Source organism: Streptomyces camelliae (assembly GCF_027625935.1).
In the GTDB taxonomy this organism is placed as follows: Bacteria; Actinomycetota; Actinomycetes; order Streptomycetales; family Streptomycetaceae; genus Streptomyces; species Streptomyces camelliae.
This window is the reverse complement of sequence record NZ_CP115300.1, coordinates 9210290-9264933: the sequence shown is the minus strand read 5'-3', so window position 1 is coordinate 9264933 and position 54644 is coordinate 9210290. Positions and strand designations below refer to the sequence as shown.

At 68.4% G+C, this 54644-nt stretch carries 52 protein-coding genes and 12 pseudogenes; 35 read left to right on the top strand and 29 right to left on the bottom strand.

Annotated features, from left to right (window positions below):
- The first annotated feature begins 247 nt into the window (after positions 1-247).
- The 3 genes from O1G22_RS42795 to O1G22_RS42785 all read left to right on the top strand — a co-directional run bounded on the left by O1G22_RS42795 (position 248) and on the right by O1G22_RS42785 (position 3253).
- The gene (locus tag O1G22_RS42795) at positions 248-658 is read left to right on the top strand and encodes a hypothetical protein (protein ID WP_270086236.1); all 411 of its coding nucleotides are present in this window, start codon (positions 248-250) and stop codon (positions 656-658) included.
- A gap of 908 nt (positions 659-1566) precedes the next feature.
- A complete protein-coding gene (locus O1G22_RS42790; RefSeq protein WP_270086235.1) occupies positions 1567-2643 on the top strand; it encodes a hypothetical protein in 1077 nt (358 codons plus the stop codon).
- Positions 2644-2755: 112 nt separating this feature from the next.
- On the top strand, positions 2756-3253 hold the full coding sequence (locus O1G22_RS42785) for a hypothetical protein (RefSeq protein ID WP_270086234.1): 498 nt from the start codon (positions 2756-2758) through the stop codon (positions 3251-3253).
- Between the two features lie 279 nt (positions 3254-3532).
- Here O1G22_RS42785 and O1G22_RS42780 read toward each other — a convergent pair whose 3' ends face one another.
- Positions 3533-4153 (bottom strand): TetR/AcrR family transcriptional regulator, encoded by a 621-nt coding sequence (locus tag O1G22_RS42780; RefSeq protein ID WP_270086233.1) that lies wholly within the window; start codon positions 4151-4153, stop codon positions 3533-3535.
- Between the two features lie 310 nt (positions 4154-4463).
- Here O1G22_RS42780 and O1G22_RS42775 point away from each other — a divergent pair, with 310 nt between their 5' ends.
- Entirely contained in the window at positions 4464-4760 is a 297-nt protein-coding gene (locus tag O1G22_RS42775) for a hypothetical protein (protein ID WP_270086720.1), read from the top strand.
- A 131-nt stretch (positions 4761-4891) separates the two neighbouring features.
- On the opposite strand, the gene O1G22_RS42765 is transcribed toward O1G22_RS42775, so the two are convergent.
- Positions 4892-5584: a hypothetical protein gene (locus O1G22_RS42765; protein ID WP_270086232.1), complete on the bottom strand. Its 693-nt coding sequence runs from the start codon at positions 5582-5584 to the stop codon at positions 4892-4894.
- Positions 5585-5783: 199 nt separating this feature from the next.
- Positions 5784-6203 (bottom strand): annotated as a pseudogene (locus tag O1G22_RS42760) (DUF6417 family protein); the annotation flags it as partial.
- 99 nt (positions 6204-6302) lie between these two features.
- Between O1G22_RS42760 and O1G22_RS42755 the strand changes: the two are divergent.
- Complete coding sequence (locus tag O1G22_RS42755; RefSeq protein WP_270086231.1) at positions 6303-6530, top strand: hypothetical protein; 228 nt, start codon at positions 6303-6305, stop codon at positions 6528-6530.
- Here the strand turns inward: O1G22_RS42755 and O1G22_RS42750 are convergent.
- From O1G22_RS42750 to O1G22_RS42730, 5 genes and pseudogenes are all read right to left on the bottom strand, one after another.
- Positions 6517-6888 (bottom strand): annotated as a pseudogene (locus tag O1G22_RS42750) (transposase); the annotation flags it as partial. The gene O1G22_RS42755 and the pseudogene O1G22_RS42750 sit on opposite strands and share 14 nt — an antisense overlap.
- A 557-nt stretch (positions 6889-7445) precedes the next feature.
- A complete protein-coding gene (locus O1G22_RS42745; RefSeq protein ID WP_270086230.1) occupies positions 7446-7673 on the bottom strand; it encodes a hypothetical protein in 228 nt (75 codons plus the stop codon).
- Between the two features lie 37 nt (positions 7674-7710).
- Positions 7711-8481, bottom strand: a complete 771-nt coding sequence (locus O1G22_RS42740; protein ID WP_270086229.1) for an SDR family NAD(P)-dependent oxidoreductase — start codon at positions 8479-8481, stop codon at positions 7711-7713.
- Positions 8478-9683, bottom strand: a complete 1206-nt coding sequence (locus tag O1G22_RS42735) for an acyl-CoA dehydrogenase family protein (protein WP_270086228.1) — start codon at positions 9681-9683, stop codon at positions 8478-8480. The genes O1G22_RS42740 and O1G22_RS42735 overlap by 4 nt, the downstream gene beginning before the upstream one ends.
- Positions 9680-11395 (bottom strand): AMP-binding protein, encoded by a 1716-nt coding sequence (locus O1G22_RS42730; RefSeq protein WP_270086227.1) that lies wholly within the window; start codon positions 11393-11395, stop codon positions 9680-9682. Before O1G22_RS42730 ends, O1G22_RS42735 begins: the two co-directional genes overlap by 4 nt.
- Before the next feature lie 60 nt (positions 11396-11455).
- On the opposite strand from O1G22_RS42730, the gene O1G22_RS42725 reads away from it, so the two are divergent.
- The gene (locus O1G22_RS42725) at positions 11456-12367 is read left to right on the top strand and encodes a helix-turn-helix transcriptional regulator (protein ID WP_270086226.1); all 912 of its coding nucleotides are present in this window, start codon (positions 11456-11458) and stop codon (positions 12365-12367) included.
- Positions 12368-12428: 61 nt separating this feature from the next.
- Here O1G22_RS42725 and O1G22_RS42720 read toward each other — a convergent pair whose 3' ends face one another.
- Positions 12429-13058 (bottom strand): TetR/AcrR family transcriptional regulator, encoded by a 630-nt coding sequence (locus tag O1G22_RS42720; RefSeq protein ID WP_270086225.1) that lies wholly within the window; start codon positions 13056-13058, stop codon positions 12429-12431.
- 192 nt (positions 13059-13250) lie between these two features.
- Here O1G22_RS42720 and O1G22_RS42715 point away from each other — a divergent pair, with 192 nt between their 5' ends.
- On the top strand, positions 13251-14213 hold the full coding sequence (locus O1G22_RS42715) for a zinc-binding dehydrogenase (protein WP_270086687.1): 963 nt from the start codon (positions 13251-13253) through the stop codon (positions 14211-14213).
- A 70-nt stretch (positions 14214-14283) separates the two neighbouring features.
- Entirely contained in the window at positions 14284-15198 is a 915-nt protein-coding gene (locus O1G22_RS42710; protein WP_270086224.1) for an IS982 family transposase, read from the top strand.
- Positions 15199-16064: 866 nt separating this feature from the next.
- Here O1G22_RS42710 and O1G22_RS42705 read toward each other — a convergent pair.
- Positions 16065-17321, bottom strand: a complete 1257-nt coding sequence (locus O1G22_RS42705; protein WP_270086223.1) for an alpha/beta hydrolase — start codon at positions 17319-17321, stop codon at positions 16065-16067.
- A 42-nt stretch (positions 17322-17363) separates the two neighbouring features.
- Between O1G22_RS42705 and O1G22_RS42700 the strand changes: the two genes are divergently transcribed.
- On the top strand, positions 17364-17921 hold the full coding sequence (locus O1G22_RS42700) for a helix-turn-helix domain-containing protein (protein ID WP_270086222.1): 558 nt from the start codon (positions 17364-17366) through the stop codon (positions 17919-17921).
- A gap of 221 nt (positions 17922-18142) precedes the next feature.
- Complete coding sequence (locus O1G22_RS42695; RefSeq protein ID WP_428986467.1) at positions 18143-18481, top strand: NAD(P)H-dependent oxidoreductase; 339 nt, start codon at positions 18143-18145, stop codon at positions 18479-18481.
- 157 nt (positions 18482-18638) lie between these two features.
- On the opposite strand, the gene O1G22_RS42690 is transcribed toward O1G22_RS42695, so the two are convergent.
- Together O1G22_RS42690 and O1G22_RS45080 are read right to left on the bottom strand one after the other, a co-directional pair.
- Positions 18639-19799: an aromatic acid exporter family protein gene (locus O1G22_RS42690; protein ID WP_270086221.1), complete on the bottom strand. Its 1161-nt coding sequence runs from the start codon at positions 19797-19799 to the stop codon at positions 18639-18641.
- A complete protein-coding gene (locus O1G22_RS45080) occupies positions 19760-20113 on the bottom strand; it encodes an SUKH-3 domain-containing protein (RefSeq protein ID WP_428986466.1) in 354 nt (117 codons plus the stop codon). The genes O1G22_RS42690 and O1G22_RS45080 overlap by 40 nt, the downstream gene beginning before the upstream one ends.
- Positions 20114-20382: 269 nt before the next feature.
- Here O1G22_RS45080 and O1G22_RS42685 point away from each other — a divergent pair, with 269 nt between their 5' ends.
- Entirely contained in the window at positions 20383-21618 is a 1236-nt protein-coding gene (locus tag O1G22_RS42685) for an ISL3 family transposase (RefSeq protein WP_333492470.1), read from the top strand.
- A gap of 475 nt (positions 21619-22093) precedes the next feature.
- Here the strand turns inward: O1G22_RS42685 and O1G22_RS42680 are convergent, their stop codons facing one another.
- The gene (locus O1G22_RS42680) at positions 22094-23332 is read right to left on the bottom strand and encodes an IS256 family transposase (RefSeq protein WP_270079380.1); all 1239 of its coding nucleotides are present in this window, start codon (positions 23330-23332) and stop codon (positions 22094-22096) included.
- A 335-nt stretch (positions 23333-23667) separates the two neighbouring features.
- Between O1G22_RS42680 and O1G22_RS42675 the strand changes: the two genes are divergently transcribed.
- The 3 genes from O1G22_RS42675 to O1G22_RS42660 all read left to right on the top strand — a co-directional run bounded on the left by O1G22_RS42675 (position 23668) and on the right by O1G22_RS42660 (position 25252).
- Positions 23668-23964, top strand: coding sequence for a hypothetical protein (locus O1G22_RS42675; protein WP_270086219.1), 297 nt, complete (start codon positions 23668-23670; stop codon positions 23962-23964).
- A 2-nt stretch (positions 23965-23966) separates the two neighbouring features.
- Positions 23967-24422, top strand: a complete 456-nt coding sequence (locus O1G22_RS42670; protein WP_270086218.1) for a mycothiol transferase — start codon at positions 23967-23969, stop codon at positions 24420-24422.
- A 695-nt stretch (positions 24423-25117) separates the two neighbouring features.
- Complete coding sequence (locus O1G22_RS42660) at positions 25118-25252, top strand: hypothetical protein (protein WP_270086217.1); 135 nt, start codon at positions 25118-25120, stop codon at positions 25250-25252.
- A 91-nt stretch (positions 25253-25343) separates the two neighbouring features.
- On the opposite strand, the gene O1G22_RS42655 is transcribed toward O1G22_RS42660, so the two are convergent.
- Both O1G22_RS42655 and O1G22_RS42650 read right to left on the bottom strand, forming a co-directional pair.
- Entirely contained in the window at positions 25344-25970 is a 627-nt protein-coding gene (locus O1G22_RS42655; protein ID WP_270086216.1) for a hypothetical protein, read from the bottom strand.
- A gap of 144 nt (positions 25971-26114) precedes the next feature.
- Positions 26115-26975: a rod shape-determining protein gene (locus O1G22_RS42650; RefSeq protein WP_270086686.1), complete on the bottom strand. Its 861-nt coding sequence runs from the start codon at positions 26973-26975 to the stop codon at positions 26115-26117.
- A gap of 202 nt (positions 26976-27177) precedes the next feature.
- On the opposite strand from O1G22_RS42650, the pseudogene O1G22_RS42645 reads away from it, so the two are divergent.
- Positions 27178-27300, top strand: a pseudogene (locus O1G22_RS42645) (IS5-like element IS4811 family transposase); the annotation flags it as partial.
- Positions 27301-27306: 6 nt separating this feature from the next.
- On the opposite strand, the gene O1G22_RS42640 reads toward O1G22_RS42645, so the two are convergent.
- The 3 genes from O1G22_RS42640 to O1G22_RS42630 are packed head-to-tail and all read right to left on the bottom strand — an operon-like array spanning position 27307 to position 30100.
- Positions 27307-27993: a GntR family transcriptional regulator gene (locus O1G22_RS42640; protein WP_270086215.1), complete on the bottom strand. Its 687-nt coding sequence runs from the start codon at positions 27991-27993 to the stop codon at positions 27307-27309.
- Positions 27994-28037: 44 nt separating this feature from the next.
- Positions 28038-28751: a cysteate racemase gene (gene cuyB / locus O1G22_RS42635; protein WP_270086214.1), complete on the bottom strand. Its 714-nt coding sequence runs from the start codon at positions 28749-28751 to the stop codon at positions 28038-28040.
- A complete protein-coding gene (locus tag O1G22_RS42630) occupies positions 28748-30100 on the bottom strand; it encodes a dicarboxylate/amino acid:cation symporter (RefSeq protein ID WP_270086213.1) in 1353 nt (450 codons plus the stop codon). Before O1G22_RS42630 ends, cuyB begins: the two co-directional genes overlap by 4 nt.
- 122 nt (positions 30101-30222) lie before the next feature.
- On the opposite strand from O1G22_RS42630, the gene aspA reads away from it, so the two are divergent.
- Positions 30223-31647: an aspartate ammonia-lyase gene (aspA, locus tag O1G22_RS42625; RefSeq protein ID WP_270086212.1), complete on the top strand. Its 1425-nt coding sequence runs from the start codon at positions 30223-30225 to the stop codon at positions 31645-31647.
- A 214-nt stretch (positions 31648-31861) separates the two neighbouring features.
- Here the strand turns inward: aspA and O1G22_RS42620 are convergent, their stop codons facing one another.
- Positions 31862-32287 carry a Ku family protein gene (locus tag O1G22_RS42620; RefSeq protein WP_270086211.1) on the bottom strand — a complete coding sequence of 142 codons (426 nt, stop codon included), beginning with the start codon at positions 32285-32287 and terminating at the stop codon, positions 31862-31864.
- 156 nt (positions 32288-32443) lie between these two features.
- On the opposite strand from O1G22_RS42620, the gene O1G22_RS42615 reads away from it, so the two are divergent.
- Positions 32444-32617 carry a NucA/NucB deoxyribonuclease domain-containing protein gene (locus O1G22_RS42615; protein WP_270086210.1) on the top strand — a complete coding sequence of 58 codons (174 nt, stop codon included), beginning with the start codon at positions 32444-32446 and terminating at the stop codon, positions 32615-32617.
- Between the two features lie 151 nt (positions 32618-32768).
- Here the strand turns inward: O1G22_RS42615 and O1G22_RS42610 are convergent, their stop codons facing one another.
- Entirely contained in the window at positions 32769-33263 is a 495-nt protein-coding gene (locus O1G22_RS42610) for a hypothetical protein (RefSeq protein WP_270086209.1), read from the bottom strand.
- A gap of 448 nt (positions 33264-33711) precedes the next feature.
- Here O1G22_RS42610 and O1G22_RS42605 point away from each other — a divergent pair.
- A pseudogene (locus tag O1G22_RS42605) lies at positions 33712-33795 on the top strand (DUF3761 domain-containing protein); the annotation flags it as partial.
- 208 nt (positions 33796-34003) lie between these two features.
- Here O1G22_RS42605 and O1G22_RS42600 read toward each other — a convergent pair.
- Positions 34004-34267 carry a hypothetical protein gene (locus tag O1G22_RS42600; RefSeq protein ID WP_270086208.1) on the bottom strand — a complete coding sequence of 88 codons (264 nt, stop codon included), beginning with the start codon at positions 34265-34267 and terminating at the stop codon, positions 34004-34006.
- 246 nt (positions 34268-34513) lie between these two features.
- Between O1G22_RS42600 and O1G22_RS42595 the strand changes: the two genes are divergently transcribed.
- From O1G22_RS42595 to O1G22_RS42585, 3 genes and pseudogenes are all read left to right on the top strand, one after another.
- On the top strand, positions 34514-34930 hold the full coding sequence (locus O1G22_RS42595) for a DUF3592 domain-containing protein (protein ID WP_270086207.1): 417 nt from the start codon (positions 34514-34516) through the stop codon (positions 34928-34930).
- A gap of 293 nt (positions 34931-35223) precedes the next feature.
- Positions 35224-36059 (top strand): annotated as a pseudogene (locus O1G22_RS42590) (phosphotransferase family protein); the annotation flags it as partial.
- Positions 36060-36154: 95 nt separating this feature from the next.
- Positions 36155-36595: pseudogene (locus O1G22_RS42585) on the top strand (transposase); the annotation flags it as partial.
- A gap of 126 nt (positions 36596-36721) precedes the next feature.
- On the opposite strand, the gene O1G22_RS42580 reads toward O1G22_RS42585, so the two are convergent.
- Positions 36722-37902, bottom strand: a protein-coding gene (locus O1G22_RS42580) for an IS3 family transposase (protein ID WP_270083773.1) whose coding sequence is annotated in 2 segments (ribosomal slippage) — positions 36722-37615 and positions 37618-37902 — 1179 coding nt in all. Because the reading frame shifts where the segments join, the coding sequence is not laid out codon by codon here.
- Here O1G22_RS42580 and O1G22_RS45075 point away from each other — a divergent pair.
- Positions 37795-38583, top strand: a complete 789-nt coding sequence (locus tag O1G22_RS45075) for an SMI1/KNR4 family protein (RefSeq protein ID WP_428986465.1) — start codon at positions 37795-37797, stop codon at positions 38581-38583. The two genes, O1G22_RS42580 and O1G22_RS45075, sit on opposite strands and share 108 nt — an antisense overlap.
- 54 nt (positions 38584-38637) lie before the next feature.
- On the opposite strand, the gene O1G22_RS42570 is transcribed toward O1G22_RS45075, so the two are convergent.
- Positions 38638-39081, bottom strand: a complete 444-nt coding sequence (locus O1G22_RS42570) for a large conductance mechanosensitive channel protein MscL (RefSeq protein ID WP_270086206.1) — start codon at positions 39079-39081, stop codon at positions 38638-38640.
- A 300-nt stretch (positions 39082-39381) separates the two neighbouring features.
- On the opposite strand from O1G22_RS42570, the pseudogene O1G22_RS42565 reads away from it, so the two are divergent.
- The 3 pseudogenes from O1G22_RS42565 to O1G22_RS42555 form a co-directional block, all read left to right on the top strand.
- Positions 39382-39705: pseudogene (locus O1G22_RS42565) on the top strand (transposase); the annotation flags it as partial.
- Between the two features lie 58 nt (positions 39706-39763).
- Positions 39764-39931 (top strand): annotated as a pseudogene (locus tag O1G22_RS42560) (DDE-type integrase/transposase/recombinase); the annotation flags it as partial.
- 443 nt (positions 39932-40374) lie between these two features.
- Positions 40375-40494: pseudogene (locus O1G22_RS42555) on the top strand (HAD-IB family hydrolase); the annotation flags it as partial.
- Positions 40495-40530: 36 nt separating this feature from the next.
- On the opposite strand, the gene O1G22_RS42550 reads toward O1G22_RS42555, so the two are convergent.
- Both O1G22_RS42550 and O1G22_RS42545 read right to left on the bottom strand, forming a co-directional pair.
- Positions 40531-41094, bottom strand: a complete 564-nt coding sequence (locus tag O1G22_RS42550) for a hypothetical protein (RefSeq protein WP_270086205.1) — start codon at positions 41092-41094, stop codon at positions 40531-40533.
- Between the two features lie 306 nt (positions 41095-41400).
- Positions 41401-41910 (bottom strand): ArsI/CadI family heavy metal resistance metalloenzyme, encoded by a 510-nt coding sequence (locus tag O1G22_RS42545; protein ID WP_270086204.1) that lies wholly within the window; start codon positions 41908-41910, stop codon positions 41401-41403.
- 82 nt (positions 41911-41992) lie between these two features.
- On the opposite strand from O1G22_RS42545, the gene O1G22_RS42540 reads away from it, so the two are divergent.
- Genes O1G22_RS42540 through O1G22_RS42525 form a run of 4 tightly spaced genes read left to right on the top strand, consistent with a single transcriptional unit; the run spans position 41993 to position 44059 of the window.
- The gene (locus O1G22_RS42540; RefSeq protein ID WP_270086203.1) at positions 41993-42376 is read left to right on the top strand and encodes an ArsR/SmtB family transcription factor; all 384 of its coding nucleotides are present in this window, start codon (positions 41993-41995) and stop codon (positions 42374-42376) included.
- The gene (locus O1G22_RS42535) at positions 42373-43134 is read left to right on the top strand and encodes an aquaporin (protein ID WP_270086202.1); all 762 of its coding nucleotides are present in this window, start codon (positions 42373-42375) and stop codon (positions 43132-43134) included. Before O1G22_RS42540 ends, O1G22_RS42535 begins: the two co-directional genes overlap by 4 nt.
- Positions 43134-43553: an arsenate reductase ArsC gene (locus O1G22_RS42530; RefSeq protein ID WP_270086201.1), complete on the top strand. Its 420-nt coding sequence runs from the start codon at positions 43134-43136 to the stop codon at positions 43551-43553. Before O1G22_RS42535 ends, O1G22_RS42530 begins: the two co-directional genes overlap by 1 nt.
- On the top strand, positions 43550-44059 hold the full coding sequence (locus O1G22_RS42525; RefSeq protein ID WP_270086200.1) for a GNAT family N-acetyltransferase: 510 nt from the start codon (positions 43550-43552) through the stop codon (positions 44057-44059). The genes O1G22_RS42530 and O1G22_RS42525 overlap by 4 nt, the downstream gene beginning before the upstream one ends.
- A gap of 280 nt (positions 44060-44339) precedes the next feature.
- Here O1G22_RS42525 and tpg read toward each other — a convergent pair whose 3' ends face one another.
- Positions 44340-44780: a telomere-protecting terminal protein Tpg gene (gene tpg, locus O1G22_RS42520; RefSeq protein ID WP_270086199.1), complete on the bottom strand. Its 441-nt coding sequence runs from the start codon at positions 44778-44780 to the stop codon at positions 44340-44342.
- Positions 44781-44791: 11 nt separating this feature from the next.
- Here tpg and O1G22_RS42515 point away from each other — a divergent pair.
- Positions 44792-45221: pseudogene (locus O1G22_RS42515) on the top strand (transposase); the annotation flags it as partial.
- A gap of 25 nt (positions 45222-45246) precedes the next feature.
- Here O1G22_RS42515 and O1G22_RS42510 read toward each other — a convergent pair.
- Positions 45247-45792: a hypothetical protein gene (locus O1G22_RS42510; RefSeq protein ID WP_270086198.1), complete on the bottom strand. Its 546-nt coding sequence runs from the start codon at positions 45790-45792 to the stop codon at positions 45247-45249.
- Between the two features lie 139 nt (positions 45793-45931).
- Here O1G22_RS42510 and O1G22_RS42505 point away from each other — a divergent pair, with 139 nt between their 5' ends.
- The 4 genes and pseudogenes from O1G22_RS42505 (at position 45932) to O1G22_RS42490 (ending at position 51326) form a co-directional block, all read left to right on the top strand.
- The gene (locus tag O1G22_RS42505) at positions 45932-46981 is read left to right on the top strand and encodes a helix-turn-helix transcriptional regulator (protein ID WP_270086197.1); all 1050 of its coding nucleotides are present in this window, start codon (positions 45932-45934) and stop codon (positions 46979-46981) included.
- Between the two features lie 406 nt (positions 46982-47387).
- Positions 47388-48509 (top strand): FAD-dependent oxidoreductase, encoded by a 1122-nt coding sequence (locus O1G22_RS42500; RefSeq protein ID WP_270086196.1) that lies wholly within the window; start codon positions 47388-47390, stop codon positions 48507-48509.
- A gap of 143 nt (positions 48510-48652) precedes the next feature.
- Positions 48653-49717, top strand: a pseudogene (locus O1G22_RS42495) (IS701 family transposase); the annotation flags it as partial.
- A gap of 265 nt (positions 49718-49982) precedes the next feature.
- Positions 49983-51326 carry an NsdA family TPR-like regulatory protein gene (locus O1G22_RS42490; protein WP_487416697.1) on the top strand — a complete coding sequence of 448 codons (1344 nt, stop codon included), beginning with the start codon at positions 49983-49985 and terminating at the stop codon, positions 51324-51326.
- A gap of 458 nt (positions 51327-51784) precedes the next feature.
- Here O1G22_RS42490 and O1G22_RS42485 read toward each other — a convergent pair whose 3' ends face one another.
- Positions 51785-52306 (bottom strand): hypothetical protein, encoded by a 522-nt coding sequence (locus tag O1G22_RS42485; RefSeq protein WP_270086193.1) that lies wholly within the window; start codon positions 52304-52306, stop codon positions 51785-51787.
- Between the two features lie 56 nt (positions 52307-52362).
- Positions 52363-53366, bottom strand: a pseudogene (locus tag O1G22_RS42480) (IS5 family transposase).
- 347 nt (positions 53367-53713) lie between these two features.
- Here O1G22_RS42480 and O1G22_RS42475 point away from each other — a divergent pair.
- On the top strand, positions 53714-54388 hold the full coding sequence (locus tag O1G22_RS42475; protein ID WP_270086192.1) for a hypothetical protein: 675 nt from the start codon (positions 53714-53716) through the stop codon (positions 54386-54388).
- Positions 54389-54644 lie beyond the last annotated feature (256 nt).

The window sequence follows — 54644 nt, the reverse complement described above, 5'->3', positions numbered from 1 at the left end:
CGACCACGGGGCTCTGTGGCCGGACAGCGGCTCCGCCGGTCACGCTCGCCGCTGAAGTTGCTTCAACGAAGGCACCGACGGATCCCTCCGTAGGCCGATTCAGCCACCTCCGATCGCGTGGCCGGCTGCCGCTCGTCAATGCCATCGCCACGCAAGGTCTGGTGCCGGAGTACGCAAAGCGGAGCGGCGCCTGATCGGACTCATGTCGACCCTGATTCCACTGCTCTCGGATGACTGAACAGCGACAATGACTTTTGCGCTCCATGCTTTTCTCGGTCCCGACTCCCCGGAGATATCCAACGAATCACTGGCCGCTGACCTGCGCGAGCTCTTCGAAGACGCAGCAGGCTTCACGCTGCAGTGGGAGCGGCCTCCCTTCTCCAAGGGCTCTACGCTCGCCCTCAGATGGGGGGCATGGCTGACGCGCGTCGCTTACGAAGAAAGCGAGACTGTGGCAGAGGATGCGCGCTTCGTGCACCGGTTGATCGGAGGATCGGTGCCTTTTGATCTCTCGGCTGTCGCAAGACGGGTCCGGGTCGTTTTCGGGGACGACGATGCCCGCGAGTACACGAACCAGGTCGTCGACCTTATGGTCTACCTTGAAGAGATAGAGGGTGTGATTGTCTTCGATGCTCAGCAAGGCGATGTCATGCGGTGATTCCCGCTCGAAGCCCCTCGACGGCGAGACCGAGGAGGCTGGCCGAGCGGCGATCACCGTGGCTCGGCACACGACCACGCCCGAGGTGTTGGCCGACTACACCCGCAGAGCCGACACGGCACCGATCCCCAGCCATGTGGAGGGCCTCGGCGCCAACCCCGCGCTGCCGCAAGAAATCCAGCCGGCCCGGGCCGCTCGCGGAGACTGCGACCACGAGCTCTCGCCAACCCGGAACTCCCCGACACCGTTCGCGCCGTCATCGCCGCCCGTCGCATGCCGGGCTCTGCCGAGGCCCGGCAGATCTCTGGGGATACGAGCACACCGCGGCGTAGAGGAGACCTCGTGCTGACCCTGCCCACCAGGCGGGCCCGCTTCGCCGCCGACCGGCTGAAGGCGGTGGACACCGGGCAAACTCTGGTCAAGGACGGCTCTGGCGTACCGCGCAGTGATCTCGCCTCATGACCGTGGGCGAGGCATGGCGGAAGACACAGCCGTTGCGCGTCCCCGTCGGCTGGACGATGAGCTGGAACAGCCTCTACGAAGTGGACCCGGGGCCCGACACCATCGACTGGCTGTACGGGTCCGTGCTGATCAGCGCTGACCACGCGGGTACGGGACTTGTGCTTCGACACGCGCTGGGAGCCGGAAGGCGATCCCCAGGGGTGTTACAACGTGGACTTCCTGCGCCTGGATCGACGCCGGGACGGCGCGGTGGGTGCCGGGGTACTGCTCGGCACCTGGACGACGCGGAGTCGCCCCGCACTCGTGGCGGTCTTGGAGAAGTTCATGTTCACACGCGAGGTACCAGGCGCGGCGTACGGGACGTGCGGTGCCGGCGGGCCTGGCCTACGTCCGGCGGGGCAGGAGTCTGAGGTAGTGGACGAGTCGTTGCAGCGGGAGACCCACACGTGATCGAACAATTGGACATAGTGGGCGAGGAGGCTGCGTGTTCGCTCGCCGGAGTCCATGCGCGTTCGTCGATGGCGGGCGGTGCCCGGGTGGTGATCGGCGCCGACGCGTCGGTGATTCTTTCCGACGCCGTGGACGAGCCGGGGGCCAGCGGGGTGTGGAGCGGTGAGCTGTACCGGCTGATGGGTCCGGCGTCGGCCGTGGTGCGAGCACGGTTGGTGGACGAGTCGGACGGCCCACTCCCCGTACATCTTTTCGTACGCGTCTTCGGGGGCTGCCGCTATCTGGGTGCGGGCCGGCCGGTTTATTCGTCCTGTGCCGACGGCGAACTGCTCCAGTGCGACCTGAGGATCGAGCCCCCGCTTGCGCCCCAGGTCCTGGACGAGGTGCGGCCCACCGGTCCGTCACCGCACACGCCGAGCCTGGACTGGCTCACGCAGCTCGGCGAGGATCCCGTCAGGGCGCTGGGACACTTCGCCACGGGTTGGTACCCGCGGACGGGGTCCGCCCCCGTCGCGCCCGGTGCGGTGCCCGCCGACCTGCCGCAGGCCCTGCGGGAGTTCTACCGGCTCGCCCACCAGCGGCCCGAGATGCTGGGCAGGCAGAACCGGATCCTGCCAGCCACCGAGCTGCGCCCGGGCGTGGATCCGCGACGGGTCGTCTTCGGCGAGGAGAACCAACTCTGCTTCCGCTGGGAGCTGGACCGGGCCGAGACCGACCCCGTCGTCTGGCTGACAGCGGCGGAGGACAGAGCCGAACGCGAGCCGCTCAGCGGCTTCCTGATGCAGTTCTCGTTGTTCGAGGCGATGACCGCTGCACCGTACCAAGCCCAAGCCTGGTACACCCCGGTGCCAGAGCCGCTCGTACAGGACCTCACCGACCGGTTGCGCCCCGTGCCGCTCCGGCCGTGGCAGTGGCCGGCCGACCCGACGACGTTCCACGTCGCCCCCGGCCTCATCGCATGCGCCAGTGACCTGGGCGACGGCATGTTCGAGATCACGATCGGCGCACGGCACCGCGGTGCGATGCGGCCGTTCGGTGAGTTGGGCATCGACTGGTCGTCCTTCGACGGATGACGTCGCCATGACCCGCCACCACCGCGACGCGCGCGCCAGGCGACAAGACGGCGGCCGGTCCGGCCGCTCGCCCCCAGAACGCGCTGTCACACCCCGACCGTACGCTCGCGCCGTGAGTATCTCCCTCTACTACCACGCGAGCCGGGCGGAGCCGCTGACCGAGGTCGAGACGGCCGCCCTCCAGCGCATCGTCGCCGCCCATGCAGCCTCGTTCCCGTATGCGGACGAAGAACAACTGTTCCTCTACAGCGCAGACAGAACCGACCCGGACGAGATCCTCGCCGGATCCAGCAAACTGCCACTCGATCCCGAGCGGCTGCTTCCGGTGATCACCCACATCCTGGGCTCCCTCACCCACCTGCGTCGCACCCTCGACGGCGAATGGCACGTGCACCTGGACGACGTGGACCTCCCGTGGGACGAATCCGAGGGCTATGTGTTGCCCGACACGGACGACACAGGCCGTGCGGGGGCCGAACCGACCAGGACTGACGCGGTTCAAGGCGAGGAGAGCGCGAAGTGCGGAACACTGCCAGAACTCTCCAGCAGCGGCCTACGAGTTGGGGCAGTCGAAGCAGCTATGCGAGACGACGGGGCCGCCAAGCGGTAGACCCGAGGGTCGCCGTACTCCGCCTGCAGCTTCTCCCCCGACAACCTGCCGACCTGTCCCGTCTACGAAAGTCTGCAGAGCAGCGCGAGGGCGAGCGCACCACGACCAGGACCTTGACGGCGGTCGACGACTGAACCGTCATCTGATGCCGTCCGATGCCCTCCAAAGGTAGTCCTCGGCCGACGAGGTGCTGGTGGAGTCGTCCCCGTACCTCGCATTCGACGCCGGAGTCTTCGCGAAGGAATCACTCCGGAACACCTGATGGTTGCATGCGTAGGGTCAGGTCCGTGCGTCGAGGCCCCGGGTGATCACGGTGAGGATGGTGTCAAGTACGGGGCCCATGTCCTGCGGGTCGACATGGAGGCGGTCGGCGCGCCAGCTCAGGGCGAGGATGCCGTTCATGGCGGCCCACAGGGCGTAGGCCGCGGCCCTGGGGTCCAGGTCGGCGTTGAAGGAGCCGTCGGCAATGCCGTCGCGCAGTGCGGCGGTGAGTTTGGCGTTCTGTTCGTCGACGAGGTCGGCAATGCCCTTCAGTGACCCGGCGTCGGCGGGGGGTTCGGCGAGCAGCCGGAAGTGGTGCGGGCGTTCCAGGGCGAAACGCGCGTAGGCGTCGGCGGCCAGCAGGATGCGCTCGCGCGGGGTGCCGGGGGTGGCATACGCGGCGTCCATGTACTCCCGGTTCTCCCGGAAGGCCCGCTCGGCCACCGCGACGAGGACAGCGGATCTCCCACCCACCCGGTTGTAGACCGTCTGCACGGCCACGTCGGCGCGTTCGGCGACTGCCTCCAGGGTCAGGGCCGTGGGCCCGCCTGCGACGAGGATCGCCTCCGCCGCTTCGATGATCGACTGCCGCGTCGCGGCGGCCCGGCGGGCCGTTCGGGAAGTCTCGTTCGCTGCCACAGGGCGACTTTACAGAACCCCAAGATCTTACATCTCTTCCACAGTTGGAATCTGCTCCAATACTGTGTCTGTCGGTGTGGCCGGAACGGATGGGTTGTGGTGGCGGTGGCGGACCGCGGAATTTGAACGGCGTGGAGTCGGGGTTCCGGCCTGGTGGCGTCCCGAGCGGTCGGTCGTCCGGGCCGACCGGACGGAGGATGATTCCGATGGGGTGTCCCGGAGGATCCCTGTTACGGCGGCCGGGATTCTCTCCGCCTCGTTGCTGCGGCGCCTGCGGGGCCCATGGAGGCGATCGGAGGGGTACTCGACCGTGATCTCAGTCGAGCAAGTGGTCAACCGTGCTGGTGACGATGGCGTGATGCCGTTGCTCACCCTGGGCGAGTTCTTCGACGGCAACGACAACGAAGGATGCATTGCGCCGAACCAGTGGGGCTATGGGAGGCCTGCTCTTGCGGTACCGGCCGAACGCCTTCGCGCTGTCGAGAGACACGAGGGCGTTGCCTGGGTCCGGGTACAACTGCACCCGGAGACGCTGGAGACGGAGGAGCTGGCCGGGGAGGCGACCCGGTGGACTACCGGGAACGCCGCGCCGTCGAGTGCGGCATAAACCGCCTCAAAAGATACCGGGCCGTGGCGACGCGGTACGACAAGTTGGCAGTCCGCTACGAGGCGACCGTCCTCGTAGCGGCCATCAATGAGTGGCTGTGACCAGCATCTGCCGATAATGAAGTTCGCTGGTCAGTGGGGTTGAGTGCGGTTGTGCAGTGCGCGGGTCACGGTGTTCAGCAGGTCGTCCAGGCCGTCGGCGAGGAACCCTTCGGGGCGGAAGGCGTTGACCGGGCCACCGTACTCGGGGAGGTGGGGACGCAAGCGCAGCGGCGTCTGCCAGTTACGCAAGTCCTCGTGGTGGGGAACGGCGATGACGTCGTCCAGTCCGGTCATGCCCAGGCCGCGCAGCTCGCTGCCCACGACGTTGAAGTAGTCGCGGTCCATGACGTCGTCCGGGTGTGCTTCGGTGATGACGAGCGCCCACGGCCCTGCAGGCGCCTCAGCGATCCCGTCCGCCAGACGCCTCGCTGCCTGGCGCGGTGCAAGCCGGGGAAACGGTACCGAGTCCGACAGGTCCTTCCAGTCGCCGGGCTGCTTCCGCCGGACCATGAGGGTGTAGTCGACGGGTACTCCGATAACCCGGGAGCGGCGGCCGGAGTCGATGACCACGATGTCGCCAGCCTCTCCGTCGGCGAGCATACGCCGCAACTCCGTGCGGGCCACCTGAGCCTGATAACGCGTCCGGCGCTGGTCAGGGGTGAGCTGATGCTCTGGCGGCAGGGGGCGCTCCCCGACGGCATGGCGAAGCAACCCCTCCCCGTGAGCGACGGCGTTCCCCCGGTCGCTGAGTGATGTGCGTGCGCCCAGACGCGGATTGGTCATGATCCGGTCATGCGCGGCTTTGCCTTACGCATACACGGGTGGGCTCGTACAGATGTTCACTTCCGGACATGTGGGGATGCTGGCCCGAAGTCGCCGCACCAGCCAGCCCCCGAAGAGGGCGGGAAGAACCCAGCCCCAAGAGGAGATCCCGCGATCCTCTTGTGTAGCCCCTGTGTACATGGATGGAAAAGCGGAGCCATCAACCGACAAGAGATGGCCGGATATCGCCCCCAGCGCACACCTCGCTGAGCAGCAATCCATCCGGCCAGTACAGCCGGGCCGGCTGCAGGCTGCCCGTCGACCGGTCCCCGTGCACGACGACGCCGTACTCCCGGGCGAACCGGATGGCCTCCGCCACCGACCCGCACAGCGCCCGCAGGTAGAACGCGTACGCCACCGACTCCATCTGCTTCTCGGTGAGACACAGCGACCAGCGGTTGGCGGGACCGTCGAACGTCGCCGTACGCACCCGCTCCAGAAGGCCCTCCGCCGGCGGCACCCGCAGCCGCTCCGCGGCACCCACATACACCCGCAGCGCGTCCATCTCCGCCGGCCTCAACTCCACCAACCGCTCACCCTCCGCCGGCTGCGCACGACGCCGGGCAGGGACGGGGCTGGCCTCGGCGTAGACGCCTCACGCCCCCAAGCCGTCAAGTCGGTTGCTGAGATGCCCGTGTAGTTTAGCTGCCTGTTCGATTACGGACACAAGGGGGCTTCGGTGGACGTGGTGCGGGTGATGGAAGCGTTGGCCGAGCAGGGGGTCACGGTGTTGTTCAAGGCCGATGCCGAGCGCATGCGTGACGGCGTGAAGCCGTGGACGTTCGTGGCGAGCGGGAACCCGTTCCACGAAGATCTCCTGGTGCGCACGGATGCCGTGTCCGTGGAGGCCTGCCTGGATGCCTGTTTGCCCCGCCTGCGCGAGTTCGGCCTGGTCATCCCGGAGTAGGAGTTGGGCTCAGGCGGCGGGCAGTTGCTTCGAGCCCTTCCAGCGGGGACGGGAAGGCCTGTGCTTCGTCGTAGTGCTCGCCGTGCTGCAGGCAGTGATAGAGCTGGCCGACCATGCGATTGAACAGATTGCGCAATGCGGAGGCGTGCCAGTCGCCGTGCTTATCACGTCGTCGGCGGTAGCGGCCCTTGGCTCCGGGTGACGCGGTCAGTGCGGCGAACGCCCACAGGTAGCCGGCATGGTTGAGCCGGTCGTTCTTCACGCGTCGGCGGGTGACGCTGGACTTCTTGCCGGAAGCCCGGGTGATCGGTGACGAGCCCGCATACGCCTTGAGACCCCGGGCATCGGCGAAGCGTGTGACCACCCAGCCGGCCTCCACACCCGACACGTTCACATCGCCGCCGACGTCCAGCTCGTCGAGCGTCGCGAACACCGCCTCATAGGCAACGGCTCGGACCAGGCGAACAAGATCCTCCCGGTCCGAGCCAGCGGCAAGAAGGCGTTGCGCGGCTGGCAGTTGATCGAGCGAGCCCGGCTCGGTCCAGCCGTTGATCACACCGTGCCACAGGCTCCGAAGCAGTACGAATCGCGCGAGCTGCGGAAGATCTTCCATGACCTCCGACTTGATCAGGTCAACAGGATTGGTCACGCCGAGGGCGCTGAACTGGGCACGCAGCGACTCCGCGGCTGTCTTCCGTGGCACGTCCAGGCTGTTCAGCCATCCCAGCCATGCTTGTTGAGGATCACTCACCGCAACAGCATGCCCTACGGTCGAGAGACGGGGCGATCGGCGTATCTGTCTCTGCTGACGCACCAGGCGCTGAGCTTCACGGAACTGCGGCCAGAGCCAGATTGGCTCTGGCCGCAGTTCCGTGAACCCACGAAGGACGCGTGTGGACAGGCGGTGCGTGAAGTTCAGAAAGCCCCGGGGTGGCCTGTGGCAGCGAACTGATCAATGACATCGCGAAGTTGCTCAAGGAAGTCGCACAGACTGGCGGCCACGGCATAGAACGCGTCGTTCCAGGAAGCAGTCCTGGACTTGTGGACCGTGCCGTTGGCCGCGAGAGCGAAGAGATTGCCGCCGCCGTCGCTCCCGAAGACGAGTCCATGATCGCCATTCAGGCCGGTCAGCGGGCCGGGCATAGTCGGTTCTCCTTGTGGGGTGGGAATGCGGGGACGATCAGCGCGGTGCCATGCGGATGGCTCCGTCGAGGCGGATGACCTCGCCGTTGAGCATGGGATTCTCGGCGATGTGACGTACCAGGGCGGCGAACTCGGACGGGTCGCCCAGGCGTGCGGGGTGGGGGACCTGTCGGCCGAGGGAGTCGCGGGCCTCCTGGGGCAGTCCTGCCATGAGCGGGGTGTCGAAGAGGCCGGGTGCGATCGAGACGACACGGATGAGGTGCTGGGCGAGTTCCCGGGCTGCGGGGAGGGTGAGGGCGGCCACCCCGCCCTTGGAGGCGGCGTAGGCGGCCTGGCCGATCTGGCCGTCGTAGGCGGCGACCGAGGAGGTGGCCACGAGGACGCCGCGCTCGCCGTCCACGGGCTCGGCTTCGCTGATGCGCTGTGCGGCGAGCCGGAAGACGTTGAAGGTGCCGATGAGGTTGACGCCGACGACCCGGGCGAAGGCGTCCAGGTCCAGTGGTCCGCTGCGGGACAGCATGCGGCCGGGCGTCGCGACGCCCGCGCAGCTGATCGCGACGCGCAGCGGGCCCGGTTTGCTCGCCGCGTCCACCGCGGCCTGAACGGCGGCGGGGTCGGTGACGTCGCAGGGGACGAAGCGGACGCGCGGGCCGACGTCCGCGAGCTCCTTGGCGACGGCGGCCCCGGGTGAGGACGGCAGGTCGGCGATGACTACATGGGCGCCGGCGTGCAGCAAGGTGGTGGCGGTGGCGTGACCGAGGCCGCTGGCGCCGCCGGTGACCAGGGCGGCGGATCCGGTGAGTTTCATGCCTTGGGCTCCTTGGGCGCGGCGCGCAGAACGTGGTGGGAGGGTTCGGTGCGGGCACCGGCCAGGTGGCGGCTGATGACGAGGCGCTGGATCTGGTTGGTGCCCTCGAAGATCTGCATGACCTTGGCCTCGCGCATGTAGCGCTCGACGGGGAAGTCCCGGGTGTAGCCCGCGCCTCCGAAGACCTGGACGGCATCGGTGGTGACCCGCATCGCCGCCTCGGTTGCGACGAGCTTGGCGATGCTGGCCTGACGGCCGTACGGCAATCCGGCGTCCTTGCGCCGGGCCGCCGCCAAGACGGTGGCCCGGGCGGAGTCCACGGCGGCCTCCATGTCGGCGAGCAGAAACGCGACTCCCTGATGGCCGATGATCGGTTTCCCGAAGGTCTCGCGCTGTTTGGCGTAGGCGAGCGCGTCGTTGAGCGCGCCCTGGGCCAGACCGACGGCGACGGCGGCGATGCCGAGTCGGCCCGCGTCAAGTCCGGCGAGGGCGATCGGCAGGCCCTGCCCCTCTTCGCCGATACGCCGGCCTTCGGGGACGCGGACGTCGTCGAACCGGACGGTCGCCGTGGCGGATCCGGTGAGCCCCATCTTGCGCTCTGGCGGGTCGGCCGACAGCCCGGCCGACTCGGCGGGGACGAGGAAGCAGGAGACTCCGCGGGTGCGGTGATCGGAGGTGCGGGCCATCACCTGGTAGAAGTCCGCCTGGCCGCCGTGGGTCGTCCAGGCCTTCTCGCCCCGCAGGAGGTAGGCGTCGCCGTCCCGCCGGGCACGGGTGCGCATCGCGGTCGGGTCGGAGCCGGCGTGCGGCTCGGACAGGCAGTAGGCGCCGAGCAGTTCACCGCCGAGCATGTCGGCCAGCCACCTACCGCGCTGCTCGTCGGTGCCGTACTCGGCCAGGGCGAAGCAGGACAGCGTGTGCACGCTCAGCCCGACTCCCACGCTCGCCCAGCGGGCCGAGATCTCCTCGACGACCTGAAGGTAGACCTCGTAGGGTTGACCGCCGCCCCCGTACTCCTCGGGATAGGGGAGGCTGAGCAGCCCCGACTGCCCCAGCGTGCGGAAGACGTCGCGCGGGAAGCGTTCGGCGGCCTCGTCGGCGGCGGCCCGGGGTGCGAGGGCTCCGTCGGCGATCTCCCTGGTCAGGTCGAGCAGTTCGGCCGCTTCCTCGCTGGGCAGCAGGCGGGACACGGTCGTCGTCATGAGTTCGTCTCTCGGGTCGGGCCGGTCTGCGGCCGGTCGGTTGCCTGCGCGCGCTGCCGGCGCAGCAGGAAGCGCTGGATCTTCCCGCTGGGTGTCTTGGGCAGCTGGTCGGTGAAGTGCACCGCGCGCGGGTAGGCGTGGGCGGCGAACCTCCGCTTGACGAGCTCCTGGAGCTCCGTCACGAGGTCCTCGTCGGGGGGTGTCCCGGGGCGCAGCACGACGTATGCCTCCAGCACCTCGCCGCGCAGGGCGTCGGGGACACCGATGACGGCCGCCTCCAGCACGGACTCGTGCTGTACGAGCACGCTCTCGACGTCGAAGGGGCCGATGCGGTACCCGGCCATGATGATCACGTCGTCGTCGCGGGAGGAGAAGAAGAAGCAGCCGCTGTCGTCCCTGAGGCCGGCGTCGCCAGTGAGGTACCAGCGGCCGTCGGCGGTGAAACGCTCGGCCGTCTTCTCCGGCGCGTCCGCGTAGCCGGAGAACCACAGCAGCGGACTGTCCGTCACGCTGAGGGCCACCCGGCCGAGGGTGCCGGGTGGGGCGGGTTCGTCCCGCTCTTCGTACAGCACCTCGGCGGACCAGCCGGGCAGCGGCCGGCCCATCGAGCCGGGCGGCACCGGCGTACGGACTCCGTCGGCCCAGGCGGCGGCGACGACCATGCCGTGCTCGGTCTGCCCGTAGTGGTCGCGCACGGCCACGCCCAGGGCCTGCTCCGACCAGCCGACTACCTCCGGGGTGAGCGGCTCCCCGGCGGAGGAGGCCCGCCGCAGCCGTAGCCCGTCGGGGACCGGGTCGGTCGCGGCCCGCAGGCTGCGGTAGACCGTCGGCGCGGCCGCGAAGTTGGTGACGCCGAAGTCCCTCATGACTTGCCAGGTCAGCGCGGGGCTGAAGCCGGCGTGCAGCAGCAGGCTGCGGCGTCCGGCGGCCAGCGGGCCGAGGATCGCGTAGTAGAGGCCGTACGCCCATCCGGGGTCGGCGGCGTTCCAGAACACGTCGTCATCGCGGACGTCGAGGCCGAACTCCAGGTAGGCCTGGAACGAGGCCAGCGCCTTGACGGGAATCGGGACGCCCTTGGGGGCGCCGGTGGTGCCCGAGGTGAACAGCAGGATCAGCGGGGCCTCCGCGCCCGTCGCGACCGGGCGGCCCTGCGGCTCGTCACCGGAGTACCGGGAGAGCAGTTCACCGAAGGACAGCTCCGCGCCCTCGGGGGCGCCTCCGGCGACCACGGTCCGCCAGGGCCGGTCGGCGGGTATGTCCTCACTGGGGGCGAGCTTGCCCCGCTGGTCCGCTTCGACCACGACGGCCTTCGCTCCGCTCGCGCCGAGCCGCAGGGCCACCGCGGACGGCGCGAAGGCGGTGAACAGCGGCACGTGCACCGCTCCGCGGCGCCAGATGCCCAGCAGGGCCACGACCAGATCGGCGGACTTGCCCATCAGGGTGGCGACCGCGTCGCCGGGCCCGACCTCCAGGTCGGCGAGTGCGGCGGCGAACCGGGCCGAGTCGCGGCGCAGCTCTCCGTAGGTGAGGTCGGTGGCCGTCAGGTCCTTCTCGACCACAGTGAAGGCCACCGAGTCCGCGGGATGCCGGTCGCATAGCAGTCCGGCGGCGCAGGCGTCCGGCACGCCGAAGAGGTCGAGCAACTCCCGCACCCGGTCTGTCGGCGGTCCGTCGGCGGTCGCGGTCACCACCGAGGACGATCCTTCGTTCATGGCCACGTCATCTCCTGTCGATTCCGCTGCCGCTCTATGGCAGGGGTGTTACGGCGGTTTATGCTCCGCATCACGACGACGGCGTACTACCCCCGGAAAGGGGTACGGGTGATGCACTCCAGCCCCGACGCCCTTCTGCGGCCCGATGACCGCGACGCGCTCCGGCAGGCGCTCCGCCAGCTCTACGACCGCTCCGACATCCCCGTCTTGTTCGGCGGACAGGTGGAGAACAGGCTGCTGAGCCTGTCGCAGTTCATCGGTGTGCGGACGGCCGGTCTGCGCGGCCTCAGGGTGCGCGCTGAGACCGGGCTGGGTGGCCGGGTCCTCATCACGGGGCGGCCGGCCAAGGTGAGCGACTACAGGTCGGCCCGCTCGATCACGCACGACTACGACCGTCCCGTGCTGACAGAGGGGATCCGCTCCGTCGTCGCCGTGCCGGTCGTGGTGTCCGGTGCAGTGCGGGCGGTGCTCTACGGGGCCAGTCGTGGCCCAGACCCGCTCGGGGACCGGGCGGCCGACGCGGTCGCCGACGCCTCCCGGCGACTGGCCGCCGAGCTTGCCATCCGTGACGAGGTGGACCACCGCCTGCGCCTGCTGGACGCCACGCGGGGCAGCGCCGGCGAGAGGCAACAGGGCGTGCCACTGGAAGAACTACGCCAGGTGCACGCCGAGTTGCGGCGCGTAGCACAGCAGGTGCCTGACGAGGACCTGCGCGGACGGCTGCTGGATATGGCCGGGCGGCTGGCGGGACAGTCCACCGCGCCCTCCAGGCCGGGCCCGCGGCTTACGCCCCGGGAACTCGACGTCCTGGCGCAGGTGGCGCTGGGCTGCAACAACGCCGAAACCGGGCGCAGGCTGTCGCTGCTGCCCGAAACCGTCAAGGCGTATCTGCGCAGCGCGATGCGCAAACTGGGAGCAAGCACCCGCTTCGAGGCGGTGGTCACCGCGCGCCGCCAGGGCCTGCTTCCCTAGACGATCTATTCCAAGGGGTTCAGTGGTTCGCGCGTCGAGCGTGGATACCGCTCGCCCACGGTCAGGCGCTGGCCGGTGCTGCGGATGCCAGTCGTGCCGCTGGTGGTAGCCGTGCATGGTGAGGGCAGGCTTCGAACGCCTGGATCGCTAGCCCTGCGAAGCGTCGGGAGGCCATGACCTGGGTGGCGGTAGATGTGGCGTGGATCCCCTTGTTGGCCATGAGTACGAGAATGAGGTCGTCCAGAACGAAGTCGGGCCTCAGGTGCCCTGCGTCCTTGGCTCGCTGGGCCAGTCCGGCGACTGCTTTCACCGTGTACTCGCGTCCCGCGACATCCGGCGCCCCCGGGAGGGTCGACAGGAAGGCTTCGGTGAAGCCCCGATCGCGTGCGTGTAGCTCACAGATCTTCTCGATCACCAGGCAGAGGCCACGCCACGGATCAGGATCTGCGCACCCCTCGTCGACGATGGTGCGACATGCGCGCAGCTGGTCCGCGAAGGCTTCGGCGACCAGCATCTGCTTGGTCGGGAAGTGACGGTACAAGGTGGCAGGTCCCACCCCGGCACGCCGCGCGATCTCCCGCATCGGCACGTCCAGGCCCTCGGCCGAGAGCAGCGCTCGGGCCGCGTCGAGGATGCGGTCGCGGTTGTCCATCGCGTCGGAACGCAGACTATGAGGCAAATGGTCGATCACTCTCTCACTTTACCTAAACGGACGGGGGCGTCCGTTACCGTCCAAGACGTAGAAGCTCGCCGAGATCATCGGGGCGCACAGGACGGGGACCGATCCCGGGCCGCGGCGTGAAGCCTCTTCCCGCCAGGCGGCGATCGGTGGCGGGTATGGAGCAGGATCGTGCTTGAGCGGTCCGAGAACGTGGAGACGACATTGAAGGCAATCGCGATTCAGACGTTCGGGGGTCCTGAAGGTCTGGCTGTTGTCGACCTGCCGGTACCCACACCTGCCGCCGGGCAGGTACTGATTGCCGTTGAGGCGGTGGGCGTCGGTGGTGTCGACACCGTGATCCGAAGCGGGGCTCTGGCCGCCTACGGCTTCAAGGAGGGTTTCATCCCGGGTGGCGAGGTGGCGGGCACCGTGACCACGGTCGGTGACCGCGTCGACGCGTCGTGGATCGGCCAGCGGGTGTGGGGCTTCACCGGCACCGGCGGAGGCTACGTCGAACAGGCCGTCGCGCCGATCGAGCAGATCCTTCCCCTACCCAGCAGCCTGTCCGCGGTCGCCGCGGTGACGCTCGGCAGTGCCGGTGCGGTGGCCCACTTCGGGCTTCGCCACGCCCATTTCGCTCCCGGGGAGACGGTCTTGGTACGCGGCGCGGCCGGCAGCATCGGGATCATGGCAGTGCAGCTCGCGGCTCGCGGTGGTGCCGCCGCGGTGGCGGTCACGACATCGTCGGCCGAGCGCGGCGAGCGGCTGCGCCGTCTCGGCGCGACCCACGTGCTGGATCGCTCCGGCCACGGAGAGAAGGAGGCTCCAGTGGGCTATGACGTCATCATCGACATTGTGGCCGGCAAGGACATGCCGTCGTTCTTCGACAGGCTCAACCCCAACGGCCGCATTGTGGCCGTTGGGGCTGTCGCAGGCCGGCCGCCCGCGGACTTCGGCACGAAGATCATGGCGGCGTTCCAGAAGTCGATGTCCTTCGCCGCTTTCAGCGCAGCCACCGTCGCCCAAGCCGACTTGCGTGCCGTGCGCAGCGAGCACTTCGCCGCAGCCAGTCGCGGCGAGATCGAAACAGTGGTGCACGAGGCGCTGCCACTGGACAAAGCCGTGCTGGCGCACCAGAAGATGGCCGCGGGTGAGGTCTTCGGGAGGATCGTGCTGACACCGTAGTCGAAGGTATCCACGCCGGGATTGCCGCGATCCCCTGCGCAGTCGAGGCGAGGGAGTCCAATGTCGGTGCGTGAAGACAGACTTGGACTCCCTCGCGACCGTGCTCTACGTGAAGACCGATGATCTGTTGAAGGGTTCGCCGCAGTTCGGGCCATGGCGGCCAGCCGTGGGCATTGCGCCGCAGCTCAGCGATGCCGAGTTGGTGACCCTGGCGATGATGCAGGCCATGCTCGGCTTCACCTCCGAAGCGCGGTGGCTGCGGCACGCTCATGCCCACCTGCGGTACCTGTTCCCCTACCTGCCCAAGCAGTCCGGCTACAACAAGCGCCTGCGCAAGGCGGCCGAACTGCTGCGGCGGGTGACCCGGCTGTTGGCCACCGACACCTCGGTATGGAGCGACGACGTGTGGATCGTGGATTCCACGCCGGTGGAGTGCGGACGCTCCCGCGAGACCGTCAAACGCTCCGACCTGGCCGGATGGGCCGAGTACGGGTACTGCGCCAGCCACAGCCGCTTCTTCTGGGGCCTGCGCCTGCACCTGGCGTGCACCCTGCAGGGCCTGCCGATCGCCTTCGCCCTGACCGGGGCCAAGGCCGACGAACGCGAGACCCTGCTGGACCTGCTCGCCGCCGAACCGCACCTCGTCGCTTCCCGGCCCGGACAGACGCTGATCGGCGACAAGAACTACTTCGGCCGCGACTTCGAGCACCAGCTGGCGGAGCAGGACATCCAGCTGCTGCGGCCAGCCCGCAAGGGCGAGCCGGACCGGCCCGGCGCCCCGCTGTTCAAGCCGTTGCGGCAGGTCATCGAGTCGGTCAACGAGACCTTCAAGGGCCAGCTCAACCTCGAACAGCACCGAGGCCGCACACCAAGCGGCGTGATCGCCCGCGTCATGCAGCGCATCCTCGCGCTGACCGCCGCGATCTGGCACAACGATCACACCGGCCAGCTCGTCCTGCGCTCACTGATCGCCTACGATCACTGACCCCTTGGAATAGATCATCTAGTCTTCTCGTTCAGGTCGGGACTTAACTGATCAACGCCCGCCGGGTCGTCCGGCGGGCGTCGGCATCAGGTCATCGGGTCCGTCTCAGCCCTTCTTGGGCACGTACTTCCCCAGGGCGATCATCAGGCAGTATGCGGCGTACGTCTTCGGGTCGTTCAGGTGGATCTTGATCCACTGGCCCTTCTTCTTGATGTACCACCAGACCCAGAGGGCCTGCGAGGGGGCCTCGCTCTGCTTCCGGCTCAGCTAATCATTGAAATGCTGGCTGTACGCGCTCCAATTGTTCTGCATGTCGACGTACTGCCAGGGCACGCCCCTGATGGCGTTCGGCCCCGACGGCGGCACACTCGCCTACGGCATCTCCGCCGCCGGCTACGAGGCCCCCCAGCGGATCACGCTCTGGGACATGGCCCACCACCGCGTCCGTACCACCCTGGGACCTGGCGACCCGCGACTCCGCCGTAGCCGTTATCGGCCTTGCCCTGGACTCCGGCGGCCGCACCCTGTACGCCGTCCGTACGCCCTCAGTCGGTGAACTGCGTGACGAGGTGTGGGACACCGGGCACCACCGCCAGCTCAACGAGGTCCTCCAGGACCGGCCACAGCCGTTCTCCGGCGTGTCCGTACTCGGGCGCCACGATGACTCCGGGCAGGAGAGGTCCTGATCCTCCGAGCAACCCCCGCGGGTGCGGGGACGACGCCTTGGGTCCCCCGGAACCCCGGAAAGGCCCGGGATCGGGTGACAGCAGCCACCAGGAATTCCCCACGGACGGCCAGTTGCGGTGTAACCGACGGTGATGCTGTGGGCTCGACGGCATTGGCCTGGTGGCGGGGCCTTGCCCTCCCTACTGCGGTGCCAGCCACGTCGCGATCTCGTCGACCACGGTCGAGGCGACATGTCCCGGTCGGGCGTATTCGGCTGGGGCGGGATGGCCACTGCCGGGGAAGAAGAGGTGGTTGGCGTTCTGGTGGATCCGGATCGTCACCCCGGTTCGGTGTGCCAGGGCGCGTTGCCAGAGTGCCAGATCGTCAGCGACGGTCACTTGGTAGTCCCGCCCGCCTTGCAGGATCAGCATCTGGCAGGCCAGTTTGGCAGCCGTGGCCACCGGGTCGTAGGCACGCAGGTCGAGCCAGTAGGCGGCGGAGAACCCCAGAGGCAGAAGTTCCGGGGGCGTGTCGGGTGCGAGGTGGGGGCCTGCCACCAACTCGGCTTGCCGGGTGAGTGCGGCCACCGCCTGGTCGGCGCTCGGGCCGGGGGCGAGCGTCGCGAGATAGCGGGCCGTCCGGACGGCCGCCTGGTGCATCGGCTCCGCGTCCGCGGCGAGAAGCACCAGGCCTGCGATCGTCGGGTCGGCGGCGGCGATCCGAGGCGCCGCCTTGCCACCCATGCTGTGGCCGAGCAGATGGATCCGGTCCGGGGCCACCTCGGGTTGCTGCAGGAGCAGTTGGACGGCGGCGAGTGCGGGCGGCAGGTACTCGTCGGCCATCGTGAAGTCGCAGGGCAAGCGGTCCGGGTGGGCGAAGGTCGGCTTGTCGAAGCGCAGCACGGCCACTTGGCGGGAGGCGAGTCCCCAGGCGAGGTCCTTGAGCGGCTTGTTCGGGCCGCTGGTCTCGTCCCGGTCGAACGGCCCTCCGCCGGCGAGCAGGACCACGGCGGGCCACGGTCCGCGCCCCTTGGGCAGGGTGAGTGTGCCGGGCACGGCGAGTGGCCCGGTCCCGAGCAGGACTTCCCGCTCGGTGAACCGGTCCTGTTGCGCGTAGAGCGGTGGCTGCCAGATGGTGCCACCGTGGGGATCCAGGCGCAGCCCGTGCAGCAGGCCGTCGCCGCCGACGGACGTGACCACGGTGAAACGCCCGTTGACGCAGGTGATCGCGATGCGTGCCCGGACCGGATCGGCCTCGCCGGCTTCGATCTCCGGTTCCTGGATCTCCCGGATGCCGCCGTGGCCGGCAGCTTCGGTCGCCCAGGCCACTCGCAACGTCTCGATGGAGACCGCGGCCCGCAGCGGGGGCGCGAAGAGTTCCGTGATCCGGTCAAAACGCTCTTCCCGCAACAGTGCGGCGAAGCCGCGTGCCACATCCAGTACCCCAGCCTCATCCATTCGCATAATTGAGAACGGTAGCAGTTGTGAGAAGGTTTGAGTATGGACTCCCTGAAACTCCTCGCCCACCCCATCCGGCTGCGGATCGTGCACGCGATGGGTGGTGGAAGACTGCTGACCACTGCTCAGCTGTGCGCGCGCATCCCGGAAGCCTCCAAGGCCACCGTCTACCGGCACATCGATCTGCTGGTGAGCGGCGGGATCCTGGAAGTGGCCGAGGAGCACAGGGTGCGTGGGGCAGTGGAGCGGCACTACCGACTACGCCAGGACCGGGCCGTCATCGGAGCCGAGGCGGTCCGCACGCTCACCCCCGATGACCATCGGCAGGCATTCGCCACCGCCATGACCGCCCTGCTCGCCGAATTCGACGCCTATCTCGACCGTGAGGAGGCGGACCCCGTGGCCGACCAGGTGGGCTACCGGCAGCACGCCCTCTGGCTCAGCCCGGCGGAACTGACGGAGCTGATCACCGAGCTACGCGCGGCCATCGTGCCAAGGCTGGCGAACTCGCCCGGCCCTGAGCGGGCGCAATACCTGCTCAGTCCGATCCACTTCCCGATCGAAACCCCGCAGAGGGAAGGCGAACGGCCGACGATTTGAGCCGGGCAGCCACCCCGTTGACGACTATGCACCGTGACATTCGCGGCCAGATGGCTTCCCGCTAAGAACCCATCTCTGAACTTCCCCTGATCGGTTCCATCAGGGGCCATCTGGCGGGGGATGTCGTGATCAGGTCCATGCCTGGGTAGCGGCCGATGACGAAGCCCGCAGCTTCGTAGACCGGCTTTCCGGCCTCGCTGGCGTGCAGTTGGATGTAGTGGATGCTGGCTTCGTGGAGCCAGTCGACCGACGTGATGCCGCAACGGGCCCTGGCGTACATGCCCGTCCTCATCGGCGCGACCGGCGGCACCGAGCGGCACTCTCTGGTGCTCGAACATGCCCTGCGGCCAATGTTCTCGTACCTGCACGCGATCGTCTCGCCCCGGCCTGTCTACGCCGCGACCAGCGACTTCGGCGCCCGGACAGGCGCCCTGGGAGAACGCATCACCGCTGCCGCCGCCGACTTCAGCCGCCTGCTGCGCGCGTGCGGACCTCGTGCACATCGCGAGATCGTCGACGAGGACCTCGCCTCCATGCAACGGCTGCTGGGAGAGACGTGACCGACGCGTCTGCGCTGCGACCTCCAGCTTGCGCTTCGCGCGGGTTGCCGGCTGTTGTCGTGCCACCGATGCCCACCGCGCCGCGCCCGTCCTCTGTGTTGACGTCTGGGTGGGTGGGGAGCACCTGGCCCGGGGCTGTCATCCGGGGCGGGCTGGGTCAGTGCTTGTGTGCGTGGTCCAGGTCGCTCAGCAGCCTTTCCAGGTCTGTCATGAGTGAGCCGTAGACGTGCCATGCGCCTGGTTTGGTGAGTCGTCCCAGGCCGATCATGTCGGTCATGGCATGGTGCCAGGTGAGGGTCTCGTCGATCGCTGTACGCAGCCGTTCGCGAGGGGAGGCTTCGGAGGGGTCTGCGATCAGGTGGGTTTCGACGGACCCCTGGACGGCCGCGGCGGCCAGGTGCAGGGCCTGGGAGTACCGGTCGAGGAACTGTTGCCCCAGATGGTGATCGGTGTGCCCGTCGTGGGCGCTGTCGGCCAGGGTGCGGGCGATTCCGCGGACTTGGATCGCTATGCCGCGCAGCACCTTGAACGCATCGCTGTCCGTGTGCGCCGTGTTCCTGCGTCGCGTGTGCGCGACGCAGCGCGTGTTCCAGCGCAGGCTCTCGTCGGCCTGCTGTACCTGCTGCTCCGCGTGCGTGAGCCGCTTGTCCAGGGCGCGGGCCTGGTGCAGCCAGCCGTAGCCCTTCGAGGAGAGCTGTCGCCGGGCGAGGCCGGATCCCATGTCGTGCAGCAGTGAGCCCAGGGCCTCGGCGAGGTCACGCAGAGCGGAGTCGGACTCGTTCAGATACAGCGGAGGCAGCACCACGGCGTTCACCGTGATGCCCGCGACCGCGCCGGTGAGCGTCTGCAGTACGGGGTAGAGGAGGTGACCCATGGGATCGGTCGCGGTAGCGGTCAATGCGATCACCGCCGTCGAAGCGATCTGGAGACGGTCGTCGGCGGTGCGGCGGGGACCGGCCAGGACCGCGATGAGAGCGATGACCGTGACGGCGCCGGCGGTCGGTCCGAGAAGCCGTGCGGCCGCGAGGGCGAGGATCAGGCCGGCGATCCTCGCCCCTACGCTCTGCGTCGCTTTCCTTACCGACTCGTACACCGTGGAGGCATTGACCATGAGCACGGCTGTGGCGACGGCGAGGTAAGGCTGGTTCTGGGGGACCCACGGGGCGACGACTGCCCAGGTCAGCAGGGCCGCGATGACCGTCTTGACCCCGTGCACCACATGATCGGCGCGCTTGCCTTGGAGCTGGCGGGCGAGGGCGCGTACCGGTGCGCTGACCGTCAGCGCCGTACGCTCCACCACGATGGTTGAATCTTGCACGACATCGATAGTGGCACCGTTTGCCCTTTTTGGCCGTGACGTCGGCCACGGTCCAAAACGGAGGGCGGCAACCACCGGGATTGCCCCCACGGCGCGGGGTCCAGCTCGAATGGCGTGCGTGCACAGCTGATCCCCGGTCCGCTGACGTTCACAGTCAAACCGCCGAACTCTTGCAGGAAGGCCTCCGCAGTGTCGTGCATGGGGAGGCCCACCGCTTCGAACATGGATCGCCAGCGGGCCGTGTCTACCTTCCGTCCAGGCGTCCATCCCAACGCCTCCAACACCTCATCTACCTCTGGCGACCAGCTACTCATCTGGGGCCCCGACTCCTCAGCTATAGGTGAGCATCGATCATCTCAGTGACCGACGTCACTGAACAGTGTGTGACCGCTTCACGGAAAGCGAGCCAGAACCCGATCTGGTTCTGGCACAGATCTTGGGGAGTGGTCGCGGAGTGTTACCTCGATGTTCGATTGCGAGGGGACATTTCGCGTGAGACCGCGTACGCCTTGTCGCCCCAAAGCCGGAAGTGACGCTCCATCAGATATCTGCTGGCGGCTGCTGTGGACGGCTGTGGACAGTGATGGTGCTGGTCATGCAGACCGATGCACCGTTCTGGGAGTCGCTGGTCTTCGATGGGATCGACGATGTGGATGTCGAGGCGGTTACGGCTGCATTCGGCACGGTCGAGGTGGTGGCGAACGGTCGCGCGGCCGGGGCGGCGTGTCCGGCCTGCGGCCGCTTCTCGGATCGAGTCCACGGCCGCTATCTGCGCAGGCTGAGAGACCTTCCGCTCGCCGACCAGGGCTTTCTGATCCGGCTGAGGGTCCGGCGCTTCATCTGTGGGTCGGTAGACTGCCCGCGTCGGACGTTCGCCGAGCCGTTCTCGCGGCTGGCCGCCCCGCACGCACGGTTCACCACTCGGCTCAACCACGTCCTGGAGCGAGTTGGGCTCGCGCTGGCCGGACGGGCCGGTGCTCGGCTGGCTGCCGAGCTGGGCTTCGGCGCGGGAAGGATGACCTTGTTACGCAGGGTCATGGCATTGTCCGATCCACGGTCCAGCACGCCGCGTGTGCTGGGCGTGGACGACTTCGCGATCCGCCGCGGCCAGACCTACTCCAACGTCTTGACCAGTGTCGAAGACCATCGCGCGGTCGATGTGTTCCCGACTCGCGAAGCCGGGCCGCTGGCCGCCTGGCTGATCCGCCACCCCGGTGTGGAGATCATCTGCCGAGACCGCGCCAGCGCCTACGCCGAAGGCGCCCGCCGCGGTGCCCCCGATGCTTTTTGCAGGTCGCCGACCGGTTCCATCTGTGGCAGGGCCTCGGCCGAGCCGTCGAGACCTGCGTCGCCGCCCACCGCGACTGCCTGCGCAGTCCCTCGCCCAGCAGCCTGCTACCGGGGGCCACCGGACTGCTTTCAGGACGGCCCCAGGACGACTCGGAGCCCGTCGGCCGACGGGCCGAGCGGAAGAAGGCAGCATACGCACTGGTCCACGAGCTGCTTGCCCAAGGCCATTCACGCCGGGCGATCGCCCGACACCTGGGCTGGGGCCTCAACACCGTCCTCCGGTAGGCAAACGCCGCACGCTGGCAGGACACCATCCGCGACAACCGGCCCCGACCCAGCAGGCTGGACCCCTACAAGCCCTACGTGGAGCGACGCTTCGCCGCAGGATGCACCAGCGTCACCCACCTCTACAACGAACTCGTTGCCGTCAACGCGCCCGTCACCTACCAGATGGTCCGCGCCCACATCGCCACCCTCCGCGAGTCTCCGGTCGGCACACCAGACCGGCCTCCGACGGTGCGCCAGGTGACAGGCTGGCTCACCCGACACCCCACCGCGCTGAGCGAGGACGACCATGCCGACCTGAAGGTGTTCTGGCCCGCTGCCCCGAACTGGACGCGGCCGCCGGGCATGTCCGCGACTTTGGCGAGATACTCACGGGTCGCCTCGGCTCCAGGCTCCCTACCAGGATCGACGCAGTCGACGCCAGTCAACTGTCCGGCCTTACCGGCTTCGCACTCCACCTGCTCCGGGACCTCGACGCCGTGATAGCCGGCCTCACCCTGGAATGGAGTTCCGGCAGTATCGAAGGCGCCGTGAACCGCATCAAGAAGATCAAGAGGCAGCTCTACGGCCGAGCCGGATTCGAACTACTCCGCAAGATGATCCTTCACCAATAGCACTTCGAGACGCTCCTCAAGAGCTGCGCGAGAACCGGATAGTAGGAACGGTCACGTCCGCGGGAGTGGTGTATCGACGGCCACTCGGTGATCTCTTCTTTGAGGCTATGCGGTGAGTTCCGTCGGGATGACTGTGTCGTCGGTTTCTGACTCGATCGGGTGGAGGCGGGCCTTGGCCAGCAGGTCGAGTCCCATGTAGCGGCGGGCTTCGGTCCACTCGTCGTTCTGCTCGGCCAGCACCGCGCCGACCAGGCGGATCAGGGCGGTGCGGTCGGGGAAGATGCCGACCACGTCGGTGCGGCGGCGGATCTCCTTGTTGAGCCGTTCCTGCGGATTGTTCGACCAGATCTGCCGCCAGATCTCGCGCGGGAACGCGGTGAACGCCAGCACATCGCCCTGAGCGGCGTCCAAGTGGGCTGCCGCCTTGGGGAACTTGGCCTCCAATGCGTCCAGGACGTGCCGCATCTGGGACTGGACTGCATCGATGTCGGGTTGTTCGAAGACGGTCCGCAGCAGCGTGGCCACCCACGGCTGGGCCGACTTGGGCACCTGGCTCAGCAACGCGCGGGCGTAGTGAGTACGACATCGCTGCCAGCTCGCGCCGGGCAGGGTGGCCCCGATCGCGTTGACCAGGCCCATGTGCGCGTCTGAGATGACCAGTTGGACGCCCGATAGGCCGCGGGCGATCAGGGAGCGCAGGAAGGCCAGCCAGCCGGCGCCGTCCTCGGCAGTGGCCACGTCCAGGCCGAGAATCTCACGGTGCCCATCGGCGTTGACGCCGACCGCGATCAGCGCGTGGACGTTGATGATGCGGCCGCCCTCGCGAACCTTCTGCGTGAGCGCGTCCACCCAGACGAACGCGTAGGGGCCGGCGTCCAGGGGCCGGTTGCGGAACGCGGCGACCTGTTCGTCGAGATGCTTGGCCATGGCGCTGACCTGGGACTTCGACAGCTGGGTGACGCCCAGGCTCTCGGCGAGCTTCTCCACTCGGCGGGTGGAGACGCCGAGCAGATAGGCGGTGGCGACCACGCTGATGAGGGCCTGCTCAGCCCGGCGGCGACGCTCCAGCAGCCAGTGCGGGAAGTAACTGCCCTGACGCAGCTTGGGAACGGCGAGTTCGACGGTGCCCGCGCGGGTGTCCCACTCGCGAAGGCGATACCCGTTGCGATGGTTGACTCGCTCGTCGCTGACCTGCCCGTATTCAGCATTGCAGAGGGCATCGGCCTCGGCGGACATGAGCGCGTCCGCGAACGTCTTGACCATCGCGCGCAGCAGATCGGGACTCGCCGCTGCGAGGTTGTCCTCCGCGAGGGCGTGCAGGGGCAGACTGTCGGGTGCGGTCATCGTGCTGATCTCCTTCGTGACTCGACATCTCGAAGATCAGCCGGTGGCCGTTCATCTATGCGGGCGTCACCCCGACGCGGGAGCAAACCCCCGGATCAGGTCGAACCCGTACACCACTTCCCAGGACGCAACCGTAGGAACCTCATCTGCGGCGGGCGTCTAGCCAGTACATACAGGTGCCCAGTCGTGGCAGGATGGCCTCATGTTGATCCGAAAGGACGATGCCGCGTAGGCGTCCCAAGGCCGTCCGTGCAGAGCGGTGGCGGCCACGATGGCAGTATCCGGTCCTGAAGGTCCCCGGTGTCTCCGCGCGGACTCGTGCAGCGATCCGCCGGGTGGAAGACCAGGAGCTGTGGCCCAACGCGGTCGCCAAGGCACTCTCGTGCTTCGAGTGGGCTTTTGAGCAGCCCGGACGCTACCTGGACGCCTCCGCCTTTGATTCGCCCGGGCTGGGAGACGCCCGCGATGACCTGGAGTGGGCGATGCTGTACCTTCCGCCCGGAGCCAAACGGGACTTGGGCCGATTGATCACGCGTATCGATGAGGAATTCGAGCGCCGCACCTTGCCAGAGCCCAACTACAGCGAGTGGGCGACGATGTGCTGGTGGTGGACCAGAATGCGTGAACGCTAACTGTGCCTGGGATCGAGCCCCTCCCTGCAATCGAACAAACCTGTCACCCTCTGCAACCACTCCCCAAGATCTGCGCCAGAACCCAAAACTCACCTACAAAGCCAGACGTCGACACCGCAGACCCATCCGAGGCGTTCGCGATCTGGCACGAGGAATGCGCCCGATCCCGCGGCATCGTCGATGCCGCCCAGTCCCCCGACACCACCGGGCGGTACCGAGACGACGTCTTCTCTCTCCGCTACATCCTCACCCACATGATCGAGGAATACGCGCGGCACAACGACCACGCCGACCTCCTCCGCCAGCGCATCGACAAATTCGCCGAACAGCAGTGGACGGCAGGGGCCGGTCCCCTGACCGGGGCGGTCGACGGTCCCCGCGGGTGCGGAGCGCCGAAGGCAAGGCGTCGGCCAGCGCGAAGCGCACTGAGACCGGCTGGCACATCCCGCAGCGCGTGAGAACGCGAAGCGCGCGGCCCGACGAGAGCGCAGCGGACCAGCGGGCACGTGGCAAGGCGGTCTGGCAGGCACAGCGCGCCGCCCCCACACTGGCACCGACCGCGCGAACACCACCACCAGCACGGGCATTCGCACGAGCGAGGAAGCCGCGGGCGGCGGGAAGAGCGGCTCGGCCGCGGTCGCCCATCCGTTCCGCGAGACCGTCGCCGCAATCGAGAACGCCCTCGACCTCGACCACCACCGCTCCGGCAGCCTGGTACGCCTGGCCCCCTACCTCCACCAGCACACCGCCAGCCGCATCGGCAGCCTCTCCCGCCTCCTACGACGCGCCGCCATCACCGCCATCCTCGACGGCACCGAGAAGACCACCGGCCCCGCCCTGGACACCATCACCCTGGACCACCTCGCCGAACAGCACTACCGCCCCCGCACCATCACCCACAAACCCACCAGCACCAACCGCGCCACCCGCACAACCACCCGTCACCAGGACGAAGCAAGACAGCAAGGGCCCGGCGCCAGGCTGCAGCCGGGCATTGTCGCGACCACAGACCCGCAGCGGGCGCGGGTGGCGCGGCCCCGCACCAGGCCCTGTGTCGGCAGACAGCAGCCGCGCCTACCGGCTCGCGCAAGTATCCCAACGGTGTTCTCCAGCGCCGATAGCGTGCACTCCGGGAGCAGGCCAAGGAGTACGCATGAACGATCCGGTCAACGCGGCATCCGCAGCCCAGGACCCCGCCCTGGACAAGGTCCTGGCCGCCTGCAAGGAGAAGCTGCCTTGTGACCGCCTCGGCGGAGTCGACGCGTTCACCACCACGGTAGCTGCGTGATGTTGACGGCGACCGCGGTGCACGGGATCGGATCGCCGATCACCACCGACATGGCCGCGTCGGGGTAACCGGCCGCTCTCGTGCAGCACGATCACAAGGAGGGCTCCGTAAGCCTCTTCCAGGCCGGCCAGTGCTCCCGCGCCCTGGCCGCGCTGAAACCGATCGAGGCGACGAGCAGGGCCTGAACCACGGCGATCAGGGCGGACAGCGTCCAGAGCCATTCGGGATTGGCGGGCGGCGGGCCGGCACTGACGCCGTACCTGCCCCGGGGATCGACGGTGACGGTGATGTGGTCACCGACAGCGAGGTCCCCCGCGCCGATGGCGCCGAGCGGCTGGTGGTGGGAGGCGTCCGCCAGGATCGCTTCCGTTCCGGCGTCGAACGGGCTGGCGCTGCCCTGCAGAGCCGTCACGACCGCCGGGACGGGTCGGCCACGCTCGTGCAACGCCTGGTCCTTCAGAACGATCCACCCCACAAACATGGTCACAGCGACGCAGACGGCCACCGCGATCTCCCGTATCCGCGCGCTCTCCTCCGTGTTCTCCGTCCGAAAGTCGTACAGGACGAACGCCAACCCGATCAGACCACCCACCAACACCACCCCGACGAAGCCCATGACGAACGTGTTCCGCCATCCGACGGGCGTCAGCGACGCACCGTAGACGAGGCCGAACGCAATCGCCGTCAGCATCGCGCTCGCCGGCACCGCGAGTGCCACCCACGAAAACCGCACGAGCCATCTCCGCCCGGTAGTGCTCACCGGTTCCTCCCCAAGTCTGTTCCGGTGTGATGCCCACCCTTGGTGTGGTGATCGCCCCGCGAAAGCCGCACGAGTCCTGGCCCGGAACGCTCCGCATGGGGTTTACCCGTCGTCGGCGTTCAGATCACGTGGTAGCCGCAGGCCGAGCTTCTCCAGCAATTGCAACTTCTCTGAAAGGTCAATGCGGTGCTCGACGATGACGGGGGCAGGCGGCTTCTCGGCGAGCAGACGGGCCACCCCGTCGAGGAGGACCTGGGGATCGTGAAACCCTGCCGTCGGTTCGACCACCCGACGAGCGGGCAGCCCGGTCAGATCCGTCAGGTGGTCCTCCGCTCCGGGCAGGTGCGGGCCGGTCAGCAGCAGCCCGCCGGCGGTCGCCTGCCGGACGGTCTCCGGCGGCGCTTCACGCAGCACCTGCTCCACGAGGCCCACCACCGGCTGGTAGGCAGGGGCCACGACGGCGCGCAGTTCGGTCGGCGACAAGGTCACCTCGCCCGGCTGCCGAGGGAAGACACGATCCTCGGTGATCATCGATCCGTAGACAGGCCCGGGGGTGGGCACCGTTGACGATGGCGCGAACACGCCGCCGTGAACGACGGCGGCCCACGCCGACTCCAGGCCGGCGTCGAGCCGGTGCTCGGCCCGCAGGTGCTCGACCACCGCCTGGGCCAGACCTCGCGTGCCACCGGCCACCAGACCACCGGCGATCGCCTCGCGCCCGGCGACGACAGCGACCGAGGTGCGTAGCCCGTCCTGGTGCACCACGACACACGCGGCCGGCTCCGGGTCCAGGCCGGCACCGGCCAGTGCGGCCACTGCCTCGTCCACCACCGTGACCACCGCCGCCGGCCACAGCTCCTGGACCTTGTCCACGGCCGGCTCCACCCCCGGGTGTGCACCGGCTCCGGGTGCCACGAGGACCACCGACCCGATCGGCGCCGACAGCCACGCCCGCTTCGTCATACCGGCCAAGATCTGCGCCGCAAGCGACGCATCCGCCCCAGGGCCCGGATTCCAGGCCAGCTCCAACACCACCTGCGAGTAACGGGCGTCGCGCCCTGTCACCTGCACTCGTATCTCGTCCAGAGCCCACCAGAGCACGCAGCTCGCACCGTTTTCCTGTGCGGCGGTCTTTGATGATTGACGACCTTCAGTGGGATCTTTCAAGGACGCCTCCGGTTTCGTCGTGCTGCCTCGCCGCTGGGTCGTCGAGAGGTCGCTCGCGTGGATGATGCACGGTCGCCGCCACGCAAGGGTGATATGGAGACTCGGTAGACCCACCGACGCACCTCTGTCAGGCGGTTGCCGGCTCGGTGAACTGGTTGGTGTCGAAGAGCTGGTTGATGTGTCCGCCGAGTTCGGACCAGTGCCGTCCGGAGAGTTCGGCTGCGGCGCGGGCATCGCCGGTTGCGCAGACCTGGACGAGCTGGTCGTGGTGCTCGATGGTGTTGCGGCCGCCGAGCAGGGTGGAGAACTTGCGGTAGAGGATGCGGTGGATCTGCGGGTGGAGCTGCTCGACGATCCGGCTGAGGACGGGGTTGTCCGAGGCCATGATGGGGACGGCGTGGAAGCGGTCGTCCGCCGTGAGGGCGGCGGCGGTGTCGTTGGCGGCGACGGCCCGTTCGAAGTCGCGGTTTGCATCCCGCATGCGCTCCAGGTCCTGCTCGGTCATCACCGGCACGGCGGTCTCGATGGCGAGCTGGTCGAGGGAGCGCAGGACGGCGAGGGTCTTTACGGCGTCGCGACGGTTGAGGGGGGTGATGCGGGTATAGACGCCGGGCTTGGCCTCGACGAGACCGATGTCAGCGAGCCGGGCGAGCGCCTCGCGCACCGGGGTGCGGCTGAGCCCGAGGCGCTCGGCGAGCTCGCTGTCCTTGACCTTCTCTCCCGGGACGAGTTCGCCGCGCACGATGGAGTCGCGCAGGCGGTGAAAGACCTCATCGCTGAGGAGGCGGCGGGAGACGGGACTGTCGAGTGACATATTGCGTACAGTACATCGGACCGGCAAGAGCTTGTTCGTCCCCGTCATCGGGCCTGGACACGGCGGACGAGTGCCTGGGCCAGGATGACGGCGGGATCGATGAGGGGGACGTCCACGGCGTCGGTGGGCAGGCCGAGTGGGATCTCGGTGCAGCCCGCGATGATCGCCTGCGCTCCTTGTGCGGACAGCTGTTGTGCGGCGTCGGCCAGGGGTACGGCCGCTGCTGCCTGGTCGCCGGCCTTGACGGCGCGGATGGCGGCCATGACCTGGTCCTGCCGGCTGGTTGGGTCGGGCAGAAGCAGGCGGATGCCGTGGCGTTGGAGCCACTCCTGGTACAGGCCCGCACGGAGGGTGCCGGTGGTGGCCAGCAGTCCGGCGGTGTGGACAGTCGGATCCAGGGTGGTGAGGTGGCGTGCGACTTCGGCGATCATGTGGATGATCGGCAGTCCGACGTGGTCGGCGATGCGGGGCACGAAGGCGTGCGCGGTGTTGCAGGGGATGGCGATGACGGTGGCGCCGGCCTCGCGCAGGACCCGGCTGCCATTGAGGAGCCAGGGGGTCGGGTCGGGGCCGTTGCCGAGGAGGGCCTCGGTGCGGTCGGGGACGGTGGGATCGGACCAGATGACTGTCCTGAGGTGGTCCTGGTCGCTGTGGCCCGGAGTCATCGACACCAGTTTGGCGTAGAAGTCGGCGGTGGCCGCCGGTCCCATGCCGCCCAGGATGCCGATGATCTCCGTGGTGCCGGTCGAGCTGGTCACTGCGCGGCATCCTTCTGAAGTGCCGGTGCGAGTTGCGACTGGGGGGCGGTGTCGTTGACAGCGGCCCCCTGGCTCGGGCCGTGTTCGGCCTTCCGCCGCTTCTCGGAGTTGTCGATGACGGCGGCGGCGAGGGAGTTGCCGATGACGTTCACGCCGGTGCGGGCCATGTCGACGATGAAGTCCACGCCGAGGAGCAGGGCGATGCCCTCGGCGGGCAGTCCCATGCTGTTGCCGGCCGCGATGAGGACGACGATGGAGGCCGAGGCGACTCCGGCCATGCCCTTGGACAGGAGCACCAGCACGCCGACCATGAGGAGCAGGGCGGGCAGGGAGGTGTCGCCGCCGTAGGCGTTGGCGAGGAAGACCAGGGCGGCGCCCATGTAGAGCACGGAGCCGTCGGTGTTGAAGGAGTAGCCGAGGGGGACGACGAAGGAGGTCGTGGAGCGGCTGACGCCGAAGTCCTCCAGCTTGCCCATGAGGGGGGCCAGTACGGATTCGGAGCTACGGGTGACGAAGGCGATGCCCGCCAGGTCGGCAATCGACTTGAGCAACTCGACGTAGCGGATGCGGTAGATCGCGGCGATGAGGGGGAAGAGCAGGCCGAGGACGATGGCCAGGCCCGCGTAGACGACGGCGATGAAGCCCGCGAGGCTGCGCAGGTTGCCGAAGCCGTAGTGGGCGACGTCGTAAGAGATGAAACCGAGCACCCCGAGCGGCGCGATGCGGATGACGTAGCCGACGACCTTGAACATCACTGCGGCGACGGACTCCAGCACGGAGGCGAAGGGCGCCGCCTTCTCCCCGATCGCGGCCATGGCCACGCCCACGAGCAGGGCGAAAACGATGGCACCGAGCAGGTTGCCCTCCCCGAACGCGGCGAAGATGTTCTTCGGTACGGCGTGCAGGACCAGCTCGTGGAAGTCGATGCCTTTGCTCAGCCCGTGAAGGTCCTTGGCGTCGGCCCCATGGACGGGGGCGCCCTTGCCGATGCCGGTGAACTTGGCCAGGCCCACCGCGATCAGCAGGATGACGGTGGTGACGATCTCGAAGTAGAGGATGGCCTTGCCCGCGATCCGGCCGACCTTCTTCACCGACTCCATACGGGCGATGCCCAGCACGATCAGCGGGAAGACCAGAGGCAGGACGACGACCTGCACCAGGTTGAGGAAGACATCGCCGAGGATCTTCATCTGCACGCCGGCACTCGGCGCCAGCGTGCCGATCAGGGCTCCGAGTCCGACAGCGATGATCGACTGCACGCCGATCGGTATCCGCAGATATCGCCGCAGGAGGCCCGGCCGGGCTCCGGAACGCCCGTCCGTGCTGGTCGGGGTGTTTTGTGAGTTCACCTGAGCTCCAATATATTGCGCTCTGCGTATTGGACGGTAAGACTGGGCCGCAGACGGCGACCTGTCAAGACGTCCCGCACGAGCACGCCGGCCGGGGCCGGCGGTGATGGCTAGGAGCTCAGATGGCACGGAACACACGCATCGAACACGACCTGGTGGGGGACAAGGAGGTCCCGGCCGACGCCTACTACGGAGTGCACACGGTGCGGGCGGTGGAAAACTTCGCGATCACTGGTTCCACCATCTCCCAGTTCCCGGAACTGATCGTCTCGCTGGCTGCGGTCAAACAAGCCGCAGCGACAGCCAACCGCGATCTGGGCCTGCTGCCCCAGGACCTGGCCGGGGCGATCATCGCCGCGTGCGAGGAGATCCGCGGCGGGCGGCTCGCCGACCAGTTCGTCGTCGACCCCGTCCAGGGCGGGGCCGGCACCTCGACCAACATGAACGCCAACGAGGTCATCGCCAACCGGGCCCTGGAGATCATCGGCCACCCCCGCGGCCACTACGAGGTCATCCACCCCCTGGACCACGTCAACCTGGGCCAGAGCACCAACGACGTCTACCCCACCGCCGTCCGCCTCGCCCTCGTCGCCTCACTGCGCCTGCTCGACGACCGCCTGGGAAAACTGGCCGCCGCCTTCACCGCGAAAGCAGCTGAGTTCAGCGGCGTCCTGAAGATGGGCCGCACCCAGCTCCAGGACGCCGTCCCGATGACCCTAGGCCAGGAATTCACCGCCTATGCCGTCATGATCGAAGAGGACCGCCAGCGCCTCACCGAAGCCGCCGCCCTGCTCCTGGAGTCCAACCTCGGTGGCACCGCCATCGGCACCGGCATCAATGGCCACCCCCGCTACGCCGAACTCGTCTGCGCCCGCCTCGCCGAGATCAGCGGCGAACCCGTCCAGCCCGCGGACAACTTCATCGAAGCTACCCAGGACTGCGGTGCCTTCGTCCAGCTCTCCGGCGTCCTCAAGCGAGTCGCCGTGAAGCTCTCCAAGACCTGCAACGACCTGCGCCTGACCTCATCCGGCCCCACCGCCGGGCTTGGGGAGATCAACCTGCCTCCCGTCCAGGCCGGATCCAGCATCATGCCGGGCAAGGTCAACCCGGTGATCCCCGAAGTCGTCAATCAGGTCGCCTTCGAAGTCATCGGCAATGACCTGACCGTCACCATGGCCGCCGAAGCAGGCCAACTCCAGCTCAACGCTTTCGAACCGGTCATCGCCTACAGCCTGCTGCGCTCCCTCGCCCACCTGCGAGCCGCCTGCGACACCCTCACCACCCGCTGCATCCCCGGCATCACCGCCAACCGTGACCACCTCCACGACAGCGTGCACCGCTCTATAGGACTGGTCACCGCACTCACCCCGCACATCGGCTACGCCGCCAGCACCAGCCTCGCCCGCCAGGCCCTGGCCACCGGCCGCCCCATCAAGGACCTCGCCGCCGAAACCGGCATGCTCACCATCGCCCAACTCGACACGATCCTGCGCCCCGAACACCTCACCGGGCACTCTGCACAGGCAGCAGCAAAAGTCAGCCCATGACCCTGGCAAAGAGCCCGCCGGGAACTACAGGCCCCAGCAAGCACCGCCAGCAAATAAGCGGTCCCCACAAGCGTCGGAGAGCGCCTCCGCAGGCCCAAACTCAACCCGTCAAAACGATCAGAGGTTGAGAAACACGCTCTTTTAGATCCTCACCACGCTGTCGGCAAGGAACGGCGGTCCGCAGCAACTCTCCTTCCGTCGTCCTGCGGCGATCTCAGCGTGCGCCCGGATCAGGGCCCGGGCGCGGACGCCAGGGCCTCGCCGCCGTTCGGGCCGTACCCCGGGCTGGCGACGGTGTTCCCCCGGCCTCGCCGCGCTCGGCACGGGCCTCGCGTACGGACTTCCGGAGTGCGTCCATCAAGTCGACCAGCTGCGAACGCCGGACCGGCTCGGCCGGACCGGCGAGCTGACGAGTGTGGAGCTTGGCGTCGACCAAGGCTGCAAGGGCCTGGGCGTAGCGGTCGGTAAGGCCGGGGATCTCGGCGAGCGCGTCGACACTGCGGACCTCAATGAGGTCGAGAGCGGCGGCCAGTTCCTCCACGTCGACCACAGCGGTGCGGGAGGGGGAGTCGTCGGCCGCCTTGGTGAAAGCGTCCTGGAGGTGGCGCAGTCGCTCGGCCGTGAGATCGAGGGCTTCCACGTCCGTGCGTGACTCCCTCAAGGCCCGTAGCGCGGTCAGGTCGACCGCCTCCCGGGGGCCGGCGTCTGGCTCCTGGTCGCCGTGCCCGGGGGGCGGCGGCCGGGGGTGCGAGCAGCTGCTCTGGCATCGCCGCCTGCTGGTGCGCGGCAACGTCGTATGCCCGGCCCCGCACGCCGGTCACGCGGCTGCGGGATCGGAACCGCGACACCGCGCGCGGCCTGCCAGGTGGAGTGGCCGAACTACTCCAGCCAGGGCAAGGACTGCGACGAATACCCCTTCAGCACCACGGAGGAAGGGGCCTACAACTCGGGCGGGAACTTCTCCGCATGAGCCCTGACGAGCCGTGACAACCAGAAGGCCGGCTCCCAGCTCTCCGGCTGGTACAACGATGACCGGATCCTCGACGGTGACGCCTTCTACGTGAACGTGAAGTAGCCGTCGCCGGCGGGGCGGGCAGCACGCTGCCGCCCCGCCGGCAACCTCAGGTCCACAGCTGGATCACGAAGCGCTCGAAGAAACGGTAGGCGTCTAGATCTTCCGCGGGGTCCTCCTGCCGAGGACCCACCCATACGAGCACCTGGTAGGGGCCCGGACCGGCGAGCTCATACTCCTCCGACTGGGGCTCCTGCTTCAGACTGACCAACTGGATCCACCCGGACTCGAAAGAGATGCTGCCCGGCTCCCCCAGGCTCTGGAACCCCTCTCCCGACGGCGTATCAGGCAGCGAGTCCCACACCTCCACCCGCACCCTGGCCCGCTGGTCCTCCAGATCCGACGCGACCACCACAGAGCCCTCGTGGGCCAGGAACGCCGAATTGTCCGGGAGCTGCGAGAACGTCTCCTCCCGCTCCGGATCGGTGTCGACCAACGCGAACAGATGCCGCTCCACCCGCACCACCGCCGAGAACGACGACTCCAGCAACCCCACTTCACCCTCCCACCGCTGAACGCCGCGCCAGTATCCCAACAGCAGCATGGCGCAATTGCGGTGACCGTCCGGCCGGGCGCACAAGCCGCCCAGCACCGGCGCAGGCAGGCCGCCTGGTCGGGCTGCCTGATTCTGCCAGGGCCCGCTGTTGTCGGGGCGCCCGCGCCGACGCGCCCAGTTTCGGCAGGCAGCCGCAGAACACACTGCACCGGCTTGCCCGCCCGCTCTCCAGCGGCAACTGGACAGCAAAGTCGTTCAAACCACTATAAAGTCCCGCTGCACTCGCTCCACGTCAAAGGGGGGAATCCTTTGCGCGCACGTCTTGCCGCCTCGCCCGTCTGCTGTCGCCCTCGCCGGTGTCTTCTTCAGCGCACCGGCCGCGTCCGCGGCGTCCCTGCCGACCACCAACACAGCCCACCGCTGCATCCACCACACCACCGGGCTGTGCGGCTGGACCCACCACCAATAGCCCAAGGACAAGTACGAGACCGCGAACTGCAAGGACGCTTCCGTCTCGTACTCGCGGCACTCGCAGGGCACCTGCTCCCACCACCGCAGCGTCCGCTACTGGTTCAAGTAGAACCGCGGCCCACCGGCCGGGCTCGCCCGTCTCGCCCCGTCTTCCGGCCTGCGTGGTCCGGGCGGCGGGGCGTCGTGCATCGTCGAGCGCGCGGTAGTCGCTGAGGTGTCGAATCCGTCGTCACGTTCCGGCAACAACTGCACCCGTTCCGTGATCAGTTGTCACTGTGGCCGCTCGCAAACCGCACTACCGAGGGCCTCGTGCGTCGCTATCTCCTGCCCGTGTCCGCCGCCGCACTGCTGCTGACCGCCGCCTGCAGCAGCGGAAAGCCCGCGCCGAGTGTCGACGGCGGCGTCCCGGTCGGGAAGCGGGCCGCATCTCCTTCAGCGTCGCCCTCGGCGAGCGCGCTGAATCCGGCCGACGCGCCGATGGTGACCTGGTGCCACGAGCACCCGCTCTCGGATCTGTGCACGAGCGCCGGGAGTCCCGAGCCCAGGTTCACGTACCCCACTGCCGTCGTCAGCAGCAACATGGAAAAAGCGATGAAGTACTGCTTCGCGCATCCGGAGAGCTGTTTCCCCAGCCCTAGCCGGTGACCGCCGACGCAGGGGCGTCGACGGTTTACGCTGCCGCTGTCCCGCCATAAGGGTGCTCGGGACCGCCGGGCCTTCGAACAGGCCCGGCACCGGGATGCCACTGTGGAAACTGGCACGCCGGCATCCGGCGTCCCATCAACTGTCAGTGCCCACCAAGCGGATTGGCGGACACAGTGCTTCAAATGATCTTCGTGGTGGCAGCAATGCTGATGGCCACCTTCGCCGGACGGCTCGCGCTCGTGGCGGTCCGGACGGTGCGGCTGCATCGGCACGGCGTGCGGACCGCCGGATCCGTCATCAGTATCTGGGAGGACACCGACCGCGATGGCCCGCCCCAGATGCTTGCGCAAATCGGGTTCGACCTCCCTGACGGCCGTCGTGGGGGGTGGATCCACATCCCGGCTCGCCGCCGGGGCGGCGCGCTCCACGTCGGGGATCGTCTCCCCATGCTGTACGACTCGCAGCAGCCATCGAGGGCGCACGTGCTCCCAGATGGCTCACCCCGCCTGCTGGTGACAGCGGGAGTCATGGCCACGCTCGCGCTCAGCGCCGTCGGCTTCGCCTGCTTCCTGCTCGGGCTAGCGTCCGTAAGCTCCTGACCGGCCAACAGGTGCCGGAAGATCTCCGCGACCGGACTGGGCAGCCCGGTCATGGCCTCTCAAAGCAGCCTGACCCCGGCACCACCACGGCGGGCCGCCCCATCGGGGCGGCCCGCTACGTGCGCGTGACCACGGCACCCGCCATCGACCTGCGCCGCTACGGACGCGACGACCTGCCCGACATCCGGCAGAACCTGCTCGCCCAGCTTCCCCACCCACCACTTGCACGCTGACTTGCGGACAGGCCCGTAAGGGTTCGCGCGTGCCGCCGTCCGGGATGATGAGGTGGCACGGTGACCAATCATGATGAGGCGGCGACTGTCCGACCGTTGACACTGGCCCGGGTGCGCCGACACCTGGAGGCCGGCGAGCGGATCGTCGGAGCCGAGGCGCTGCACGGCGGCGCCACCGCCGACATGCGGAGGCTGACCATCGGCACGCGGGACGGAGGCACCGGCACCTGGTGCTGCGCTCCTTCGTCGCCCCGACCCGGCAGGGGCCGACCGAGGACCTCCTGCACAGAGAGGCCGACGCCCTGACCACGCTCACCGGCACCGGCGTGCCGGCTCCCGGACTCGTCGCCGTCGACCCGACCGCCGCGCACTGCGAGTACCCCTCGCTCCTCATGACCCACCTACCGGGCCGGACGGTCCTCGACGACGAGGGGCTGGAGACGCGCCTGCCCCTGCTGGCCCGTCAACTCGTGGCGGTCCACGCGGTGCGGCCGGCCGTCCGGCCCCGGGAGTACGTGGCGCTGACGACCGCCGACACGGTCGTGACCCCCGAGGGCGCCGACGCCGCGGTCTGGGCCGCCGCCATCGACGTGATCCGCAAGCCCGCGCCGCGCTACGAAGGACGGTTCCTGCACCGGGACTTCCAGCCCGGCAACGTGCTGTTCGCCCTGACGCCCGAGTACCCGGCCGGTGCCGCCGGTGCCCGGATCACCGGCGTCGTCGACTGGGCGGCGGCTTCCTGGGGCCCGGCGGACCTCGACGTGGCGCACTGCTCCACCAATCTCGCGCTGCTGCACGGCCCGGCGTGGGCCCTGCGCTTCACCGAGGCGTACCAGGAGGCCGGCGGGATGCTGGCCGCAGCCGCGGACGAGCGGCTGTACTGGCAGGTGCGGGAGCCACGGGTCGTCGTGGTCCGCGCCGTACACGCGGCCGCGCAGCAGTTGCTCATCGCCGTTCATCCGTCCAGCGTTCCAGTCGCCACTGACACAGGCCACTGCACCGTCAGCGGCCCGGCGCGGCGGCGGCGCCGACGCCACCGCTCGTGGTTTCCCTGACCGGCGGCAATCGGCATGACGTCACGCAACTGATTCCGCTGTTGGACGCGATACCCCGGATCCGGGGACTTCGTGGCCGCCCGCGCAACCGACCCAAGTGCCTCTTCGCTGACCGCGGCTACGACTTCGACAAGTATCGCCGTCCGCTATGGCAACGAGGGATCAAGCCCCTCTTCGCCCGTCGCGGCGTTGCCCATGGGTCCGGCCTGAGCCGCATCCGCTGGGTGGTAGAGCGGACCTTCGCCTGGCTGCACCAGTTCAAACGCCTGCGGATCCGCTACGAGCGGCGGGCCGACCTCCACCAGGGCCTGCTTGAACTCGCCTGCTCCATCATCTGCCTGCGACGCTTTCGAAAGGCTGTCTGCCCCCAGCAATAGAATCCCTGCGCATGACGTCCCGTCTGCACGGCACTTCCACATCGCCCCGCCAACAACAGCATGCCGAACCCAGTACCGACGAGGGTGACGACAAGGGACTGCTGCATGATCGGGTGACAGCGGGGTTTATGCAGCCACAGCTGCGGGTGGGGTCATGATGGTCTCGTACTCGACGGGGGTCAATCGGCCCAGGCGTCGTTGCCGTCGGCGCCGGTGGTAGGTCCGCTCGATCCAGGTGACGATCGCGATCCGCAACTCCTGGCGGGTGGCCCAGACGCGGCGGTCGAGGACGTTCTTCTGCAGCAGTGCGAAGAAGCTCTCCATTGCGGCGTTGTCGCCGGCGGCCCCGACCCGGCCCATTGAGCCGACCAGGCCGTGCCGGGTGAGGGCTGCGGCAACCTTGCGGGAGCGGAATTGCGATCCGCGGTCGGAGTGCACGATGCATTCAGCAGCGGGGCCGCGGCGGGCGACGGCGGACTCCAGCGCGGCCACCGCGAGGCGGGACTTCATCCGGGCGTCGATGGAATAGCCCACGATACGGCCGGAGTACACGTCCTTGACCGCGCACAGATACAGCTTGCCCTCGCCGGTCGCGTGCTCGGTGATGTCCGTGAGCCACAACCGGTTCGGCCCGTCCGCGGTGAAGTTCCGCCGTACCAGGTCATCGTGGACTGGTGGCCCGGCTTTGGCGTTCTTCCCGCGGCCCCTGCGTTTGCCGAAGGCACTCCACCAGCCGTTGTCCCGGCAGATCCGCCAGGCGGTCCGCTCTGCCATCACCTCACCAGCGGCGCGGGCCTCGTCGAGAAGGAAGCGGTGCCCGAACTCGGGATCGTCGCGGTGCGCGTCGAACAGGGCGTTGGCCCGGTATGCCTCGGTCAGTTCGGCGTCGGTGGCGGGCCGGGCCAGCCACCGGTAGTAGGGCTGGCGGGCCAGCCCGAGCACCCGGCACGTCACCGCCACCGGCACCCGGTAAGGGGCATCGGCGGCGGCCAGCTCGCGGACGAGCGGGTACATCATTTTGCCGGCAGGTTCGCCTGCGACAGATACGCCGCAGCCCTTCTGAGCACCTCGTTCTCCTGCTCCAGCAACCGGATTCGCTTGCGGGCCTCGCGCAGCTCGGCCGACTCACCCGACGTCGTTGCGGGCCTGACGCCCTCATCGGTCTCGGCGCGGCGCAGCCACTTCGACAACGTGATCGGGTGGACGCCGAAGTCGGCGGCGATCTGTTCCAGCGTGACGCCGGGCTCGCGGTTGCGCGCGACCCGCACGACGTCCTTGCGGAACTCCTTCGGATACGGCTTGGGCACTGCAACATCCTTCCAGGCCGCTTCTCAGCAAGCCAGGTCAGGTGTCACCAAACCCTGCAGCAGTCCCGTTCGGCAGATGTTCCCCTGACATGGATCGAGGAACACTTCGGTCGAGAGCACCTGAAACACATTCAGGACCAGATCCGCTCCCACAGCAGCGACGGGACGATTCAACTCAAGGCGCACACCGAGGAAGTAGCGATCTACTTCGCAGACGCTCCGCGTGGGCCGTTGTTCCCGCCGGTCACACCAAAGGAAGTCGATGCCGCCGAGAGCATCATCGGGCGCCCGCTACCGGAACTCCTCCGCCGGATCTACACCGAGGTCGGCAACGGCGGCTTCGGGCCCGACGCCGGCCTGGCCTCTGTGACCGGCGGCCAACGCGCATCAGGGCACCTGACCGACTGGCCCTGCTCGGTCCTCAGACACGAATGCAACCGTGCGGCGGGGCTACCCACGTCGTGGCTGTACCTGACATCGGGAGGCTGCACGATGGAGTGGCACGTCTCGCTGCTCGCAGCCGACAATCCAGTGCTGCTCTATGACACGGACGGCTGGGTGCCGAGCTGGGGCGAGGATCCCCATGCCGGCCTCCGGTACGCGACCGCGTCGCTGCGGAAGTGGCTGTGGACTTGGGCGAACGGTGGCGAAGTCTGGGCTGAAGCACTCAGCCTCGCGTGACTGATACGCAGTTTTGCCCTCGGTCCCCCAGGCTCGTCATTCTGAAACGATCAGTTACTGGTGTTGCGCCGTGCCCGCCGCAGGCTGCTCCGTCCCGCAGTACCGACACTTGCCGGCAGCGGCGGGAACGTCCTCGGAGAGGCAGGCGGGGCACGTCTTCACCGCACCGGGCTCCTTGAAGGCGGCCACACCACGCCGGGCCTGGAACTTCTTGTACGGCACGACGATCAGGAAGTAGACGACGGCCATGAAGATGATGAAATAGATGACCGCCGAGATGAACGACCCGATGTCGAGGAACGTCGCCTTGTTCCCGGGACGCCCGAGCTGCCACCCGAGGCCGAAGTTCCGGCCCCCTTGCGCCCGCGCGATGATCGGGTTGATCACATTGTCCGTGAACGACTTGATGAGGGTACTGAACGCCAGTGCGACGATCAGCCCGACCGCCACGACGACGATATCGCCCCGCATCAGGAAGTTCTTGAATCCCCTGAGCATCGTGTCTCTCCGCGTCGGCGCCGATTTAACTGACTGATCGTCAGAACGTTAACCGCCCTGCACGGTGAGGCGAGGGCGTGACGCGCGGGAATCACGACATCCAGTCCGACAACGCACCACTGGACGGCCGGTCCGTCCTACGTGCTGGTAAGACTGGCAGTGATGGGTTCCGTCCAGGGAAGTGGCGTACGGGTTCGACACGGCTGGAAGGGCAGGTACGGTCGACGAAGCCGGTACGCCGGGCGGACACCGGGATCCCGGCCAGCCCCCCGGTCAGTGGATCCAGCCCGAGCAGAAAGATCAGTGGAGCAGGGCCAGAAGCCGATGTCGCTGGTGATAACGGCCGGACAGCGTGGTGACTCCCCGCAATTCCAGGTCGTCCTGAGTCGCATCCGGGTACCCCGAATCGGGCCGGGCCGGCCACGCACCCGTCCGGACAAGGTCCGCGCGGACAAGGCATACGGCTCCCGAGCGAACCGCGCTTACCTGCGCCGACGCAAGATCCGCTGCACCATCCCGCAGAAGCGCGACCAGATCGCCAACCGCAAGAAGCGAAGCTCTCACGGCGGTCGGCCGCCGAAGTTCGACAGGGACGACTATCGGGCGCGCCATGCGGTGGAGTGCAGGAACTCCGCAGTTCACAGACCCGCCCAGGCAAGGCCCACAAGCAACGCCCAGCATCAGCAACAGGATCGTGGGCTACTCCATCGATGGGCGGATGAAGTCCCGCCTGGCCGTGGCCGCCCTGGACAATACTGTGGCCCGGCGTGGAGACGTCGACGGATGCATTCTGCACAGCGATCGCGGATCGCAGTTCCGCTCCCGGAAGTTCGTCCGGGCGCTCGACCGCGTCGCGGATCTGCGCGACCCATCCACCCGTTCGCGGACCCATTCGGCCGAATGAAGTGGTCGTCCAACTTGGGTGACAAACGATCCAACTTCGATGTCAGAGGACATCGCCAATTGGTGTAGCCGCTCGGGCCCGGGCCTGGGCCCCCGCCTGGCTGTCATCGGTAGTCAAACCAGATGGCTCCACCAAATGCGCTGCTTGCGCCACTGATCACGGCTAGTAGCTGGTACGGCACGCGCTCGACAACCAGGTGTACCCCACCCCAGTGCAGTTCGAGGAAGGGACGTGGGGATCGGCTCTCTGCGCTTCGCGATGCCATGGAGGCCTCCGACTCATCGGGGATGCACTCCACACGGTCGCGAACGATCCGTGACTTCCATGGTGTACCCGATAGCCCTCTCAGACAGACCTGCGCGCCCCCTTACGCCGGATGGTGGGCTCCCATGCCCGGGAACGTGGAACGGCACTCCTTGCCCCGCGCAGCAGTCTTCTTTTACATCTGGACAAGACGATCATTGCGAAGTCGCACGCTCACCTTCAGCAAGTCCTTCTACCAACGCGGCTGATCAACCGCCGAGTCTCAGGTCCCTTACAGTCCCTTACAGGTCTTCTCCCAGGCGCTGAGGGCCTGGGAGACAGCGGAGCGTGAGGCCAGCTTGTGCCGGAGCGCGTCGTGCGAATGCTGCGCTACGACCGGGTGCGGGCGAGGAACACGGCCAAGGCGCCGACGACTTCGGGCTCGGTGGTGGCGAGCCCGAAGCCGCGAACGCCGGCTGGTCGATGTCGGCGCCGGGGACCAGGCGGGCCAGTTCGTCTCGCACAGCTTCGTTCCCGTCGCGGGGCTCGGTCTGCTCCAGCGCGCCCAGCTCGCGCAGCGCCTGGAGCTCATCGGTGCGGGCCGCGATCCGGGCGGCTTCGCGCAGCTCGGCTTCCCGCGCGTCGGCGGCCATGGCGTCGGCGGCAAGCTCGGCCTGGACGACGACGTCGGCGTCCGGAGCGTAGACGGTGCCCGGCGCCGCGACGGTGAGCAGCTGCTCGATGCGCTCGCACGGCGCCAGCTCCGCTCTGCGACGGACGTCGTCGGCCAGGTCCTCGTGCTGCGAGTCCTGCTGCACGTCGAACCGGGCTTCCTCGACGGCCAGCGCGACGGCGCTGGCGTCCATGCCCCTCCGCCCGGCGCCATACGACGCGGCGCCGACGCGGGCGTGGTCGACCGGCTTGCGGAGCTCGGCAACGCGAAGGGCGAGCGGGCGGCGGGTACCGCCGCCGAGCGGCCACATCCTGGTCAGCTTCGGCCTCGTATTCGCAGCGCGACTCGGGAGCGGGCCGCCGCCAGAGCGCTGTACGGCGGCCCGCCGAATAGTTGTGACTGAGCAAGCTACTTGGCCCCACTGGCCAAGTACCGCACTCAGTTCGGACCTCGGTCCCTGGCGGCTTTCACCTACCGGAAGGGTGCGGGAGCGCCCTGGTCAGCTGCCGCAGGCGCATCCGGCGACGGCCTTGGCCTCGGCCGGCGTCTGGGCCGGGTCGACGGCCTGCTCGTCGGGGGTGCAGCAGGCGGTGGTGCCGCAGCAGACATCCGGCGCGCCTTCGGTGCTCTTGCCCAGGGTGTCGGCGTCGGCCTTGACGACGTAGACCTCCCACGGCTCCTTGCCGGGGCCGGTGACCCAGACCTTGTCCTGGAGGGCGTAGCAGCAGGAGGTGTCGTTCTCCTCGAAGGTGGCCAGGCCGGCGTCCTTGAGTCGGTTGGTGGCGGCGTGGACCTGCTCGGTGGAGGCAACTTCCACGCCGAGGTGGTCCAGGCGGGTGTCCTCGCCGGTCTCGCCCTCGATGAGGACGAGCTTGAGCGGGGGCTCGGTGATGGCGAAGTTGGCGTAGCCCGCGCGGCGCTTGGCCGGCTCGGTGCCGAACAGCTTGGAGTAGAAGGCGATCGAGGCTTCGAGGTCGGCGACGCGCAGGGCGAGCTGGACACGGGACATGGCGGTCTCCCAACGACTTGTTTCGACGTCTGTCGATATAGCCGACCTTGCCACCGGATTAGATAACTGTCAACATAGAGAAATGTCGAAACAAGCTGGTCTGCCGGTGCTCGGACAGGACGACGAAGCGGCGTGCTGCGCGCCGATGGTCCGCGAGCCGCTGGGTGAGGAGTCCGCGGCCGAGCTGTCGCGGATGTTCAAGGCGCTCTCCGACCCAATCCGGCTGCGGCTGCTGTCGCTGATCGCCTCCCACGAGGGCGGCGAGGCGTGCGTGTGCGACCTCATCGGCCCCTTCGATGTCTCCCAGCCGACCATCTCCCACCACCTGAAGGTGCTGCGCGAGGCCGGGCTGGTCGGCTCCGAGCGGCGCGGGACCTGGGTGTACTACTGGGTGCTGCCCGAGGCCCTGGCGAAGCTGTCCGCGCTGCTGGAGATTCCCGCCGTGTCCGCGAAGGCCCCGGCGTGAGCGCGCCCGCGCCGCTGGTGCGACGGGCGGCGGTCGAGGGGCTGGGGACGGCCGCGCTGGTCGCGGTGGTGGTCGGCTCCGGGATCCAGGCCACCGAACTGACCCACGACGTCGGCACGCAGCTGCTGGCCAACTCGTTGGCCACCGTCTTCGGGCTCGGCGTGCTCATCGCCTTCCTGGGCCCGGTGTCCGGAGCGCACTTCAACCCCGCGGTCACACTGGCCGCCTGGTTCACCGGCCGGCGCACCGGCGACGGCCCCGACCTGCGTGACGTCGCCGCGTACGTGCCCGCCCAGGTGGCTGGGGCGATCGCCGGTGCGGTGCTGGCCGACGCCATGTTCGGCAAGCCGTTGGTCGCCTTCTCCACCCACGACCGTTGGGCCGGGCACCTGTGGCTGGCGGAGGTCGTGGCCACCGCCGGGCTGGTCTGGCTCATCTTCGGCCTGACTCGCGCCGGCCGCGCGCACTTGGCGCCGCTGCTGGTCGCCTCCTACATCGGCGCGGCGTACTGGTTCACCTCCTCCACGTCCTTCGCTAACCCGGCCGTCACGATCGGCCGGGCGTTCACTGACACCTTCGCCGGCATCGCCCCCACCTCCGTGCTGCCCTTCCTCGCCGCGCAGCTGATCGGCGCCGCCGCCGGTCTCGGCCTGGTCGCCCTCTGCTTCGGCCGCCCGGCCACCGCGGGCGAGGTCGTCGTCCCGCACGCCGGGCAGCAGCCCACCACCCGTTCCGCCGAAGAAAGCGCCCTGGCCTGATGAGCACCTCCGCCGTTCCCTCCGTGCTGTTCGTCTGCGTGCACAACGCCGGCCGGTCCCAGATGGCAGCCGCCTTCCTCACCCACCTCGGCGCCGACCGGGTCCAGGTCCGCTCGGCCGGCTCCGCCCCCGCCGACACGGTGAACCCGGCCGTCGTGGAGGCCATGGCCGAGGTCGGCATCGACATCTCCGCCGAGACCCCGAAGGTCCTCACCGCCAAAGCGGTGCAGTCCTCCGACGTGGTGATCACGATGGGCTGCGGCGACGCCTGCCCCTACTTCCCCGGCAAGCGGTACCTCGACTGGCAGCTCGAAGACCCCGCCGGGCAGGGCGTCGCCGCAGTTCGGCCGATCCGCGACGAGATCGAACAGCGGATCCGCGGCCTGCTCGCCGAACTCGACATCGAGCCCGCAGCGTGACGCCCGCCGAGACCGGCGTGCGCATTGCGCCCCTGCGGCCGGAGCACGCCGCACAGGTCCTCGCGATCTACCAGCTCGGCATCGACGAGGGGAACGCCACCTTCGAAACCGCCGCGCCCACCTGGGAGGCGTTCGACGCCGCCAAGCTGCCCGACCACCGCCTGGTCGCCCTCGATGAGGACGGCCAGGTCCTGGGCTGGGCCGCCGTGGTGCCGGTCTCCGACCGGTGCGCGTACGCCGGCGTCGTCGAGCACTCCGTCTACGTCCACCCCGACGCCCGCGGCCGCGGGGTGGGCCTGGCCCTGCTGACCGCCCCGCTCGCCTCCACCGACGCCGCCGGCATCTGGACAGTGCAATCCGGAATCTTCCCCGAGAACGGCGCCAGCCTCGCCCTGCACCAGCGGGCCGGCTTCCGCATCATCGGCACCCGCGAACGGATCGGCCGCCACCACGGCACATGGCGCGACGTCGTCCTCGTCGAACGCCGTAGCCCCGTCATCCGCTGACCGTCCGCACGCTCAGGCCATGCCCCCGCTGCGGCCAGCTATCACGCACACCGGCCAACTAGCGTACTCAAGGGCCAACTATCTCGCTCAGTCACAATAGTTTTATAGCAGTCCCTGAATTCGACCGTGTCAGAAGAACCGGAATTCTATGGACTGAACGTGCGTGAAATCCGCACGCAGGCCAGCGGCTCGGGTGCCCCATGCCGTGAAATACGACTCGGTGATGGCCTCAGCAACGATCGGATGCAGGTCATCCTCCGTCGCGCCAGCTTCCTGTAGCTCAAGGATCTGCTTCGCGTAGGTGGGTGAGATGGGCGTGGTGATGGTGCGCTCGCGGCCGTCGTCCGAGCTGCCTCTGCAGGCGAATCCGGAAGTACGCCGTCACCTCCACCATCATGCCGCTGGAGATGGCTGCCTGCTCGCGTACTTGGGCTCTGACCTGCGGTTGCCACTCGGATTCGGTCTCCTCCACCAGAGCGGCCTGGAGGCGCTTCTGCGGGGTCGTAAGCTTCCCGGCACGATAGCGCTCGACCGTCCGGCGCGAGACGCCCAGGCGATCCGCCAGGGCCTGGGTGGACCCCTTCGCCCGCGTGAGGAGGAATTTCACCTGAGCCTTTGCGGATTTCGGCGCGGGCCGGGTGAACACCTTCCGCTCCGCCCGTGCGAGGGCTTCCAGGACCTTGCCGCGGCGCGGGGCCAGCTGCTGCTCGTCATCGCTCATGCCTCCAGAGAGTCATATCGGCACTGCACCGCCGCCACCGGGCGATCGAGTTCAAGAAGTTCCTGATCCGGATCGACAAGGCGGTGCCGACCGGACTCGACGTGCACCTCGTCTGTGACAACTACGCCACCCACAACACCGCCGAGATCAGGACGTGGCTCGGCAAACACCCCCGCTTCCACGTCCATTTCACCCCCACCGGCTCCTCTTGGATGAACCAGGTGGAGCGGTGGTTCGGCCTGCTGACCGACAAGCTCATCCGCCGCGGCGTCCACACCTCCGTGAAAGCACTGGAGGACGACATCACTGCGTGGATCAACACCTGGAACGAGAACCCGCGGCCCCTTCACCTGGACCAAGACAGCCGACGAGATCCTCAACTCCCTCGCCGACTACCTCACCAAGGTCGGAACCACCGGCCAGAAACCAGAGCAGAACTAACCCTCAGGATTTCTGGCGCATCACACTAGCCGAGGTCGTCGCAGAGGTTGTGGATAGTGCCGTGCACGAGCGTGACGGTCTTGAATCCCGTCGCGCTGAACTCGATCCGGTAGACGCCGTCGATGGTGTAGAGGCCGCGCGGCAGGTTGCTGGAGCCCGCGGGCAGGCGCGCGATGACCGGCCCGACCACGTGCCAGACCATTGAGCCGTCAGTACCGTATTCGATCACAGCGCTGCCACTGGCGTCCACGAGGGCGCTCGCGCCGGTGGCGGCGTTGCTGACGTTGAGGAACAGCGCACCGGTAGCCAGCTGCCGCTTGGGCTTGCCGTCCGGGTAGGTCTCGACGACCTTCGTGCGCACCTGGTTCACCGTCACGTCCCAGTGCACGGGGAAGTCGCACAGCAGCCCGGCGGGCGCGTCGTATGACGGCGGGATCGCCTCGGGCATCCAGCCGTCGTGTGACGCGGCAGACGGCGCGGACCCCGCGTCGGCGCTGCTCGCGGCGGCGGACACCGTGCCACCTGCGAGTAGGGCGGAAACGGACAGGGCAACCACCAGGAATCGACGCACGAGTACTCCTAATCCTCTGCTTCTGCTTACTGATAGTGAACGGCAGGGCAATGACTGCCCGGCCGGGTTTCACTGTCCGCCCCCGGATACGCGGCGCATATCCCTAGACCTAGGGGGAGCCGGTTGCGATACTCCTGCGGTGTCCCCCGCGCCCGCGCCGCTGCTCGTCGCCCACGCCGCGCGGCAGGCTGCCGCACGCGCCGACAGCCTGGCCGACCTCGGCGGCGAGCTGGCCCGCCAGCTGCACCGGCTCGTGCCGCACGACGGGTACATGCTTTCCGGCAAGGATCCGGTCACCGGCGTCGGCTGCTTCCTGGTCGAGCACCAGGGCTACAGCTGCGCCCACTTCCGCCGCATCAAGGCGGCCGGGCTGCTCGATCAGCAGCCCTACCCGCCCCGGCGACCCGCCGACCGGCCCACGAGCCGCCCAACTGTCGCGGTGCTGGACACGACGGCCACCGCGCCGCCGGGCATCGTGCCGCTGCTCGACAGCATGGCCGGCGACGGCTGGGGCAGCGAGATGCGGCTCGACCTGGTCGATCGCGCCGCGCACTGGGGCACGCTGATCCTGCTGCGCGAGCGTCGCCGCCCGCCGTTCACCCCGGCCGACATCGACAACGCGCGGCAGGTCGCGGCGCCGCTGGCCGCCTCGCTGCGCGGTTACGTCGGCCGCGCCAGGCCGCATCCCATGCGCACCGCGATGCCGCCCGGCGTGCTCGTCATCGACGAGAACGACGGCCTCGCCTCCGCGACCCCGACCGGGCGCGAATGGCTCCGGATGTGCTTTCCCAACGTGATCCTCGACACGGACGAGGATCTCTCGCTGGCGCTCTGGAACGTCGCGGCCGCCGCCCGCCGCCAGAGCGAGCCCGTGCTCAGCCGCATCCCGACCGGCCACGGCTTCGCCGCGCTGCAGGCCCAACGGCTGACCGGCGCCCGACGCGGCGAGGTGGCCGTCACCATCCAGGCGGCCGGTACCGGCCAACTGCTGCCCGCGGTCGCCGCGTGGTACGGCCTCACGCCCCGGGAACGCACGGTGATCGACCAGGTCCTGGACGGCCGCTCCAGCAAACAGATCTCCCACACCCTCGACCTGTCGCAGCACACGACCAACGACCATCTCAAGGCCATCTATCGCAAGATCCGGGTGAACGGCCGCGACGAGTTGGTCGCTACTCTCTCCTGCTAATACTCCAGTCTGGTTTCGTGATCTATCCGGTGGGCTCGTCGGCGGTCCGTTGTCGGGAGTGGTTGCGTCGGGCTGTCGCCTGGTGGTGTCTGCGCCAGATGGACCAGGGCGAGCGAGTGTCATCTTTCCGGCAGCACTGCCGAGCCGGTCGAGGCGGTTGTCGAGGATGAACGTGGCTGGCGCGTTGCGTCGCAGCGTGAGCGGTCCCGGTCACCGCGAGGCGGATGCCGAGTTATAGTCACGAGGTCGCGAAAAACGATGTTCCGCGGTCCACCCGCCGGACATCGCACATACATCGATGCAGATGGTTCTGATCGGTGAGCGTCTCCTTGCCGAGATCGGGCACCCCGTCCGCTTTCGGCGCTGACCATCGCCGGCGCGTGCCGGCGCAACAGAGGAGCGCAGCATGCAGAAGACCATCGCCATTGTCGGAGCGGGACTGGGCGGGCTGACGCTCGCCCGGGTGCTTCAGGCTCACGGCGTCGCCGCGACGATCTACGAGGGTGAGGCTTCGGCGACGACCCGTACGCAAGGCGGCCTGCTCGACATCCACGAAGAGACTGGCCAGGTCGCAGTTCGCGCAGCCGGTCTGTACGACGAGTTCCTCACTCTGGTCCGCCCGGGCGAGGACGCCAAGCGCGTGGTGGACCGCCACGGCACGATCCTGTTCGACATGCCTGCGGACCCCGGTTCGGCCCGTCCTGAGGTGGATCGTGGCGAACTGCGGCGCCTGCTCATCGACTCGTTGGCGCCCGGGACGATCAGGTGGGGTCACAAGGTCACCTCGGTCCGGCATCGTCCGGAGGGCGGCTACGTGCTCACCTTCGCGGAAGGTTCCGCCACGCGCGCCGACATCGTCATCGGCGCGGACGGTGCCTGGTCGAAGGTGCGTCCGCTGCTCACCCCCGCCAAGCCCGTCTTCAGCGGAACCTGCTTCATCGAGATCGCCCTCGCCTCGGGCGGCCAGGAGTGCCGGGCGAGCGTGGCCGCGATCGGCAGCGGCACGCTGATGGCGGTCGCGCCGGGCAAAGGCATCATCGCGCATCGCTACGCCGACGGGCACGTGCGCGGATACGTGGCGCTGAACAAGCCCGAGGAGTGGATGAGGTCGATCGACTTCGGCGACCCGTCCGCGGGCCTCCGTCAACTTGCCGACGAGTTCGATGGCTGGTCGCCGCTGCTCACCGCCTTCGTGACACAGAGCGACGTGGAACCGTGGCTCCGACCCATCTACGCCCTGCCCGTCGGGCTCAAATGGGACAGGGTGCCCGGCGTGACGCTCGTCGGCGACGCCGCGCATCTGATGTCGCCCTTCGCCGGCGAGGGTGCGAACCTCGCCATGTACGACGGCGCGGACCTGGCGAGCAAGCTGGTTGAGCAACCCGACATCGAGGTCGCGCTCACCGCCTACGAAGAGCGGCTATTCCTGCGTAGTGGCGACGCCGCCAGCCGCTCGGCGCAGAACCTGGAGATCTTCTTCGGCCAGGAAGCACCGCAGAGCGTAGTCACTCTGTTCGATCGCTCCTGACACCTCAGTCCGGGTTCGCGATCTTGTCGCGGACCCGGTAGGGAGCGGGCACGGCCATCGCATGATCATCGGGGATTGTGTCGACTCTTGAAGATCGTGCGGTGGCTGCACGGCATAGCCCAGACCCTGCCCGTTGGTGGGCGATGTTCGACCAGGTCATGGCCCGGATCGCGGGCCGGTTCCGGCGGGTTGAGCCCCGCGCGTCAGCCCGCTCCTACCTGCTCGGGCTGCTGTCGGGCGTGGAGCGGAAGAACTGCTGGCAGATGGCCGAGCAAGCGGGCCATACGCGCCCCGGGTCGCTGCAGCGTCTACTGCGCTATGCCTGCTGGGATGCCGACGCGGTCCGCGACGACCTGCGTTCCTACGCCGCGGAAAACCTCGCCGCCCCCGACGGTGTCCTGATCGTGGACGAGACCGGCTTCCTGAAGAAGGGCCGGTCCTCGGCAGGGGTGCAGAGGCAGTACACCGGCACTGCGGGACGCATCGAGAACTCCCAGGTCGGCGTTTTCCTTGCGCTGGCAACCAGCCGGGGACGTGCTCTGATCGACCGTCGGCTTTACCTGCCCGAGCAGTCATGGGCTGATGATCCCGAACGCCGCCACGCTGCGGGAATACCCGACGAAGTGCGGTTCCAGACCAAGCCCTTTCTGGCCGGGGAGATGATCGCCGCAGCGCTGGACGCCGGAATCACCGCGCCCTGGGTGACCGGTGACGAAGCCTACGGCCAGGACCCACGTCTCCGCGCCGTCCTTGAGGCACGCGGCACCGGCTATGTCCTGGCCGTCGCCTGCTCGACGCGGGTAAGGATCAACCACGGCCGCACTGCCGTTCGCGCGGACACCGTTGCCGGCCGGCTGCCCGCCACGGCCTGGCATCGTCAGAGTGCCGGCATCGGCGCGAAAGGTCCTCGGTACTACGACTGGGCCTGGATCCACATCGGCATCGGCGCGAACCGACACCTGCTGATCCGACGCAACCTCTCCACCGGTGAACTCGCCTTCTATCTGTGCTGGTCGCCCGCCACGGTCTCCCTGGCCGAGCTGGTCCGCGTCGCTGGTGTCCGTTGGAGCGTGGAGGAGTGCTTCCAGGCCGCGAAGAGCCAGGTCGGCCTGGACCACTATCAGGTGAGGCACTGGACCTCCTGGCACCGGCACATCACGCTCGCCATGCTCGCCTTGGCCTTCCTGACCGCCGTCGCCGCCGACGCGGCACCACAGCGGCCAGCCGGTCCGCACTACTTCGACCACAGCCTCGATCCGGTCACGCTGACCGTGCCCGAGATCCGCCGTCTCTTCGGTGCCGTCTTCAACCCGCCTGCCGTGTCGACGGCCAGGCTGCTGCACTGGTCCATCTGGCGCCGACACCACCAGGCAACAGCCCGACGCAGTCACTACCGACGACGAACCCCCGACGAATCCGCCGGGTAGATCACGAAACCAGACTGGAGTATTAAGCCGCAAGGCGAACGTCTACCTGGACAAGCTGATCGGGGAGTCCGGTATCAGCCATAAGCGGTTGGCGCACCGGCTGAACGAACTGTGTTTGGCCGAGGGCATCGCCAGTGAGTACACGCACACCTCCGTGGCCAACTGGACCCGCCGGGGCATGCAGCCGAGGTGGCCGGTCCCCCAGCACATCTGCACAGCGCTCGCCGAACGCCTCGGGCGGGCCGTGAGCCTGGCCGATATCGGCATGGAATCAGCACAGAGCGACCGCGTGACCGGTCTCGCCTTTCCGCGAGATCAACGGCGGGCGCTCACCGAAGCGGCCTCGTATTGGAGTAACGTGAACCGACGCAACTTCCTGGCCGCGACGTCCTTCGCCGCCTCCGCTTTCTCTGAACCGGTGACCCGCTGGCTGGTGAGCCCCACCGAGCCTATGAGGCCGTCGCCCGGGGTCACCGCCCTCGGCCGCGCGCATATCGAAGAGCTGCGCACGGCGGCCAACAGCGCACGAATGTGGGACTCACGGTTCGGCGGGGCTTTGTGGAAGTCCCATTCGATCACCGAGTACCTGGACGAGCGCGTCACACCGCTGCTGCGCGCCCGGTACTCGGAACGGGATGGCCGTGAGTTGTTCTCCGTGACCGCTGAGATGGCCCGCCTGGCAGGCTGGACAGCGTTCGACGCCGGCCAGCACCAGGCCGCGCAGCGCCACTACATCCAGGCTCTGCGACTGGCCAAGGCAGCGGGCGACATCCACCTAGGCTCGTACATCCTGGCCACGATGGCCATGCAAGCACTGATGCGTGGGTTCGCCTCACAGGCCATCGACATGGCTCAGGGGGCCTACGAGCGGGTACCAGCCGCCGACCCCCGGGTGCTCGGCTTCGCCAAGCTGATCGAGGCACGCGCGCACGCACGGGACGGGGACGTGCGCGCGGCCTGTGCCTGTTTGGCCACCGCCGAGCAGCTTGAGGAACGCGGGCGGGCTGAAGGCGTTGGAGAGCGGCCCTGGATCGACTTCTTCACCCGGCAGCGCATCGTCACAGATGCTACTGAGATCTTCCGGGACCTGGAGCGTCCGAAGTCGGCCTTCGCATGGCACGCCCTGGGAGCGATGCCCGGGGATGCGTTCGCCAGGTCCAGGGGCATCCGGCTGTCCGTCCTGGCTACCGTGCATGCCCAGCAGGGGAACCTGGACGCTGCCTTGCCGCTGGGGCAGGAATCGCTCCAGCTCTTCTCCCGGCTACAGACCGCGCGTGGCCTCGACTACATCAAGATCTTCACCAGCGCGCTTCACCCATGGCGCCGCGAACGGTCCGTCATGACCTACATGAGCCAGGTCAAGGCGCTGACGTCCAGTCTCCCCTCCTGACACCCGCAGAGGCGTTGCCCCAGGGCTGGACGGTGGGCGGCAGCTGGCGAGGAAAGACCTTGCCCATCTACTGCAGTTGCCTGGTCCGGTCGTCTTCCGGCTGACCGGTTCTCGTTCGGTTCATCCCCGGCGGCGCCTGCGGTAGCGCGCTGGCTGCCACGGCGGGTTCGACCGGCCGCCGGGTACTGCCGCGTTCGGCGAGGGCGCTGCGGCGGCTTCGGAGGCGGGTACGCCGCCTGGCGCCGCCGGATCTCCTCAACGAAGTGTTGGATCTGTCGCAGTCGCTCCGGCGAGAGCTCCAGCCGGGGCGAGCCCATCACGAGGCCTCCGTGGTCACAGGGTTGTCCCCCGTACACTCGCCGCCGCCCGCCTGCTCATGGGCCAGCCCGCTGGTCGCGTCCCGACGGCTGGCCCGGCGACTTCGTTCCCCGTCTCGCAGGACAGATCACCCTCGGCCGTCATGCGGTGGGATCCACGTTCCAGTTCTCCGGCAGATCGCCGCCGCAGAAGACGCAGACGAAGTCGTCCTCGCGCACGATGTTGTGTTCCTGGCAGCCACGGCAGCGCCGGAACACCACTTCATGGGTGAAGCTGGCCGGCCGCCCGAGCTCTACGTTGTCGAGAGCGCGGGCGACTTCCGACCAAGAAGTGACGTCTGGGCAGTACCCGGTGGAGTGGTTGCTGACCTCGCTCACGACCCACCGGTCCGCCTCACGCACGAAGCGGATCTCGCCTGCACTCAAAACCATTGCTCCGCCGGCACAGGCCACGTGCTCGCTCCGCCGCGGCGCCAGCCGAAGCGCACCGTCCGTGCCGACCACGAAGGTGAACGGTTCGGCCAGCTCCACCGCCGATCGCCCAGCGATCCAGTCGCCGAACTCAGCCGCCGAGCTGATCCGGCATCCGCCGCTACCAGGCCGGACCGCAGCCTTCAGCTCGACCGGTCCGACATATTGGTAACTCCGCCCCCGCGCACTCACGTGAGCCAACCTAGAGCACTTCCGACACACGCCCTAGGGCCTGTGTGATGTTGTGATCAACCGGTTGCCTTCAGGAGGTCGTTGATCCAGATCATCGAGGCACGGAGGTGGAGGCCGGCGAGGTAGCTCTCGGGTGTTTTGTCGTGTCGAGTCGCGATGCCCCGCCAGGCCTTTAGCTTGTTGATCAGGCGCTCGACGGTGTTGCGCTCCTTGTAGAGCTCGGCGTCGTGGCGTGTGGGGCGACCGCCCCGTCTGCCCTTCTTCTTCCGGTTGGCGGCCTGGTCCGTCTTCTCCGGGATGACTGCCTTGATGTTGCGACTCCGCAGGTAGGAGCGGTTGGCACGGGAGGAGTAGGCCTTGTCCGCGGCGACAGCGTCGGGCCGGGTCCGGGGCCGCCCGACGGGAAGACGGATGCGCACCTTCTGCAGCACGGGGACGAATTGCGGGCTGTCGGCGGCCTGTCCTGCGGTCAGGACGAGGGACAGCGGACGACACTTGCGGTCTGCGGCCAGGTGAATCTTGCTCGTCAGTCCACCGCGGGATCTGCCGAGCAGGGCCTGGCTCAAGCGGAGCTTGCGCCGTCGCCTGATGTGCCGCCGCTCTTCGCGCTCGGGGTCGTCACTGCCGTGCTGTCCGCTCTGTTCTGGCGGGCCGCCCCTTTTTGCCGGGCCCGTTCCTGTTCGACGGCGGCTTCCTCAAGGGCGTCCAGGACCTCCTTGCCGATGCGCATCCCGGCCGCGTCGTGGTGAGCGCGGGCCGTGGTGGAGTCCACGCTGACCAGGGATAAGTCCGTCTGTCCCTGGCGGGCGGCCTCAGTGATCAAGCCTTCGAGCAGTGCGGTGAAGACTCCGGCGTCCCTCCACACCCGGAAGCGGCCGTAGACCGTCGGCCACGGTCCGAACTCGCCGGGCATCTCCCGCCACTGGCTGCTGGTGCGGAACCGCCAGATCACCCCCTCGAACTGATCCCGCAGTCGTGTGGGGTACGGTCCGTACTCGCCTATCGGCAGGAACGGCTCGATCAACTTCCACTGTTCGTCGGTGAGTTGCCTGCGTGTCACGATGGTCTTCCTACCGGATCCCCCGTCCTGAGGGACCCGGATCGGCAAGATTGATCACGACACCACACAGGCCCTAACACGGATCAGTCATGGCTTTCGTAGCGACACGCAGCAGGCAAGGGGTGAGGAGGCGTCAGCAGATCATCCGGGAGGGCTAATGCTCATTCAATACACCTGATCTCCGGGCCGCTTCACGCTCTGACATGACGGCAGGCGGGGCCGTATATACCCCGGTCGGCCCCCGCCCCGAGCCTCTCGATATGCACCGATATGAGAGCTATGAGTACGTTTGATCGCAGTCGGCTGACGAGCCGGCATCTCCGAGATATCCAGACAGGAGAAGCGACGTGAAGCTCGCTCGTTCCACCATGGTGACCGCAGGTGTCTCGGCCGCCGCGGCACTCGCCGTGACCGGCATCACCTACGCCTCGGCGGCCCCCGCCCCGGCACCCCAGGCGGCCCCGGCCGCCGCCTCGGCAGCGCCCTTCGGCGGCGACTCCGGACAGAACAAGGGCAACAACAACGAAGGGCAGGGCAAGGGCAACGAAGGCAAGGGCAACGAAGGCCGGCGCGAGGAAGGCCGGCGCCACGAGGAGCGCAGGGAGGAGGGCCGGATCGAGGTCAACGAGCGGTCCTACTCCGCCCACCCCGGCGACTGCATCACCGTCGTCAGCGGCCTGGGCGCCAAGACCCTCAACATCCGCAACGAAAGCCACAAGACCGTCGAGGTCTTCCGCGGAGCCGTCTGCGACAACGGCGCCCCCATCGCCACCGTCGGCCCCCACAGCTCCTCCGACGGCGTCTGCCCGAGGTTCAAGGACGAGGACGAGAAGGGCGAGCACGAGAACTGTGAGAACCGCGAGCACGACGAGAAGGGCGAGCACCACGAGAAGATGGAGGACGGCGTGAAGGTCAAGGACGGCGTCGTCGCCAGCTTCCGCGTGGTCTGCGACCACGACGACCGCGGCGAGCGCGGTGGCCGCGGCGAGGGCGGCTGGGGCGGCGAGGGCGGCCGGGACTGACCCGAAGCCCACAGCACCACACGGGGCCCCGGCCCGCCGGAATCGGGCCGGGGTACCCCAATCCCATTGTCGGACAACCCGTGCGCCCTGCGCGCACCACCGGCCCCGGCACCAAGCGTCGCATCCTGGTGCCCGGGCCGGCGCCCCTTCTCCCGTCGGCCGATCCACCTGGGGATTTCCGCCCCGAACGCCTCCCGCGGGTACATCTGATGGCGCCCTCGTCATCCGATTTCCCTCCCGGCGTTTCCACCGCCCC

Excerpts from the sequence above, each read along its gene's own strand:
- O1G22_RS42795 (WP_270086236.1), top strand. The coding sequence starts at position 248 with ATGACTTTTGCGCTCCATGCTTTTCTCGGTCCCGACTCCCCGGAGATA.
- O1G22_RS42765 (WP_270086232.1), bottom strand. The coding sequence starts at position 5,584 with ATGACCAATCCGCGTCTGGGCGCACGCACATCACTCAGCGACCGGGGG.
- O1G22_RS42745 (WP_270086230.1), bottom strand. The coding sequence starts at position 7,673 with ATGCCCGGCCCGCTGACCGGCCTGAATGGCGATCATGGACTCGTCTTC.
- O1G22_RS42740 (WP_270086229.1), bottom strand. The coding sequence starts at position 8,481 with ATGAAACTCACCGGATCCGCCGCCCTGGTCACCGGCGGCGCCAGCGGC.
- O1G22_RS42735 (WP_270086228.1), bottom strand. The coding sequence starts at position 9,683 with ATGACGACGACCGTGTCCCGCCTGCTGCCCAGCGAGGAAGCGGCCGAA.
- O1G22_RS42730 (WP_270086227.1), bottom strand. The coding sequence starts at position 11,395 with ATGAACGAAGGATCGTCCTCGGTGGTGACCGCGACCGCCGACGGACCG.
- O1G22_RS42725 (WP_270086226.1), top strand. The coding sequence starts at position 11,456 with ATGCTCCGCATCACGACGACGGCGTACTACCCCCGGAAAGGGGTACGG.
- O1G22_RS42705 (WP_270086223.1), bottom strand. The coding sequence starts at position 17,321 with ATGGATGAGGCTGGGGTACTGGATGTGGCACGCGGCTTCGCCGCACTG.
- O1G22_RS42700 (WP_270086222.1), top strand. The coding sequence starts at position 17,364 with ATGGACTCCCTGAAACTCCTCGCCCACCCCATCCGGCTGCGGATCGTG.
- O1G22_RS42695 (WP_428986467.1), top strand. The coding sequence starts at position 18,143 with ATGCTGGCTTCGTGGAGCCAGTCGACCGACGTGATGCCGCAACGGGCC.
- O1G22_RS45080 (WP_428986466.1), bottom strand. The coding sequence starts at position 20,113 with ATGAGTAGCTGGTCGCCAGAGGTAGATGAGGTGTTGGAGGCGTTGGGA.
- O1G22_RS42685 (WP_333492470.1), top strand. The coding sequence starts at position 20,383 with ATGGTGCTGGTCATGCAGACCGATGCACCGTTCTGGGAGTCGCTGGTC.
- O1G22_RS42680 (WP_270079380.1), bottom strand. The coding sequence starts at position 23,332 with ATGACCGCACCCGACAGTCTGCCCCTGCACGCCCTCGCGGAGGACAAC.
- O1G22_RS42660 (WP_270086217.1), top strand. The coding sequence starts at position 25,118 with ATGAACGATCCGGTCAACGCGGCATCCGCAGCCCAGGACCCCGCCCTG.
- O1G22_RS42650 (WP_270086686.1), bottom strand. The coding sequence starts at position 26,975 with ATGACGAAGCGGGCGTGGCTGTCGGCGCCGATCGGGTCGGTGGTCCTC.
- O1G22_RS42640 (WP_270086215.1), bottom strand. The coding sequence starts at position 27,993 with ATGTCACTCGACAGTCCCGTCTCCCGCCGCCTCCTCAGCGATGAGGTC.
- aspA (WP_270086212.1), top strand. The coding sequence starts at position 30,223 with ATGGCACGGAACACACGCATCGAACACGACCTGGTGGGGGACAAGGAG.
- O1G22_RS42615 (WP_270086210.1), top strand. The coding sequence starts at position 32,444 with ATGCCCGGCCCCGCACGCCGGTCACGCGGCTGCGGGATCGGAACCGCG.
- O1G22_RS42610 (WP_270086209.1), bottom strand. The coding sequence starts at position 33,263 with ATGCTGCTGTTGGGATACTGGCGCGGCGTTCAGCGGTGGGAGGGTGAA.
- O1G22_RS42600 (WP_270086208.1), bottom strand. The coding sequence starts at position 34,267 with ATGTTGCTGCTGACGACGGCAGTGGGGTACGTGAACCTGGGCTCGGGA.
- O1G22_RS42595 (WP_270086207.1), top strand. The coding sequence starts at position 34,514 with ATGATCTTCGTGGTGGCAGCAATGCTGATGGCCACCTTCGCCGGACGG.
- O1G22_RS42570 (WP_270086206.1), bottom strand. The coding sequence starts at position 39,081 with ATGCTCAGGGGATTCAAGAACTTCCTGATGCGGGGCGATATCGTCGTC.
- O1G22_RS42550 (WP_270086205.1), bottom strand. The coding sequence starts at position 41,094 with ATGGACGCCAGCGCCGTCGCGCTGGCCGTCGAGGAAGCCCGGTTCGAC.
- O1G22_RS42545 (WP_270086204.1), bottom strand. The coding sequence starts at position 41,910 with ATGTCCCGTGTCCAGCTCGCCCTGCGCGTCGCCGACCTCGAAGCCTCG.
- O1G22_RS42540 (WP_270086203.1), top strand. The coding sequence starts at position 41,993 with ATGTCGAAACAAGCTGGTCTGCCGGTGCTCGGACAGGACGACGAAGCG.
- O1G22_RS42530 (WP_270086201.1), top strand. The coding sequence starts at position 43,134 with ATGAGCACCTCCGCCGTTCCCTCCGTGCTGTTCGTCTGCGTGCACAAC.
- tpg (WP_270086199.1), bottom strand. The coding sequence starts at position 44,780 with ATGAGCGATGACGAGCAGCAGCTGGCCCCGCGCCGCGGCAAGGTCCTG.
- O1G22_RS42500 (WP_270086196.1), top strand. The coding sequence starts at position 47,388 with ATGCAGAAGACCATCGCCATTGTCGGAGCGGGACTGGGCGGGCTGACG.